A 55,783-nucleotide genomic window follows, 5' to 3' on the forward strand; every position below is an offset into this window, starting at 1 on the left:
CCTTGAAAACGATTCAAGTTTTCACGGCGCTCTGCCGTTAAAGCAAAAGTTACCGACCGATCGGACGAGGTCTTGCCGTTTCCGTTGCTCGCGCAACGATGTCCGCAATACCGTGGGTAAGGTTTGTATCAGATTGTGTGGAGCGGGGCGTTTTCTATAAGACGCACTTTACAATTCCGCTGGAATTTTAATCGGCAATCTGGCCCTTTTCGCAGAAGATCGGCTGTTTTGGGTAAGTCCGCGCCAGGCGGGCTTCCGGGCATCGGGTGTTCGTTAGCGAAGGGTTGGGGCGTTAGGCAGGACAGGGGATGAGCGTCGCACGAGGCGGCCTCGCCGTGTCGCGAAGATAGGCCGCGCGGCGTACGAACGCGCGCATCGCACGCGACAAGGCGTGCATCCGGTCCGCCATTGAATAAGGCAGGAGTCGGACATGGTGGAAAAGCGTTTCGACAGAACAATCAAGGCCAGTCTGGCCGGCGTGTGGGTCGCGCTGGCCGTCGGCGGCTGTGCGAACGTCGGGCAGCAGGGCGCGCAGAGCGGCGCGGCGGCTGCGACGGCGGCTTCCGCGGTGCCGGTGACGGATGCGTCGGCCGCAACGGCTGCAACGGCGGGGAGCGGTGCGCAACTGAAGATCGACGCCGATGCGGGCACGCCGCTGAAGAAATCGCCGCCGCTGGTTTATCGCGTGAAGCGGGGCGATACGCTGGCGCGGATCGCGCAGCATCATCATTGCAGCGTCAGGCAGTTGCAAGCCTGGAACGGGTTGAAAGCGAAGTCGCGTTTGAAGCTGGGACAGGTGCTGCATGTGGCGTCGCCGGAAACCGTGCGGGCCGTGAATGCGGCGAACGCGGCGGCGGCTGCTTCGGCCAAGGCGGCAGCGGCTTCGGCTTCGGCGGCTGCACCGATGGCGCAGCAGGCGGGCGCATCGACGAATTCGGCTGCGGCTGGTGCTAGTGCTTCGGTTGCGGCAGCCGCATCGGCCAGCCAGGCCACCCCGGCCACCTCGGCCACCCCAACCGCCGTCGCGCAAGCGAACTCAGCCGCGCCCAACGCCGCCGAGGCACGCGAAGTCGCGCAACAAACCGCGCGGCACGCGAACGGCGTGGCGCTGGCATGGCCGGCGGGCGGGCGCGTCGTGGAAGGCTTTCAGGCGGGCGAGACGCGCGGCATCGAGATCGGTGGCAAGCCGGGCGATCCGGTGCGCGCCGCCGCCGACGGCAAGGTGATGTACGCCGGAACGGGCCTGAATAGCTACGGCAGTCTGATCATCGTCCAGCACAACAAGGACTTTCTGACCGCCTACTCGCATAACCGCAAGCTGCTGGTCAAGATCGGCGACATCGTGCGTCAAGGGCAGCAGATCGCCGAGATGGGCGACGAAAATAACTCGCGCGTCTCCGTGGGCTTCGAATTGCGCCGCGACGGAAAGCCGATCGATCCGATGCCTTATCTGCCGCAAGGACGCGGTTAAGTCCGCGCTTTTCAGGCGAGCCGGCGTAGGAAAACTTCTCCGGCATAACCGGACCAAGGCGCGGCGAATGCCGCGTCTTCACACGAACCCGCACACGAACCCGCACACCGCTCATCAGCGTTCAATCCAACGCCTGAAGACGTGGCTTGGCTCACCCGCCCACGCCCTCACGCCCTCAGACCCTCAGGCAACCCAGCGCAGCGCCGCGGCAACGATCGCTTCCGGCGCGTCTTCCTGCATCAAATGACCGGCGTGCGGCACCGCCTGAAAGCGCGCGTTCGGTATCGCCGCGGCCAGTTCGCGGCCGCGCGCCAGCGGAATCCACTGATCCTCTTCGCCCCACAGAATCTGCACCGGGCAGCGCAGTTGCGCGTAGCGCGCTTCGACCTCGTCGGTATAGCGCTGATCCATCTGCGCGATCTGCCGGTAGAACGCGGCCTGTCCCGTCGCGCCGAGCCACGGCGTCACATACGGCGCGAGTTCGCCGTCAGGCATCTCACGCGCAATCGCGCCGCGTAGATAAGCTTTCACCACCGCTTCGTGGATGTAGGGCGGCAGCCCGGTAAACGCGTCGCCGTGGTCACGCACGTGGCGCACGAAGGGCGAGCCCCACGGCGCAACCGCGACCGGGTCGATCAACGTGAGGCTGCGGTAGTCGCAGCCGTCGATCAGATGCGCGCGCAACGAAGTCGCCCCGCCGAAATCATGCGCGACCACGTCCGGCTTCTCCAGTTGCCAATGCGCGAGCAAAGCCGCCAGCAGCACGTTCTGTATGCCGAGCGAAACGTCTTGCGCCTCGCGTTGTTCGGATTGGCCGTAACCGAGCAGATCGTAGTAGTAGACCGTGTGGTTTTGCGCGAGATGCGGCGCGATGCGATGCCACACATACGAAGAAAACGGCGTGCCGTGAATCAGCACCAGCGGCGGCCCATTGCCGGTCACGTTGAAGCGCACGGTCTGATCGCGGAATGAGTAGCTTTCGGGGAGCGGCCAGGTTTGCATGGCGGTGAACGTCGCGAGAGAGTTGGCTGACGGTGGCAGGGCGTTGCGGCGTGCGTCGAGCAGGTTTTCGTCGCGGCCGGCACGCGGGTCCCGAAAAATCTCACCTTGAGTTTATTCAGCAACGCCAGGCAAATTCGATTTCAAGCCACCAGCGTAGCGATTCAAATCGTCGGCAATGGACGCTTGTCACACCCACTTTTACGAATTGCGTATAAATCGGCCTGAAATAAGGGCTTGTTGCATCGGTCGAATGCCGCGCGCCTGGTAATCGGCGATCGCCGTACGCAATCCGGCGAAGCTCATCCGATCGAAACGCATGCTTCTCAATGGTGAGGAGATTCGGGAGCCGCCGGCGTGCGTCGACTCACGCCGGCCTTGAAAAACTCACTTCTCCGTGACCCCGCGCAGCAACTGCGCCACTTGCCCATGGTGATGCAGAATCGCCGGGTCGGCCTGCAACAACGGCAGATAGCGCGGCAGAAAAATATTGTTCGGGGCCTCGGGCGAAAAAAGGCCCGTGACGGCTTCGGCCGCGCCGACGCGGTCGGCGGCGTCGGCTTCCTTGTCGTCGAGAATTTCGTCGACGCTCGCGATCACCGTCGAGAGCGGCGTGAGCCAGCGAAACCCCGAGCCATTGATCAGCACCTGCAGAAACGCCGCCGGCGTCACCGGACCGAATTCCTTTTCATACGCCGCGCGTTCGTGATCGAGAATCGCTTTGTGCAGCGACAGCAGCGGTCGGCGAATGTCCGAGAGGAATTGAGTGCATTGCTGGTCGTTCATCGTGCTGCTCCTTCGGAGTGTCGAAGTGTCAGGCCGGATCAGTTCCGGCATTCGGGTATTCAGGTACTCAAGGACACGCAATCGGTCCAAACCGGAACCATGCTAGCAAAATCGGCGGCCCATGACCGCTAAAGCATTGCAACGCCACGCGCGCGTGGGGTCGCTGCGCAATTATTTATCCGCGACTACAATTTGCCGATTCTCTTCCGGCGCGTTCGCGCCCTGCATCGAATGCCTGTTTGAACTGAATGCGAGCCGCCGCGTGTATTAGTCCGGCTGATCGAATAAAGGCGGCAAGGTTCACTGTTTTGGTTCGACGTCTCTGTCTAAACAGCCTCATCAACAATAAACCCCACCCGGAGCCGCGCAATGACAACCCTGAATATCAACGGCGAAACGCATACCGTCGACGCCCCACCCGACATGCCCCTGTTGTGGGTCCTGCGCGACCTTGTCGGCTTGACCGGCACCAAGTTCGGTTGCGGCATCGCGCAATGCGGCGCGTGCACCGTGCACCTCGACGGTGTTGCGGTGCGCTCGTGCGTGTTGCCGGCCGCAGCGGTGGGCGATCGCAAGATCACCACCATCGAAGCGGTCGGCGGCACGCCCGCCGGCCAGAAAGTGCAGCAGGCCTGGCGGCAACTGGACGTGGTGCAGTGCGGCTACTGTCAGTCCGGGCAGGTCATGTCGGCGGCTTCGCTGCTGACCAGCAACCCGAACCCCAGCGACGCGGATATCGACGCCGCCATGGCCGGCAACATCTGCCGCTGTGGGACGTACAACCGCATCCGCGCGGCGATCAAGCAAGCCGCAAAGGGAGCCTGACATGTCCCAGGGATTACTCGACGCAGGCAACGGCGCACGGCCGTCCGTCACGAAGGCGGGGCGCGTGTCGCGCCGCACGTTTCTGAAATTCGGTGTGACGGTCGGCGCGGCGGCCGGTGGCGGTCTGCTGCTCGGCTTCAGTCTGCCGGCGGCCAGCCAGGATCAGAAGGCCGGTAAATCGGTGATTGGCGGCGATGGAGTCGAGACGCCGCAAGGTGGCGTGTTCGCGCCGAACGCGTTCATTCAGATCGACACGGCGGGCAAGGTCACGCTGGTGATTCCCAAGGTCGAGATGGGCCAGGGCGTCTACACGTCGATTCCGATGCTGATCGCCGAAGAGCTCGAAGTGCCGCTCGATGCGATCACGGTCGATCACGCGCCGCCCAACGAAAAGCTCTTCATGGACCCGCTGCTCGGCGGTCAACTGACCGGCGGTTCGACCTCGATCCGCTACGCGTGGGAGCCGATGCGCCGTGCCGGCGCCGCCGCGCGCGTGGTGCTGATCCAGGCGGCCGCGCAGCAATGGCAGGTCGATCCGGCGAGCTGCCACGCGCAGGCCGGCCAGGTGATCCACGCGGCCAGCCAGCGCAGCCTCGGCTACGGTCAACTGGCCGACGCCGCGGCCAAACTGCCGGCGCCGCAAAACGTGCCGCTGAAGAGCCCGAAATACTTCAAGCTGATCGGCACCTCGGCCAAACGGCTGGATTCGCCGGAAAAAGTGGATGGCACCGCCATGTTTGGGCTCGACGTGCGCGTGCCCGGCATGGTCTACGCGGCGATCGCGAACTGCCCGGTGTTCGGCGGCACGCTGGCGAGCGTCGACGATACCAACGCGAAGAAGATTCCCGGCGTACGCCAGATCGTCAGGATCGACAACGCGGTCGCGGTGATCGGCGACCACACGTGGGCCGCCAAGCGCGGCGTGCAGGCGCTCGATATCAAATGGAACGAAGGCGCGGGCGCGGCGATTTCGATGCAGCAGATCGTCGACGATCTCGCTGCCGCGTCGCAACGCGACGGCGCGGTGGCGCGTAAAGACGGCGACGTCGGCCAGGCGTTTTCGAATGCGAAGACGCGCGTCGACGCGGTGTATCAGCAGCCGTTCCTGGCGCACGCCACCATGGAGCCGGTCAACTGCACGGTGCACGTACGCCCCGACGGCTGCGACGTCTGGCTCGGCTCGCAGGTGCCGACGCGGGTCGTGGATGCGGCGGTGGCGGTCACGGGTTTACCGGCCGACAAGATCGTCGTGCACAACCATCTGATCGGCGGCGGCTTCGGCCGCCGACTCGAGTTCGACATGGTCACGCAGGCGGTGAAAGTGGCTAAACAGGTGTCGTCGCCGGTGAAGGTGACCTGGACGCGCGAAGAAGACATCCAGCACGACATGTACCGGCCGTACTACTACGACAAGATCTCCGCCGGCCTCGACGCGAACGGCAAGCCGATCGCGTGGCAGCACCGGATCGTCGGCTCGTCGGTGATCGCGCGCTTCGCGCCGCCCGCGTTCAAGAACGGCGTCGATCCCGACGCGGTCGAAGTGGCCGCCGATCTGCCGTACGACCTGCCGAATCAACTGGTCGATTACGTGCGCCAGGAACCGCACGCGGTGCCGACGGCGTTCTGGCGCGGCGTGGGTCCGACGCGCGGCACCTTCGTGGTGGAGAGTTTCATCGACGAACTCGCGGCGCAGGCCAAAGTGGACCCGGTCAAATATCGCCAGGATCTGCTGGGCAAGACGCCGCGCGCGCTGAACGTGCTGAACGTCGCGACGCAGTCGGCGGGCTGGGGCAGTGCGTTGCCGAAGGGCCAGGGGCGCGGCGTGTCGGTCATGCATGCGTTCGGCAGCTTCTTCGCGATCGTCGTCGACGTGGCGGTAGATCAGGGCGAGGTCGCGGTCAAGCGGGTGGTGTGCGCGGTCGATTGCGGCATGGTGGTGAATCCGAACACGATCGAAGCGCAGGTGCAGGGCGGCATCATCTTCGGCATCACGGCGGCGCTGTACAGCGAGATCACGATTAAAGACGGCCGCGTCGAGCAGAACAATTTCACCGACTACCGGATGCTGCGGATCGACCAGACGCCGCCTATCGAGGTGCATATCGTGAAGAGCGGCGAAGCGCCCGGCGGCATCGGCGAACCCGGCACGGCGGCGCTCGCGCCGGCGCTGACCAACGCGATCTACGCGGCCACCGGCAAACGGCTGCGGCATTTGCCGGTCGGCAGCCAACTGCAAACCGCCTAACCGGAGCCCGATCATGAAAAACACATTGAAGGGTGTCGGTGCGGCGTTGTGCGTCGCGCTGCCGTTGCTCACGCTGACGCAAGGCCTGGCCCATGCCGCCGCGCAACCGGGCGCACAGCCGGCCGATCCCGCGCTGGTGCAACGCGGCGCCTACCTCGCGAAGGTCGGCGACTGCGTGGCCTGTCACACGGCGCCGAAGGGCAAGCCGTTCGCGGGCGGCCTGCCGATGACCACGCCGATGGGCCAGATCTACACCACCAATATCACGCCCGATCCGACCACCGGCATCGGCGGCTATACGGAGGAAGACTTCGCGCGGGCGATGCGCGAAGGCGTCGCGAAAGACGGCCATAACCTGTATCTGGCCATGCCGTATCCGTCGTATGCAAAGGTGAACGACGACGACATGAAAGCGCTGTACGCGTATTTCATGGGCGGCGTGGCGCCGGTGCAGCAGGCCAATCGCGAAGCGGACATCAAATGGCCGCTGAACATGCGCTGGCCATTGAAGTTCTGGAACATGGTGTTCCTCGAGAAGGGCGCCTATCAGAACAAGCCGGGCAAGGACGTCGCCTGGAACCGCGGCGCGTATCTGATTCAGGGCCTCGGCCATTGCGGCTCGTGCCACACGCCGCGCGGCATCGCGTTCCAGGAGAAAGCGCTCGATGAAAGCGGCAGCGCATTTCTGACCGGCGGCCTGCTCGACGGCTGGTTCGCGGCGAATCTGACCGGCGAGCACAACGTCGGGCTGGGGCGCTGGAACGATCAGGATCTGCAGGCGTTCCTGAAGACCGGTGCGAATCGCCACGCGTCGGCGTTCGGTTCCATGACCAGCGTGATCAACAACAGCACGCAGGGCCTGAACGACACCGACCTCGCCGCGATGACGACGTATCTGAAGTCGTTGCCGCCGGCGGGCGGCAGCAACGCGCCGCCGTATGCGTACGATCCGCAGGCCACCAAGGTGTCGCTGAACCGGCCCGCGAACGACGCCGGGGCGCGCGTCTACACCGCGTATTGCATGCACTGTCACGGTGTCGACGGACGCGGCTTCGCGCCGATGCTGGCGCCGCTCGCGGGCAATCCGAACGTGCTCGAGAAAGATCCGTCGTCGCTGATCAACGTGACGCTGAACGGCACGGAAGACCTGGTGATCGGCGGCATTCCCGCGCCGTATCCGATGCCGAAGTACGCGCCGGTGCTCAACGACCAGCAGATCGCCGACGTGCTGAGCTTCGTGCGATCCGGCTGGAACAACGGCGCGCCGACGGTCAGCGCGGCCGAGGTGGCGAAGTTGCGCAAGTCGACGCAGGCGGCCCGGTAGCGATGCGGGCTTAACGGCACGGGAGATGGGCCGTAAAAAAAGCGGTAACCGTGTTCCTCACGGTTACCGCTTTTTCATTGAAGCCGCCTGATCGGAGCCTCAGCGATGCTGTCCGACCTTCTGCCGTTTCTCCAGCACCCGCGCGTACCACGTCAACGGAAAACACATCGCGAAGTAAATCATTGCGACCATGCCGTAGATCGGAAACGGGCGGAACGCGGCGTTGGTGATCATCGAGCCGGTCTTGGTCAATTCGGTGAAGCCGATAATCGACGCGAGCGCGGTGCTTTTCACGACCTGCACGAGAAAACCGACAGTCGGCGCCACCGCGATTTTCAGGGCCTGCGGCCAGACGATATAGCGTAACTGCTGGCTGAACGTCATGCCGAGACTCGCGCCCGCGGCCCACTGACCGCGCGGCACCGCTTCGACGCAGCCGCGCCAGATATCGACCAGATACGCGCTCGTATAAAGCGTCAACGTGACCGTTGCCGCGACCCAGGGCGACACGTCGACACCGAGCAGGGGCAAACCGAAGAATGCGAGGAAGAGCTGCATCAGCAGCGGCGTGCCCTGAAACACTTCGACGTACACGATCACCACGCGCCGCAGCCAGGCGATCGGCGACACGCGCATGGCGAGCAGCAGCAAGCCCACGATGCCGCCGCCCACAAATGCGATCAACGACAGCAGCACCGTCCAGCGTGCGGCAAGCAACAGGTTACGGGCAATGTCCCACAGCGTGAATTCGACCATGATCAACGCTCCGTGGGCAGGGTGCGGGCGCCGCGCCACATCAGGCGATTGCGCCAGTTGCGCGGCGCATTGCCGGTGCCATGGCTGTTGCTGTTGCCGCGAGCGGCCCGGCCCGCGAACAGGCCGCGCCCAAAGCGATTGAGCAGTTGCCGCAAAACGATCGACAACACCAGATACGTGATCGTAATAATCACGTAGCTCTCGAACGAACGGAAGTTACGCGACTGGATGAAGTTGGCCGCATACGTGAGATCGGGCACCGAGATCTGCGACACCACCGCCGAGCCGAGCATGACGATCAGCACCTGGCTCAGCAGCGCGGGAAATACGTTGGCGATCGCCTGCGGCAGCACCACGAAGCGGAACACCTGGCGCCCGTGCAAACCGAGCGCCTGGGCCGCCTGCACCTGACCGCGCGGAATCGAATCGATGCCGGCGCGCACGATCTCGATCGCGTAGGCACCGAGATTGACGGTCATGGCCAGAATCGCGGCCTGCACTTCGTCGATATGAATGCCGAGACTCGGCAAGCCGAAGAAGACGAAAAACAGCTGCACGATGAACGGCGTATTGCGGATCAGTTCCACGTAGCTCGCCACGATCCAGCGCGCCCACTTGGGCCCGGCCACCGCGATGCTCGCGCCGCCGATACCGACCAGACCGCCGAGCACGGTAGAGACCGCGGTGAGCCCGAGCGTGACGGCAGCGCCGCGCACGAGCATCCCCGCATAGAGGCCGAAGCCGCTGAAATCGAACGCATAAGTCATGGCGTGGCGCTCATCGTGAGGTCAGACTCCGGCGCGTTTGCAGGCCCTGGCCGCCCGTTGAAGGGACGCCTCGGGCCGGTCGCGCAAAAAAAGTTAGAGGTCGGCCGGCAGCGGCGCGCGCAGCCACTTCTGCGAAATCGCGTTCATGGTGCCGTCCTTGCGGGCCCGGGCAATCACGTCGTCGACTTTCTGCTTCAGACGCGGTTCGTTCTTGTTCAGACCGACGTGATCCGGCGAGCTGAACAGCGAGAATTTCTGCTCCGGATCGTTCGCGGGATGACGCGCGAGAATCGTGGCGCCGACGTCGTTGCCGACTACCATCAACTGTACCTGACCAGAAAGGAACGCCGATATTGCGCCGTTAGGATCGTCGAATCTTTTGATGTTGGCCGAGGGCGGGGCGATCTTGGTCACGCTCAGGTCTTCCAGCGTGCCGCGCGCCACCGAAATCGACTTGCCGGCGAGGTCGGCGGCGTTCTTCACGGGCAGCGACTTCGGACCGAACACGGCGAGGTAGTACGGCGCGTACGGTTGCGAGAAGTCGATGACCTTGTCGCGCTCCGGCGTCTGGCCGACTGAAAGCAGCATGTCGGCTTTGTGGTCGGCCAGATAGGCCATGCGGTTGTCGCCCGTCACCTGCACGAGTTCGACCTTGGCGTTGAGCGCCTTGCCGATCAGATTGGCGACGTCGATGTCGTAGCCTTGCGGCTTCATGTCCGGACCGATCGAGCCGAACGGCGGGTAATCCTCGAACACGCCGATGCGCACGGTGCCCGATTTAGCGATGCTGTCGAGCGCATCCGCATGGGCGGCCGACGAAAACGCGCACAGCGCGCCGAAGCCGGTGAAGGCGAGCGCGGCGGCGAGCGTCGCGAACACGCGGCGCGTGCTGGAGTGAGCGGCTTGAGCTTGGGTCATGGTCTTTTCCTCTGTCGGGTGGATCGGTATTGGAATAGGTTTTAGTGGGCGCGTGCGGCGATCAGCTTGCACGCATGCGACGGCAATTCCGCGAGCACCGGCATGCCGAGCGTGAGCCCCGGCGTTTCGCGCGGCGTGGTCGCGGCGGTCAGCGTGAAGCCGGCGCAATCGATCGTCGCTTCGAGCGACGCGCCGACGTCGCGGATAAACGTGACCGTGCCGGCCAGCCGGTTCGGCCCCGCGCTGTCCGAGGCCGGCTTGACGCACACGTCCTCGGGGCGGATCAGCAGACGAATGTCGCTGCCGGACGCCGGCATGCGCGCGTTGTGCGCCACGCTGATGCGCCGGCCGCCGGGCAGATTCACGCTACCGGCGCCATCGTAGGTGACGGGCAGGATATTGCCGAGCCCGATGAAATCCGCCACGAACTCGCTGACCGGATCGCGATAAATATCCAGCGGTTTGCCAACCTGCGCAATCCGGCCTTTCTCCATCACGACGATTTCGTCGGCCATGGTCATCGCTTCGCGCTGGTCGTGCGTGACCATGATGGTGGTGATGCCCAGGCGCTGTTGCAGCAGGCGGATCTCCACCTGCATCGCTTCGCGCAGTTTGGCGTCGAGCGCGGACAGCGGTTCGTCGAGCAGCAGCAGTTTCGGTTGCGACGCGATCGCGCGTGCAATCGCCACGCGCTGACGCTGGCCGCCGGAGAGCTGCGTGACCGGCCGGTTCGCCATATGCGGCAACTGGATCAGCGCCAGCAATTCGGCGACGCGCTGCGCCTGCCGGTCTTTCGCGGTCTTGCGCAATTTCAGCGGATAGGCGACGTTCTGCGCGACCGTCATGTGCGGAAACAGCGCGAGCGACTGGAACACCATGCCGAAGTCGCGTTGATTCGCCGGCAGACGGGTAATGTCGCGGCCGGCGAAATGAATGCTGCCGGAGGTCGGCGTTTCGAGGCCGGCAATCATTCGCAGCAACGTGGTCTTGCCGCAGCCGGACGGGCCGAGAAAGCACACCAGCTTGCCGTCGGGCACGCTCAGATCGACGCTGTCGACGGCCTGCGCCGCGCCGAAGCGTCGGGTCACGGCCTGCAAGGTCAGATGGGTCATCGAATGCTCCAGCAAAGAGGTGTGACGGATCGCTTTTCCAGCGCGGCGCTCAAAGCGCCACGCCTTCGTCGCCGACCAGCTTTTCGAGCAGCCAGATCAGCACGAAGTCGATCGCGACGATGAACACCGCGAAACAGAATACGGTGGGATCGAGCGACGACACCGTGCGGCTATACAGCCACACCGGCAAGGTCATCGTGTCGATGCCGTACAGAAAGAAGGTCACCGTGAATTCGTTGAACGAGACGATGAACGCGAACAGCATGCCGGCGAGAATGCCCGGGCGCATCAGCGGCAGGATCACGTCGACCAGCGCGCGCAGCGGACGCGCGCCCATCACGCAGGCGGCTTCCTCGAACTCCGGGCCGATCGCGGCGACCGAGGCCGCGCAATTCTTCACCGTGAACGGCAGCGCCAGAATCACGTGGGCGATGATCAGGCGGAACACGCCGAGCTCGACCGGCAGCACGTTGAACACCAGCAGCAGCGACAGGCCGAGCATCACCAGCGGATAAACCAGTGGCAACGCCACCAGCTGTTCGACCGCGGGCTTGCCGCGAAAACGGTAGCGGCTCAGCGCGTAAGCGGCGGGTACCGAAACGAGCGTGGCGATCAGCATGGTCGAGAGCGCAACGATCAGGCTGGTGCTCAACGCGGCGCCCATGGAGAGCGAGTCGCTCGCATCCGGCGACACGAAGCTGTGCCACGCCGCGCGATACCAGTGCAAGCCGTACGCGTGGGGCGGGAATTCGAGCGTGTCGGCGGCGCTGAACGACATGGTGATCATCGTCAGGATCGGCAGCGCGGCGAGAAACAGCACGATCGCGGCGAGCAGGGCGGCGGCCTTGCCGAGTTGGCCCGGCATGGTCGCGGCGGGCCAGCGCGGTAATAAGGGCTGACGGGGTTGCAGATCCGCGCGGCGAACGGGCGTGCTCATGCGTGAGGCTCCTCGGCGAGACGCTGAGTACGGCGCACGAGGCGCTGCGACAGCGCCATCACCGTCAGCGTGGCGATCATCAGAACGACGCCCGATGCGGACGCCGCCGGCCAGTTCAGCAAGGGCGCGACCTGATCGTGGACCAGCACGGCGAGCATCGGCACGCGCCGTCCGCCGAGCAGCAGCGGCACGGCAAACGCGCTGGCGTTGTAGGCGAACACCAGCAGCGCACCCGACACCAGACCCGGCATGGCGAGCGGCAACAACACGTGACGCAGCGTTTGCCAGCGCGTCGCGCCGAGCGTCGCCGCGGCTTCTTCATACGAGCGGGAGACCGCGCGCATCGCGCTGGACAGCGGCAGCACGGCGAGCGGAAAGGCGGTCTGGATCAGGCCGAGCAATACGCCGTTCTCGCGATACAGCCACATCAACGGGCGTTGAACGAGCCCACTGCCGAGCAGCGCGTGATTGAGCAAACCCGCAGGGCCGAGAATGATCAGCCAGCCATAGCCTTGCAGCAGCAGATTGACGAGCAGCGGCAGCAGCACGCCGGCCAGCAGCAGGCGGCGCGCGAGCCGCGATTGGGTGCGTGCCATGGCCAGCGCGACCGGAATGGCGAGCAGCACCGCGCAGATCATGCTTTGAAACGCGAGCTTCAACGTGAGCCACAGCGACTTCAGGAAGTAGCTGTCGAGCAGGTCGGCATAGTTTTGCAGCGTGAAGCCGTGCCACTCGTTGCCTTGCGTGCCGAAGCTCATGCGCAGCACCACCAGCGCCGCCGCGCCGAGCACGCCGAGAAACAGCAGGATCGGCGCGAGCAGCAACCAGGGCCGCGCTTTTTCCATCGCGGTGGCGGCGGGCGCGTCCGGTGCGAGAGAAGCGGCGGCGGGAGTCGCTTGCGACGCCGTCGAAGCACGCCGCGAAAAGCGCGCGAGCATCGGCGTCATGCCGAGAAGATTTCGGTGTAGCGCTTGATCCACGCCGGCTGCACGACGGCGAGCGCCTTGTCGTCATGCAACACGGCCTTCTCGGCAATCTGCTTCGGGCTCGGCACGAACGCGCGGCTCTCGACCGGAATCACCGCTTTCGAATTGACCGGGCCGTTCAGCACGTCGGCGGCCATGCGGCCTTGCACGCCCGCGTCGAGCGAATGGTTGATGAAGGCGTGGATCACGTCGCTGTCGGCCGGATGCGCTTTCGGAATCACCGTGAACATGAGTTGCGTGGCGAAGCCTTCTTTCATGCCATACGTCACACCCATCTTGTACTCGGGCTTGCGAATCTGGTCGGGGAAAAAGGCCGGCGAATAAATGCCGCCGATATCGAGCGAGCCGGTGCGGAACAGATCGGCCACCTGGTTCGGGTTCTCGCCGAGCGTCATCACGCGGTCTTTCAATTGCATCAGTTTCTTGAAGCCCGGCTCGATGTTCTGCTGCGAACCGCCGTTCATCTTCGCCGCGATGATCGCGAGGTCGACCGCTTCGGCCCATTCGGGCGGCGGCAGGAACAGGCGGCCGGCGTATTTGGCATCCCACAGCGCTTCGTACGAAGCCGGGGCGGTCTTGACCGTCGACGTGTTGTAGATCAGCCCATCCGACCACAGCAGATAACCCACGCCGAAACCGTTCGCGCCGGTGCGGTACTGCGGCGCGACGTCTTTCAGATTGGGCAGCTTGTCGAGGTCGGGCTTCATCAGCAGACCCGCGTCGCCGAGACCCGACGCCCCGACGCCAGCTAGCGTGATGACGTCGTAAGTGGGGCGCTCGCCGGCGGCCTTCACCTTGGCGACCATGCCCGAGGTGCCGTCGGCGCGGTCGGCGATCACCTTGCAGCCGGTCTTCGCGGTGAAGGTCTGGGCGATGTTGCGCAGCGCGGCGGCGCCGGTGTCGTCCGACCAGGTCAGCAGGCGCAAGGTCTTGCCGCTGAAGTTCTGTTCCTGCGCGCGCAGATTGACGAACGGCATCGGCAACGTGGAGGCCGCCAGCGCCGCGCCGATCGCCTTGATGGCCTGCCTTCTACCCCGTTTGATCTCTTGCATGGCGGTCTCCCGTGTTGAACGCCTGTTGCCTGATGAAAATCGCTGTGACCGCTGTGACCGCACCGCCCGGTTGCGCGGTGTGTTGATGCACTCTAGGTTTGCCAAAAACCCGCAACAAACGAAATATGCGCATGACGGCCATGACGGAATCTCATGCGCAGGCGCGGGCGCGGCGCGTGGGACAAATTCGTCATGCCTGGTTAGAGCGCCGAGGGTGGGGCGTACGAGGGTTAACGTCCACGATTCGGACGAGCTTGAGGCTCGCGTGGAGGTATGAGGAAAGCTCGGTTCTGGTGCGGCGGCTCAAGCGTCTTGCCCCGGCGTGGTGCGAGATGGCGCGTTCGGCGTGCCGTTTTTGCAATGGTATGAATTCGGCGCATGCAGGCAGGATGCGTTGGCCCTCGTGCGGACCGGTTCGATCGCGTATTCTGTGGGCTCGACAGCGAGTTGGGCGATGCACGCCATGCCGCCCGCACAATGACTTTTCCTGATCCCGGACCTCGCCGATGCGCCGCCTTCCACCACTCAACGCGCTGCAGATTTTTGAAACCGTCGCGCGCCATCGCAGCTTTACGCGCGCCGCCGACCACCTGTGTCTGACGCAAGGCGCGGTCAGCCGGCAGATCATCGCGCTCGAGGACTATTACAAGTTCCCGCTCTTCAAGCGTCATGCGAAAGGCCTGACGCTCACCGCCGAAGGCGAAATGCTGCTGCCTGCGGTGAAAGAGAGCTTCGCGCGCATCGAGGAGATTTCGTTGCGGCTCACGCGGCAGCGCACCGATCTCGCGCTGAAAGTGCCGACCTGCGTGATGCGCTGGATGCTGCCGAAAATCATGCGCTTCCAGGCCGAATATCCGGATCTGCATGTGCAGATCACCACCACCTGGCAGCACGACATCGACTTCCAGAGCGAACCGTTCGACGCCGCGATCATCTACGGCTCGTCGCCGGGCGCGGGCGTGCAGGCGGTGCCGTTGTTCGAGGAGCGTCTGACGCCGGTGTGCGCGCCCGATCTGCTGAAGGACAAGCCGCTCGCGCAGGTCGCGGACCTGGCGCGCCACACGCTGCTGCATCCCACGCGCGATCATCGCGACTGGAAGATGTGGCTCGCCAAGGCCAGCGAAGGCGACGCGGCGCATGCGCCGGCGATCGACGCCGAGCACGGCCCGAGCTTCGACACGCTCGACATGGCGACCAACGCCGCGCTACAGGGATTCGGCGTGGCGATCAGCGACCTCGCGCTGATCGACGAAGACGTGACGGCGCGACGCCTTGTGCGACCGTTCGATACGGTGTTGAAGACCGGCTGGCGCTATTACTTCGTGTATCCCGATTCGGTGGCGCACCAGCAGAAGCTGAATCTGTTCCGCGACTGGATCGCGGCGCATTGGGAGGAGTGATTTAGGTCAAAACGTCCGGTCAAAACGTCAACTCAAGGCGCGAACGACAGAAACAGATACGCCGCGAACAGCGACAGATGCACGGCGCCTTGCAGAATCGTGGTGCGCCCGCTGCTTAGCGTAAGCGTGCCGACCAGCAAGGTGAGGATCAGCAGCACGGTTTCCTTGCCGTCGATGCCGAGCATGAGCGGCTGGCCGTTCCACAAAAACACCGCGGCGACGGTCGGAATGGTCAGGCCGATACTGGCCAGCGCCGAGCCGAGCGCGAGATTCATGCTGTTCTGCAAGCGATCGGCGCGCGCGGCGCGTACGGCCGCGAGCCCCTCTGGCAACAGCACCAGCGCCGCGATCACGATACCCACCACCGCCGCCGGTGCGCCCGCGTTCTGTACCGCGGTTTCGACGATCGGCGACAGGATCTTCGCGAGCAGCACGACGGCGACGAGGCACACCAGCAGCAAGCCGCCGGCCGCGAGTGCGACGCCGACGCTCGGCGGCGCCGCGTGAACATCTTCGTCCGACGCATCGGCGAGAAAGTAATCGCGATGCCGCACGGTCTGCACGAACACGAACACGCCATACAGCACCAGCGACGACACGCCCGCAAACGCCAGTTGCGACGGCGACAGGATCGGGCCGACGCTGGTGGTCGTGTAGTTCGGCATGACGAGCGTCAGCACCGACAGCGACGCGAGCACGGCCAGCGCCGCCGAGGCGCCGCGGCTCTGAAAATCCTGCTCGCGATGTCGGATGCCGCCCACCAGCAAACAAATGCCGGCAATGCCGTTGCAGACGATCATGACCGCCGCGAACACCGTGTCGCGCGCGAGCCCGGCTTTTTCCGGACCGGACGTGAGCATGACCGAGACGATCAGCGCGACCTCGATCACCGTCACGGCCACCGCCAGCACCAGCGTGCCGAACGGTTCGCCGACCCGATGCGCGACCACTTCCGCGTGATGGACCGCCGTGAACACCGCGGCACACAGCGCCACGCCGACCAGCGCGAGCAGCAGCCCGTTGCCCGGCAGCGCATAGGCGAGCCCGAGCACGATCCACGCGACGAACGGGGCGGCAAGGGTCCAGCGGGGCAAAACGGTCGCGGGCGTGGTCATTCGGGCTTCCTTTTCGATGCTTGTAGGGGACGACGGCAAACAGCCGACGTCTGGCGCTTGACGCGAGCGCGAATGCTAACGCATCGTGTCAACAATCCGCTCTAACACATTAAATTATAAAGGATAGTTTTTGCGGCCAGCGCTCGATCTCAGGGGCGTGGCGCGGCCTTGGCGCAATCCTCGCGCAGAGGTCTCGACGGCCCATAAACGGAAACGGGCGCCAACGCGTTGTGATAACGCATTGGCGCCCGCGTAGAGCCGGCGACGGCTCGACTACGCTTACTGTCCGACCGGACGGATCGTCAGTGCGTTCTTGACCGACGTCACGCCAGCCACGCCTTGCGCGGCCGTCGTGGCCAGGTCGACCTGCTGCTGCTCAGGCACGGAACCGGCGAGCGTCACTGCACCGCCGCGCGCGCGCACGGTGATGTTGTTGACGCTCAGGCCCTTGGTCTTCGCCAGTACGCCGCGGACCTTGCGGCCGAGCGCACGGTTCGCTGACTTGGCTTGCTTGGCGGACGGCGCCGACGATGCAGCCATCGGGGCCGCGGCCGTCGCGTCGCTGCTCTGCGCATTGGCATTGAGGGACGCCAGAACGATCAGCGCGCCGCCGACCATCTTGATTGCCGTGAATGCTTTCATTCAACTTTCTCCTGTTGTCATGGATACGACGATCCCCGGATGGGGATGTGACCTTCAACTGCGGATACATCGGGATCGACACTGAATGGAACGGTGCTGCGGGTCGTGCGAAGGCTTTCAAAATGCCTGCTGATTCAGGCCGACCGAGCCACGCGAAAGCCGTCGAAGGCTGTGCCGCAGGCCGGAAACACACGATACTCCAATTAGTGCCATGGTGATTGCGATGGTGCCAGGAAATGAGGTTCTGGTACAACGAATCGGCCGATCGCAACAGAGCGATGGCGTCGTATTGCTGATTGCAACCGTGCCGAGCCGATACGCGCGCACTAAAAACAGGATCGACCGCATGCAAAAGCCGTTGCTGCCCATCGTGCCATTGCTTCGTGACGAATTACCGCTCGACACGATCGAACTGGCGCGTTTCATGATCGGCAAATATCTCGTGCGCGACGTGCCGGAAGGGCGCATGAGCGGGCGGATCGTCGAAACCGAAGCGTATCCGCTCGGCGATTCGACCAGTCACGCGTTTATCGGCCGTCGTCCATACAACCTGCCGATGTTTCTCGCACCGGGCTTTGCCTATGTGCGGCTTACGTACGGCGTGTCTTACATGCTCAATATGTCCGCCGAAGCGGAAGAGATCGGCGCCGGGATTCTGTTTCGTGCGATCGAGCCGCTCGAAGGTCTGCCGCTGATCGAAGCGCGCCGCCCCGGCGTGCCGTTGCGCGACCTCGCGCGCGGGCCGGGGCGGCTGACCACCGCGCTCGGCATCGGGCCGTCGTTCAATGGCTGTGATCTGTGCCGTGGGCGCGACTTGTGGATCGGGGCGATCGAGCGCGGCCAGACACCGATCGGCGTGACGACGCGCATTGGACTGTCGCGGGAAATGCATCGGCCGCTCAGGTTTTTCGAGCCCGGCAGCGCGTTCGTGAGCGGGCCGCGAAAACTGCTGTTGCCCGCGTCAAACGTTACGACGAAGCGGACGAAAAAATGACCGCGCGATGAGTGGGGCACAGGTCACTCTGTCCGGCTCGGGATGCGTTTCGATACTTCATACACAAAATGTTACGATCCCGACAATTATTACGGTAAATCGAGGGCATTGCGTCAGCTTTTCGGTGATTCAATGCGCATTCTTGCGAATACAACAATTATGTATCTCTGAATCAAGGGTTTTCCCGCGCTGCTTCGGTGTCTAGACTGAAGTCACTCGCTTCTCACAGGTGTGACGGGCGAAGCCAAAAAACCAGATCTGGAGGTAAGCCATCATGAAGTCGCTCATCAAGGCAGTCGCCATCGCAGCCGTTCTCGCCGCTCCCGTTGCAGCGTTCGCTCAAGCGAGCCAGCAACCCGTGACCCGCGCCGACGTCCGCAATCAATTGATTCAGCTGGAACAGGCCGGCTACAACCCGGCCAATAGCAGCGACCCGACCTATCCGGCCGACATTCAGGCGGCTGAACGCCGTGTCGACGCGCAGAATCCGGCCATCGCGCAAACCCAGGAACCGGTTGCCGATACCAGCGGCTACGGCGGCGCGACGAGCGGTTCGTCGCAAGCGGGTGGTGTGGTTCAGCCGATGTCGGGTGCGAAGTCGGTGTATTTCGGTAACTGATCCGGCCGCACAGCCTGGAATGAAAGGCGTTAAAGACGTCAAAGACGTAAAGCCGTTGAAGGTTTAGCAGTATTTGCGCCGTCAGCGACGGCGCACATCGCATCGCGAAGCGATTCAGCTTCGACGACGATAGAAAGACATAGGCGTGAATTGAATTCGCGCGCGCGATCCGACGATGGGGTCACGCGCCGCGGAACCCAGTTCAAAGAACCTCCGCTGCCGCAAGGTAGCTTCGCCCAACCTGTTGAAGGATTGGGCTTTTTTTGCGTTCCGGTTGAGCAGCAGCGGGTGCGCGCGCCAGGGGTTCCTTCAGGGCCGCTCGCCGTGAATATAGAACTCGAGTTGCTGAATGGTGAACTGCTGTTCGGCGATGATGTTCTTCACCAGGTCGCCGATCGACACCATGCCGATCAGCCGGTCGTTCTCGATTACCGGTAAGTGCCGCATGCGCCGCTCGGTCATCAGCGCCATGCAGTCGTCGGTGGTCTGGTCGGGCCGCACGAAACGCACTGCCTTACTCATGATGTCCCGCACCGGCGTGGCCTTCGACGAACGATCCATCAGCACGACCTTGCGCGCATAGTCGCGCTCCGTGACGATGCCGGCGATGCTGTCGCCGTCCGTCACGACCAGCGCGCCGATCCCTTTCTCGGCCATCAGCTTGATCGCGTCGTAGACGGAATCGTCGGCCGCGACCGTAAAAACGACGGTGTTATCAGGTTTAGTTTTAAGAAGCTGTGCAACGCTTGTCATGGAGCGGCTCCGTTTCGCAGTGCAGCATGCCGGCGTGGCGTGCTGTCGTGAGGGACAGGCCATTCCAGTATAGGCGTGGCGCGCTATCGGGATACCCGGGAATACCTGTGGCGCGTCAGGCGTTCTACACATAAGCGCGGTCCAGCACACCAACACACCAACGCCCATCCGTGCGATCCGCATGGGCATAGGATGCGTCATGCCGTTTAGCGATAAACTCCTGTCTCATATCTAATCTCCCGGTTGATCGGGTTCATGTCAGCACCACTGTCTAACGCCATGCTCACGTCTCACGATCCGTCGCCCGCAGCAGACGGCGCACTCAACAACAACGGCGAATGCGTCATTCTCGACGCTACCGCCACGCTCCCCACGCGCTACGGCACGTTCACCTCGTACGTGTTTCGCGTGTGCGAAAGCGGCGCCGAACATCTCGCGCTCGTGATGGGCGATGTCGCCAATCAGTCGTCCGTGCTGACGCGCCTGCATTCCGAATGCCTGACGGGCGACGTGCTCGGCTCCTACCGTTGCGACTGCGGCGAACAGCTCGACCTCGCGCTGCGCTATATCGCCGCCGAAGGCTGTGGTGTGTTGCTGTATTTACGTGGTCACGAAGGCCGCGGCATCGGGCTGTCGAACAAGATCCGCGCGTACGCGCTGCAGGAGCAGGGGCGCGACACGGTCGAGGCCAATCTCGATCTCGGCCTGCCGGACGATTCGCGTGAATACGATTCGGCGGCCGGCATTCTGCGCACGCTGAAGGTGACCTCGGTGCGTCTGATGAGCAACAATCCGGAGAAGTTCGACACGCTGTCGAAGCACGGTATTCCGGTGTGCGAGCGCGTGGCGCTGGCCATTCCGATGCGCGAGGAAAACGAGCGGTATATCCGCACGAAGCAGGTCAAGTTCGGCCACTATTTCGACGAAAACGAATAAGCGGTTCACGCGCGCCGGCCGCCGTGGGTAAAACACGGCGGCCGGCGTTTTTGCGTGGTTTTCGTCAATTTGTTGTGGGTTCGTTGGGCTGTGCGGCGGGTGTTATGTCGCGTTGCGTTGCGTTGCGTTGCGTTGCGTCGCGTTGTGTCGATACAAGCGCGCCGCACGATAAGACGTTGCGCACACAGCGCGATCAGAACAGGCCGAAGTCGTCGTTGCTGTCGGGAATGGCGTTGAGCACGTCCCGCAGCGCGTGCCAGCCCAACCATCCCAACAGACCGAGCGATAGCGCCAGCCAGCGGCGCGCGTTTGTTTGCGCTTGCGCGCGGTTCAGCGGCGTTCGGTATTTCACGGACGTGCGCGATTTCATCGAAGCGCGCAGCAAAGGGCAAGTGTGCATGCTGTCTGTCTCTCGTGATGCGCGCCGTTAGCGCGAGACGGTGGTCGATGCCGCCGTCGCTGAATTTGCGGCGTTGGAAGCGATTGCCGTTGTCGATTCAGCGGCATTAGCGGCATTAGCAGTACCAGCCGCGGTCGCCGCCTCAGCCGTCGCAGCAGTCTTACCCGCCGCCACTGCCGCCAAAGCCGCCACCGCCGCCGGCAAAATCCCCGCCAACGCCTGCGCCAGCGTCGTTGCCCCGAAATACCGTTCACTGACGTCCTTCTCGACATCGATACGGCCCGCGTTATGCGCGTCGTACAGATCGACGATCAGCCGTGCGTGCTGCTCGCCGAGACCGGCCGCTTGCAACATCGCGTTCCACTCGCCGCGCGGCACTTCGCGCGCAATCACCTGCCTGTGCGCCAGATCAGCGACCGTGCGCGCAACCTCGAACGCGCTGACGCGCTGCTCGCTTTCGATACTCACCACGCGCGGCGACACGTTCAGCGCGCGATCGTCGAGCAGCAGTTCGGCGGCGAGCACACCCACGTCCTGCGCGGCGACCGTCGGATACAGCTTGCTCACCGGATGATGCAGGCTCGGCAGCACTCCGCGCGCAAGCATCAAGGGCAGCATGCGCGCCCAGTTGTGCATGTGCTCGGCGGCGCGCAGGAAGGTCAGTTGCGTGTCGACGGTTTTTAGCTGCGTTTCAAGGTAGTGGAACAGCGTCGAGATGCCCGTGCCGCTCGCGTGTTCCGCGCCGTAGTCCGAGAGCGCGAGAATTCGCTGCGGCGGATTGGCCTCCAGCGCGTCGACGCTCGAGTTGATCATGCGGCGCATTTCAGCAGCCGGATCGGCGTGCGCGCGTGGCACCGGACACAATATCTGCACGGCGTACGCACCCTCGATGGCGCGCGCCACCGACGCCGTATCGAGCAGATCGGCCAGCGCGATCTCACAACCGATCCGCGCGAGCGACTCGCCTTGCTTGCGGTCGCGGACCACCGCGCGCACCGCGTGACCGGCTTCGCGCAAGACCGTTGCCGTCACTGTGCCGACCTGGCCGGCGGCTCCAAAAATCACGAACATGTTGATCTCTCCTGGTCCCATGCAAGGGTGTGTGGATCGGTTGCATGGCGTCATCCTAGAGAGACGGCGGCGGAAAAACGCGCAGGCGGGGATCGCATTGCGCAGATTCGGATGATGGTTTGCATTGCGGCGCTGCAACACGCGAGCCGGATCGCGTCGCGTCGTGCGTCGCCGCAAAAACCCCGGCACAATGCACGCACCCAGGCCGCCATCCACGAGGCACGCAATGAACGCCGTGACACCGATCCCGCCAGCGCACAGCGGCTCCCGCATCGCCCTGCGTTCCAGCAAATCGCTAGGTTGGCAGGGCTTCGGCGCGGAACTGGTCAATGTGTCGGCCGGGCTGCATCGGGTGCCGGCGTTCAAGCATCATCGGGTGGGCGTGCATGTCGGCGCGCCGGTGCGGGCGCGTTGCCTGTGCAACGAGCGCCGTTCTTCGCGCATTCAGGCGCATGGCGACGCTGACGTGATTCCCGCGGGACTCGACGGGCAGTGGACCGACGAGACCCCTTGCACGATTTTCAGCGTATGGATCGGTGAGGCCTTCGCGCAGCGTACCGTCGAGCAGTTGGCCCTGAAGTCCGCGGACGCGCAACTCCGGCCGCAATTCCAACTGCGCGATCCGCGTTTTCAGCATCTGGCGTGGGCATTGCGCGCCGAACTCGAAGCCGATGAAACCTCTGATCCGCTGTACGCCGAAAGCCTCTGCACGGCGATGGTGGTGCGCCTGATCGGCGCTGCGCCGACGCTCGACGACAAGCGCCGCACACTCGCGCCGATCATGGCCACGCGCGTGATCGATTTCATCGAAGCGCATCTCGATCAGCGTCTCACGCTCGACCAACTGGCCGCGCTGACGTCGTTGAGTGTGCCGCATTTCAAGGTGCTGTTTCGCGAAACGCTCGGCATGCCGGTGCATCAGTACGTGGTGCGGCGGCGCGTCGAACGGGCCCGCTCGCTACTGTTGCAAGGCAAGCTCAGTGCGAGTCGGATTGCGCTGGAAACGGGCTTCGCACACCAGAGTCACATGGCGCATTGGATGGTCCGTTTGCTGGGCGTCACGCCGCGCGAACTCGTCAAGTCAAGTGCGAATGCACGCAGCATGGTCGAGGTCGACACGTTAAATGCCCGCCGCATTGCAACAGCGCGATAAACGTTCGAAACGCACTGCAGCATGCGGAGTTTGGAGTTTGCGCTCTATTGCCGCCGATCGATTTGTATCGCTAAATACCCGGACTTTGCAACCGGAGGCCGTACATGTCGAAATCGAAGGGTTCCCGCTTTGTCGCCTGGGCAATGGCTGCTGCACTGACTCAGGCGCCGCTCGCGTTGCTGCTGACATTCGCTACGCCTGCCGGCATGGAGCGCGCAGTGGCCGCGACCGCAACGGCCAACGCCAGCGCCGATCATTACGCGGCCACGCGCTATCCGATCATTCTCGTGCACGGTCTTGCCGGCACCGACAAATACCTCGGCGTGCTCGACTACTGGTACGGCATTCAAGCCGATCTGCAGCAGCATGGCGCCACCGTGTACGTGGCGAATCTGTCGGGCTTTCAAAGCGACGACGGTCCGAACGGGCGGGGCGAGCAATTGCTCGCGTACGTGAAACAGGTGCTCGCGGCCACCGGTGCGCAGAAAGTCAACCTGATCGGCCATAGTCAGGGCGGTCTGACTTCGCGCTATGTCGCCGCGGTCGCGCCGGATCTCGTCGCTTCGGTGACGACCATCGGCACCCCGCATCGCGGCTCGGAATTCGCGGACTTCGTCGAAGGCGTATTGCAAAAGGACCCGACGGGTCTGTCCACGCCGATCATCGGTGCGTTCGCGAATATCTTCGGGATCCTGACGAGCAGTACGAACAACACCAATCAGAATGCGATAGCCGCGCTGCAAACGCTGACCACGGCAAACGCGGCGGCTTTCAATACGCGTTATCCGAGCGCTGGGCTCGGCGCTCCCGGCTCGTGTCAGACCGGCGCGGCGACCGAAACGGTCAACGGCAACACGCATCTGCTGTATTCGTGGGCGGGCAGCGCGATTCAGCCGACGTCCGTGCTCGGCATTCCGGGCGCCACCGACACCAGCGTTGCGCTGGTCGATCCGGCGAACGCGCTGGACCCGTCGACGCTCGTGCTGTACGGCACTGGCACGGTGATGCTGACGCGTCAGTCGGGGCAAAACGACGGACTCGTGTCCGTGTGCAGTGCGCTCTACGGCAAGGTGCTCGGCACCAGCTACAAGTGGAACCACCTCGACGAGATCAACCAGTTGCTCGGCGTGCGCGGCGCGAATGCGGAAGACCCGGTCGCGGTGATCCGTACGCAGGCCAACCGGCTGAAGACGCAAGGCGTTTGAGCGGATGGCGCGAGACGAACGGCAGCGAGGCGGCGCGCGCAAGCAATGGGTCGCCTATGTCACGGTCGGTGTGATATCGGCCGGCGCGGCGCTGTGGGTGAATCGCGCGCCGACCGTGCGTCACGAGTCCGTGACGCGGGCGGGGCTGGCGGGCAGCGCCGCGCAAACGGCGCCTGCGTTGGGGCAAGACCCGAACGCGTCGGCGGCGGGCGCGCTGCCGGCTTCGCTCGACGGTTCGTCGCCGCCGCAGTTGCCTAGCGACGGTCGCGGTCATCTGGCGCGCACGCGAGCGGTGCGCGATTTCTTCGACTATTTCCTGACGACGCAGAACGAAATCCCTGCCGCGACGCTCGACGCGCTGGTGCACCGGCAGATCGCCGCGCAAGTCGACGGCACGCCGGCCGCGGACGAAGCGCTCGATGTCTGGCAACGCTACAACGCCTATCTGAGCGCGGTGGGCAAGCTGCCGCAAACATCGTCCTTATCGGCACCAAGCGGCGCGAAGCCCAATCTCGACGCGTTGCAACTCGAACTCGATCAGCGCGATGCCTTGGGCACGCGGCTTATGGGCGAATGGAACGCGCCGTTCTTCGGCGCGGAGTCGCAGCAGCAACATACGGATCTGGCGAGGTTGAGAATCGCGTCGGATGCTTCCTTGAGCGATGCGCAGAAAGCGGCCCGTCTCGCGGCGCTGGATGCCACGCTGCCGCCCGAAGTGCGCGCCGCGCACGAGCGCATCCGTCAGCAGCAGGCCGCGCTCGACACATTGAGCCAGGCGCAAGCGCAGGCACAGAAGCAGGGCGGCTCGCTCGACGCGATGCGAGCGCAGATCACGCAGACACTCGGACCCGAAGCAGCGGAACGCGCGGTGAAAATGCAGCAGGCCGACAACGCCTGGCAGGCGCGCTATGCCGACTACGCCAATCAGCGCGCGCAAATCGACAAACAGAACTTGCCGGCGCAGCAACGGGACGCGCAGGTCACGCAGCTGCGCCAGCAGTTCTTCACCAATCCCAGCGACGCCATGCGCGCGGCGTCGCTCGATCGTGGCAGCGGTTCCGGCGGTTGAGGTCGCCCTCCCTCACCCCGGCGTAGCCCCCGTCAATTGCGAATACACGTCGTGCGATAGCTGCAACAACTGCTTGCGATCGATTCCACCCGACACCGCATAGCCAAAGTCGCCGTCGACCCAATAGAACACGTTTACCGGCCCGTCCTGATACAGCTTGAACGCGGTGGTGTTCGAATTCACCTTGCGATGCGAGATGCACAGCGTCACGCGCTCGCCGTTCGGCCCGCGATACATGAACTGCGCGGTCGGGCCATCGGCGCCGGGCAACAGCCGGCCGCCCGACAGATCGAAGCCGCTCTTCGACAATACCGGCGGATGCACGTTGGTGCCGAGCCGGTTCGACAGCCACTGCACGAAGTCCTGCTCGTGGTCGGCGTTCATGTCGGCGGGGCGGTCGACCGCGGGCATATAGACCACGTGCGCGATCGCCGCCTGGCGCGCGAACATTTCGCTGCTGTCGGCGCTAACCGGACGCGTATCCGAATGGCTCGCGCCCATCGGCATCACGACGTCCTGGCCCATATGCGTGCCCACCCCGATACCGATCCCCAGCACCAGCGCCGCCGCCATCCCCGCGAACTGCGGCCAGTTGGCGGCCATGCGCCAGCGGCGCGGCGCGGGCGCCTGCAGGCGCTTGGGCACGGGTTCGCTCAGCACGCGGTCGTAGCGCTCGTGGAACATGCTGTTGAGCGAGAAATAATCGCTGACGCGCGCGGCCAGCTCGGGGTTCTGTTCGAGCGCGCGTTCCACCTCGACACGTCGTTCGTCGGACAGCGTGCCGTCCACGTAGGCGTGCAGGTCTTCTTCGCCGATCGGCATGGATTGGTCGCTCATCGCACCACCTGTAATCTTGCACCGGGCTGCGTGCCCGCCATCAACGCCCGCAGCCGCTCGCGGCCGCGCGACAGACGCGACATCACCGTGCCGAGCGGAATATTCAACGCGAGCGCCACGTCGGCATAGCTCATTTCTTCGAGGCCCACCAGCAGCACGACTTCGCGCTGTTCCATCGGCAGGCGTTGCAGCGCGTAGTCGAGATCGCGCATTTCCAGCGAACGCGTCTGGTCGGACGGCACCGCGAATTCGCTTTCGTGGACGCTGTCGTCGTCGACCGCCACGTGAACGGCGCGGGCCGACGCCTTGCGCGCCTGATTGGCGAAAACGTTGTGCATGATCGTAAACAGCCACGCGCGCAGATCGGTGCCGGGCTGGAACATGCCGGTGCGGCCGAGCGCGCGTTCGAGCGTGTCCTGGACCAGGTCGTCGGCGAGGTCGCGATTGTTGATCAGCGCCCGCGCATAGCGCCGCAAACGCGGCACATGCTCCATCAACTCGTCACGGACATCCATGGTTCATCCCAATCGTGGGGCTTGTGTGAGGCGGCAGACCGGCACGCGCGAGGCGCGCGACCGATGGTATTTGACTGCTAACACGCTTGCGCCGAGTTTATTCCGTTGCGTTGCATAAAAGAAATCAGCGAGCAAGAAGCGGCCGTGTTCATCGCACGGTCATGGCGTCGGCGGCGCGCATCAGGCCGTGGGTGCGAGCGTCGCCCGCGACCACGAAACGCTGCCGCTGCGCGGTCCAGCCAAGCAGCCGCAGATCGCCGATGCGCCGCGCGGCCCACTGCGGCCGGTCCGCCGCCAGCAGCGCGAGGGTCGAGATCAGCACCACCGGCTGGTTGTCGCCGTTCAGATAGACGAATTCGCTGGCGCGCTGAAACGGGCCGAGCGACAGCACGCGCTGGTCGACGAGCCGCAGGCCGATTGCCGACAGATTCGGCGCGGCGGGGTCGGCGCGGGTCGGCGACATCGCGGGAAACGGTGCCGCGGCGGTTTCGGCCAACGCCATGACGGCGGCGTTGTCGAGCGCGGGCGCGGACACCTGGGAAGCGGCGAGCCAGCCGCTCGCGGCCGCCACCGTCAGGAACAGCGCGGCCAGCGTGTTGAGCAGGCGGTTGGGGCGCATCGGGCCGCTTGCGCGTTCGCGCCCGCCGCGTGAGTCCCTGGCACGCTCCGGCGCGGGTTCGTCGGTGGTTTGAAAGGCCGCCTGGATCTGCGCGTTGAGCCGGCCGTAAAACGCCACCCGGCGTGCCTCGGCCGGCTCTTTACCCAGATAGTCCCGCAGGAACGCGGCGCGTTCCGGCGTCAAGGTGCCGTCGGCATAAGCCTGAATGTCGGCTTCGGAAAGCGGCGAGTCGGGCGGGGCGTGGGTCGAGGTCATGGTGTCGGTGTGCGTCGAAGGGGTGCCGAAGGAGCATAAAAGGTCGGCTATCGAGGAGGCGAACACAGGGCGGGGCGTGTTTATTCCATCGATTCCCCATGATGCGCGCGCGATTTTTTTTGTGCGTGGCGACGCGAGCTAACCCACTCGACGCACCTTTTATTCCCACCTGGAAATTTGTTTTTTATCGAGCGTGAACGCAGGAATAAAAGCCCGCAACGTGTGGTTCTCCCTCATGCAAACCTGCACAACACTCTTAGGAGTTCATCATGAAGAAGATCGCTTTCGCCGCTTTGTCCGTCGCTATTCTCGCTACCTCGTCGGGCGCTTTCGCACAAGCCAAGACGCGCGCTCAGGTCTACCAGGAATTGATCACGGCACAACAGAACGGCCTGAATTACGTGACCGATACGTCGTATCCCGAAGTGAATCCCATCTTCGCGCAGCAGGTCGAGCAGCATAAGCAGGCGCTCGCGGCCGAAGCTGCTCGTGCGGCCGACACCGGCGGCGTCGCGAGCGGCACCGCGGAGTCGGGCCGCGTCAACTGAATGTGCCGGCTACCGGCGCGACGACCGAACGGGCGCGCCGGAAGTCGATTGGAATAGATCGCTGAATTGTGTGTTAGCCGGTCAGTGCATCTATCCGAGCAACCAGGAGGCTTCGTGCCCAAACCCCCCGTTCCCGTTCCCGTTTCTGTTTCCGGGTCAGTCTGCGTGCCGTGCCGGCTCGCCGCGATCGGCGCTGTCGTGCTGACACTCGCCGGCGGTTTCGCGTACACCGCAGGTTGGCTGAGTCCCGCGCGTCTGACCACCTCGCGCATCGTCAACACGTTTCAGGCGGCTGCGGGGCAGCCGCATCCGGGCTACCGGCGCAATCATGCGAAAGGCCTGTGCGTGGAAGGCTATTTCGATAGCAATGGCGACGGCGCGGTGCTGTCGAGCGCGGCCGTCTTTGCACCCGGCCGCACGCCGGTCACGGGACGCTTTGCGATTCCCGGCGGCAATCCGTCCGCACCGGATACGAGTACGCCCGTGCGCAGCCTGGCCTTGCTGTTCCAGTTGCCGAACGGCGAACAGTGGCGCACCGGCATGAATTCGACCCCCGTGTTCGCGGTGCATACGCCGGAGCAGTTTTATCAGCAGTTGCTGGCGGCCAAACCCGATCCGGCGACCGGCAAACCCGACCCCGCCAGGCTCAAGGCGTTCTACGCCGCGAATCCCGAGACGCAGCCGTTTCAGGCATGGGTGAAGGGGCATCCGCCTTCGTCGAGTCTGGCCAATGGCGCGTACTACGGCATCAACGCGTTCCTGTTCACCGAACGTTCGGGCAATACGCGCGCGGTGCGCTGGGCGATGGTGCCCGACACGCCGTATGCGCCGATCACCGACGCGCAAAAGGCCGCCAAAAATTATCTCGCGGCCGATCTGAATCAGCGCCTCGACGCCGGACCGTTACGCTGGCATCTGATCCTGACCGTCGCGCAACCGGGCGACCCGACCGGCGACGCCACGTTGCAATGGCCCGACGATCGTCAGCATATCGACGCCGGTACGCTGGTGCTCGAACACACCACGTCGCAGGAAGACGGGACGTGTCGCGACGTCAACTTCGATCCGACTGTGCTGCCGTCCGGCATCAGGCCGTCCGACGATCCGCTGCTCGCGGCGCGCTCGGCAGCGTACGCGGTGTCCTATCAACGCCGCACCCGCGAAGAGGCATTGAATCCCGCATTGCATCGAACCCAGGCCAACGGAGACCGCTCATGACGCCGACGCGCACCCATTTCAGTCCGCTCGCGCGCCTGCTGCACTGGCTCATGGTGCCCTTGATCCTCGCGATGCTGTTTATCGGCGTGGGCATGGTCGCGACCGTTTCGCGCGCGCACAGCACGCTGATCGCGATTCACAAACCGCTCGGCCTGGCGTTGCTGCTGCTGGTGGTGCTGCGCGTGGGCGTGCGCCTCATGCGCGGCAGCCCGCCGTTGCCTGACGACATGGCCGCGCCGCAGCGCTTCGCGGCCAAAGCGTCGCACCTCGTTCTGTACGCGTTGATGGCGGCGATGCCGTTGATCGGCTGGGCGATGCTGTCGGCCGCGGGTTATCCGTTGCCGCTGCATCTGCCGCCGATCGCGCCGCACAACGTCGCGCTATTCGCGTTGTTGCACGCGTTGCATACGTGGCTCGCGTTGGTGTTGTTCGCGACCGTTTTGCTGCATCTCGCGGCGGCGCTATTTCATGGGCTGATCCGCCGCGACGTGGTGTTGTCGAGTATGGCGCGCAGCGGACGTTAGGCGGGGCGTCGAGGGTGGAAGTCGGGTCGGACGTTAGGCCCCGACGTCACGCCCCGAGGTCACGCCTTCACCCGCTCCGAACGTGGGTCGTAGGGCGCCTTCAGGTGCAAGGTTGCCGGCAGCAGATCGCCGGCGACGTCGATGGCGTACGTGCCGCCGTTCAGATACGCGGCATCCGCGACGCCATCCGGATGATTCACGTAGCCCATCGCCACCGGGCAGCCGAGCGTGTGTCCGAACGCCGCCGAACTCACGAAGCCGACCGGTTCGCCGTTGCGCAGAATCGCTTCGCCGCCCCACAGCATGTGGTCAGCGGCGTTGTCGGCGGTCAAGACGACCATGCGTCGACGCAGCGGTTCGGCGCGCAGTTTCAGCAGTGCGTCGCGACCGCGGAACGGGATGTCCTTATCGAGCTTGCACGCGAACGACAGGCCCGCTTCGAACGGATTCGTGTCCGGCGTGAGTTCGCGGCCCCATGCGCGATAACCTTTCTCGATCCGCAGCGAGTCGATCGCGTAGTAGCCCGCGTTGACGAGGCCGAACGCTTGGCCGGCTGCGTGCAGCGTCTCGTACACGCCAACCGCGAATTCGACCGGCACGTACAGCTCCCAGCCGAGTTCACCGACGTAGGTGAGGCGCGTGGCGCGCACCGTCGCATAACCGAGATCGACCTCGCGGCTCTGGCCGAAGGCGAACGCCGCGTTGCTCCAGTCCGCCTTCGACACGCTTTGCAGCAACTCGCGCGAACGCGGGCCCATCACGGCGAGCACCGCGTACTGGCCGGTCACGTCGACCAGCGTGCAATGCTTGTCGCGCGGAATCGCCTTGTCGATCATGTCGAAGTCGCGCGTGGTTTGAGCGGTGCCGGTGACGAGCAGGTATTGATCGTCGGCCAGACGCGTGAGCGTGAAGTCCGACTCGTACGCGCCGCGCTCGTTGAGCATGCCGGTGTACACGGTGGTGCCGGGCGGCACGTCGACGTCGTTCGCGACGAGGCCTTGCAACACGTCTTGCGCGTCGCGCCCCTTGACCAGAAATTTGGAGAACGACGTCATGTCGAATAACGCCACGCCTTCACGGCACGCGCGATGTTCGGCGCCGCTCCACGGCAGCCAGTTCTGCTGGCCGAACGCGTAGTCGATCTTCGCCTCGCCGGGCGTCGGCGCGAAAAAGTTGGCGCGCTCCCAGCCCATCTTGCTGCCGAAGCACGCGCCGTCGTCACGCAGCAGCCCATAGAGCGGCGAGCGGCGGAACGGTCGCGCGCTGTCGAGTTCGCGATTCGGCCAGGGCATCGCGTAGTGCAGGCCGAGCGTTTCCTTCACCCGGTCGTGCAACCACGTATCGTTGCCGTTGAAACGCGCGAAGCGGCGGATGTCGACCGGCCACAGGTCCATGGTCGGCTCGCCCGCCACGATCCATTCGGCGAGCGCCATGCCGGCGCCGCCCGCCGACGCGATTCCCATCGAGTTGAAGCCCGCGCCGACGAAAAAGCGCCGCAATTCAGGCGCTTCGCCCAGCATGAAGTTGTTGTCCGGCGTGAACGATTCGGGGCCGTTGTAGAACTGCCGGACCTGCGCCGTTTCGAGCGCGGGCACGCGTTGCAGCGCGTTTTCCATCAGGATCTCGAACTGGTCCCAGTCGTCGGGCAGCAACTGGAATTCGAAGTTGTCGGGGATACCGTTCATGCCCCACGGTTTCGCGTCCGGCTCGAAGCCGCCCATCACGAGGCCGCCCACTTCTTCCTTGAAGTAGATGAAGCCGTCCGGGTCGCGCATGACCGGCAGATCTGGATGCACGCCGGGAATGCGCTCGGTGACGATGTAGTAATGCTCGGCCGAGTGCAGCGGCACGGTGACGCCGCACAGGCGGCCGACGGCTTTGGCCCACTGACCCGCGCAATTCACCACGATGTCCGCGCCGAGTGTGCCTTCTTCGCCTTCCTTGTTGCGCCACGCGAGGCCGCTGACCTCGCGCACGCCGTTCGCCTGGTCGCCTCGACCGGTGCGCGTGTGGATCGCGGTTACGCGGGTGTTTTCGACGATGCGCGCGCCACGCGTACGGGCGCCGCGGGCCAGGGCCTGGGTCAGATCGGTGGGATTCGCCTTGCCGTCGCCGGGCAGCCAGACCGCGCCGAGCAGGTCGTCGGTGCGCATGACCGGCCACAGATCGCCGGCTTCGCGCGGGCCGATCACGTCGCACGCCACGCCGTAAGCGCGCGCGACCGCGGCGGTGCGCTTGAGTTGCGTCATCCGCTCGGCCGTGCGGGCAACCGACAGCGAGCCGCACTGCTTCCAGCCGGTCGCGAGGCCGGTGTCGGCTTCGAGTTCGGCGTAGAGCGCGGTCGAATAGCGGATCAGCTTCGTCATGCTTTCCTGCGCGCGCAACTGGCCGACGAGGCCGGCTGCGTGCCAGGTCGTGCCGCACGACAACTGCCCCTGTTCGAGTAGCACGACGTCGGTCCAACCCAGCTTGGTCAGATGGTAGGCCACCGAGCAGCCGATGATCCCGCCGCCGATGATGACGACGCGAGCGTGGGAGGGAATGGGTGTGGACATGTGTTGATATGCATGGTTTTGATGTGCGTAGAATGCGACAAAATTTTGTAAAAAGCAACGGTCGATGGGGTTTGTCGATATTAGAATTGATGCTGACGGTCGATCTGGCGCTCCCATATCGATGCGTGGCTTTATGTGGGTATGCGTTGAAGTAAACTGGCAAAAATCGTTGTATTTGCTAGACTCGATCGCTCACTATCTGTCCCCACAGCCATGTTCTCCAACCAGCGCCAAGCCGAAATCCTGCGACTCGTCCGCGACGAGCGCACTTGCACAATTACCGATCTGGCTGGCCGCTTCGACGTCTCCGACGAAACCATCCGCCGCAATATCAAGCCGTTGATCGCGGAAGGCCTGCTGATCAAAGTCCACGGCGGTGTGATGCTGCCGGAGCGTCTCGACGAGCCGCCGTTCCAGCGCCGCATGGTGGCAAGCCTCGACGGCAAACGCGCCATCGGCGCACGTATCGCCGAGCTGGTGCGCGACGGCGAGTCGCTGATTATCGAAGGCGGCACGACCTGCCTGCGCATCGCCGAGGCGCTGGCCGCGCGCTCGCGTCTCACGGTCGTGACCAATTCGATCGAAGTCGCCCGGGTGCTGAGCTCACGCAACGGCAACCGCGTGTTCATCGCGGGCGGCGAATTGCGCGCCGACGACTCCGCCGCATTCGGCGACAGCGTGCTGGCCTTTTTGCGTCAGTTTCACGTGCGCTATGCAATCGTTTCGGTGACCGCCATCGACCTGCAGGCGCGGTTCATGGATGCGCTTCCCGCCGATGTGGCGTTCGCGCAGGCCGCGTTCGCGCAGGCCGAACTGCGGCTCGTCGCGGCAGATCAGGCGAAGTTTGGCCATAGCGCGCTGGTGCATGCCTTCGGGGCGGACGCGGTCGATCTGCTGGTCACGGACCAGACGCCCGCGCCGGCACTCGGGCAAGCGTTGGCGGCGGCGGATGTGGACGTGCTCGTGGGCGCTAAAGGCGAGCCTGCCGTGGAAGGTTGATTGGCCGCTTGCGTTCGGTGCGGTTCGGCTGAACCGATCCCGGCTCGCCAGCGCTTGCCCGTGCAGCCCACGTCGCCCGTTCCGCCCCAGCCCACGCTCGCGCCGACACAAAAACCCCCGCCACAGCGCAAGCCCATCACCGCGTAAAATGGCCGGTTACCGTACACAATCGGCGCCCGGCAGTCCCTTGCGCGGACCTGAGCCGCTTTCCCCACAAGCGCGAAATCCGCAGCACAGAGCCGTCGGCGCCTTTTGCCAGAACAGAACCCCGGGATGGACCCTGATGTCGTCAGTTTTCTTTGATCGAGAACGGATTACGGAATGGCTCGGTGATCACACCGTGGCCAAAGCGCGCTCGGTCGGCGCCGTCACGAATGTGAAGTGGCACGGCGACTCCCTGAGCGGCAATGTGCAAGGCACACTCACGCTGCCCTACAAAACGCGCGTGCGATTTCGCACCGACGGCGGCTGGCCCTGGGCGCAAAGCGATTGCAGTTGTCCGGTGGGTCGCGATTGCAAGCACGTGGCCGCGCTGCTGCTCGCCGAGCTGAATTATCACGATGAGATGGATCACATCACGCATGTGAATCTCGACGACAGCGGCGAACCCTATCCACCCAGCCGCTCCGTCGACAAAGCGACCATCGCGTCCACGCCCGCCGCCGGCGTGCGCCCCGAACTGGTCAGTTGGCTCGAGCGTTTCCGCGCGCGCGCCGAAGCCGCCGATCTCGACGCCCAGAAAGCCGGCGCCGCGCGCAGCCAGACCTTGGCGTATCTGCTGAACTGGTCCAACTTCCACATGCGCCACGAGGTCGTGCTGTATCGCGCGCGCTGCAATGCGGACGGCACGGTGTTCGAGGTCGACGAGCCGTGGGCCAATGTCGAAGCCGCGCTGCTCAAACAACCCAAATTCGTCTCCGACGAAGACCTGTCGATCCTGCGCGGTCTGTGGCTCGGCCGTTCGCGCGAGGACTTCGGCCAGTTCATCCTGCGCGGCGCCAGCGGCGCCGAGATGTTGCAGAAGCTGATCGCGACCGGCCGTCTGTTCTTCGAATTCAGGCCCGCACCCGGTCACGAAGGACCCGCGCCGCTGGCGCGCGGTCTCGACCGGCCCGGCCGGATCGAATGGGAGCCGCTCGCCGACGAGCGCCTGCGGCCCGTGCTATGCACCGAGCCGCGCGCCAGCATGGTGCTGCCGACCGAGCCGGTCTGGTACGTGGACGGTGTGGCGAATGAAGCCGGCGTCGTGCAAACGTCGCTGCCGTTCCAGCAGTTGCCCGATTACCTCGCCATGCCGCCCATCTCGCTCGCCGAAGCGCCGCTGGTCGCGTCGGTCTTGCGCGAGATCGCGCCGGAATTACCGCTGCCGCCCACCCACGACACCTCGGCGATCCGCGTGATCGACGTCGACCCCGTGCCGGTGCTGACGCTGAACAGCCACACGCTGCCGCCGGCGGGCAAGGGGGGCATGCGCAAAACCGAGGCGGTCGAACTGGCCGCCGTGAGCTTCGACTACGACGGCGTCAGCATCAATGTCGACAGCAACGTCACGCTCGTGCCGATGCCGGGCGGCGACGTGATTCACATCCGCCGCCGTTACGAGGCCGAAAAGAAGCGCTTGCTCGAATTGCGCCGCACCGGCTTGCAGAAAGTGCCGACCAGCCGGGTCTACGCGTCGCGTCTGCTGCCGGACACGATGCTCGGGCTGCCCGATGCCGATGCATGGTCCATCTTCGTCAACGACGCCGTCCCCGAACTCGTCGCCAAAGGCTGGCGTGTCACGATGGCGCCGGCGTTCCGCTACAACGTGATCGAGATCGACGCGATCGACGGCACCGCGCACCAGGCCGGCGACGGCTGGTTCGATCTGGAAATGGGTATCCGCATCGGCGAGCGTAACGTGCGGCTCGAACCGCTGCTCGCCGACCTGTTCCGACGCGACCGGCGCTGGCTGAACGGTGCGCTCGAAACGATCGCCGACCACGAACCGATCGAGCTGAAAACCGAGGAGAACAAGCGTCTGCGGCTGCGCGCCGACCGCCTGAAACCCGTGGTGCGCGTGCTGGTCGATCTGTTCGACGCGCTCGGCGGCGCTCTCGCCGACGGTGCGCCGCTGCGCGTGCCCGCCGTCGACGCAGGCCGGCTGGAAGCATTGAACAGCACCGGCCGCTGGCAATTCCACGGCGACGACTCGGTGCGGCAACTCGCGCAGCGTTTGCAGGCCGGACCGGGACTGCGCCAGGTGCCGGTGCCGCGCGGCCTGAAAGCGGAATTGCGCGGGTATCAGCAGCAGGGTCTCGACTGGATGCAGTTCCTGCGCGAACAGGATCTGGCCGGCGTGCTCGCCGACGACATGGGGCTGGGTAAAACCGTGCAGACGCTCGCGCATATTCTCGCGGAGAAGGAAGCCGGGCGGCTGACCCGGCCTGCGTTGATCGTCGTGCCGACCACGCTGGTGCACAACTGGCGCGAGGAAGCGCGGCGCTTCGCCCCCGAGCTGAAAGTCCTGGCGCTGAACGGTCCGCAGCGCAAGGAGCGTTTCGAGCAGATCGGCGAACACGAACTGGTGTTGACCACCTACGCGTTGTTGTGGCGCGATCAGAAAGTGCTGGCGGAGCACGACTACCACCTGCTGATTCTCGACGAAGCGCAGTACGTCAAGAATGCCAGTACGAAGGCCGCGCAAGCGATCCGCGGATTGCGTGCGCGGCATCGGCTGTGTTTGACGGGCACGCCGCTCGAGAATCACCTCGGCGAACTGTGGTCGCAATTCGATTTCCTGCTGCCGGGTTTTCTCGGCAGCCAGAAAGACTTCACCCGGCGCTGGCGCAATCCGATCGAAAAAAACAGCGACGGCGTGCGCCGCGCGCTGCTGGCGCGGCGCATCCGGCCGTTCATGCTGCGCCGTCGCAAGGACGAGGTCGCTAAGGAGTTGCCGGCCAAGACCACCATCGTGTGTTCGGTGGATCTGGAGGGCGCGCAGCGCGATCTGTACGAAACCGTGCGCACGGCCATGCAGGAGAAAGTGCGCGCCGCGGTCAGCGCGCAGGGTCTCGCCCGGAGTCACATCATCGTGCTCGACGCGTTGCTGAAGCTGCGGCAGGTGTGCTGCGATCCACGCCTCGTTCGAACGCTCAGAACGGGCGGCGAGGCGGAGCCGTGGCTGGATAAACCGGCCGACTGGCGCGCCGGGGCGCAGCGAGCGGATAAAGCGGGCAAGGCGGATAAAGCCGACAAGGCCGCGCGCGCGTTGGGCTCGGCCAAGCTCGATCTGCTGCTCTCCATGCTGCCGGAACTGATCGACGAAGGGCGCCGTGTGCTGCTGTTCTCGCAGTTCACCGGCATGCTGGCGCTGATCGCTGAAGCGCTGGATGACGCGGCGATTCCCTTCGTGCTGCTGACCGGCGACACGACCGATCGCGTCACACCCGTGCAGCGGTTCCAGCAAGGCGAGGTACCGCTGTTCCTGATCAGCCTGAAAGCGGGCGGCGTCGGGCTCAATCTGACCGCGGCCGACACGGTCATTCATTACGATCCGTGGTGGAATCCGGCCGCCGAAAATCAGGCAACCGACCGCGCGCATCGGCTGGGTCAGGACAAGCCGGTGTTTGTGTACAAGCTGATCGCGGCAGGCAGCATCGAGGAAAAGATCGTGGAGTTGCAGGAACAGAAAGCAGGGCTCGCCGACAGCATTCTTTCCGAAGATGCCGCCGGCACCACGAAGTTTTCCGACGACGACCTCGACGCGCTGTTCGCGCCAATGCCGGCAATTGAAGGCGGTCGATAAGCGGCATTTTATCTGCATCAAAACGGCAGTTTAAATACGGTCACAGATTTGCTTCGAATACGAACGCTGGTATTAAAAAGACATGTCTGTAACAAACGTCTTCGTATGTAAATTGCCGCGCGCCGGCGCTTAAATTCAGACGATTTTGTCGCCTGGCGCAGCCTTGATCCGGCAGGGGCGCGGCTTACGTCACACGTAATAGCTACCTGGCGGATCGTTACAAAGGCAGTTCTTTCATCTTGAGCGGAATTTTCAAAGCGGCTACGTTGAGCTCACTCGCGCGGTTAGACCCCAGCGAGCGTGTGGTGTGTTGAGCGGCGTCGCCTCCATCAGCGGGGCGACGCCGCATTTTTTGCGGGATCGTCATGGCGCACGAAGGTCGCCTTAACAATATTTAAACGATTTATTTTGAGACTGTTCCTATACTGACTCGCCAATTGTCAAATCGTCGTGTCTCGAATCGACATGCGGCATGAATATGCACAGGCAGACGGGGCCAATCCGCTGCGAGCGAGACCAACAACGATCCGCGTAATGACCGGGATGACTATCCGAGTCGCTACTTTTAAAGGACGACATCGGCATCCCGGCGGAACCTGAGAGACGGCGGGATGAAGCGCAAATGGCGGCTCCAATCGCTGAGCCGCGCGGAGAGCGGCTTAACCGCATCCGCCGAAAAGAACGGCTGTTTTTTCGATTATGATGATCTCGCCCCCCCGATAATCAGCGCCATAAACCCAAGAATTGCGCGCCAATTTTGAGACGAGTGGGCGGCAGAACGGAACAGGGCGCAAGGCAAAGGACCGTAAGTCGAAGAAATGCAGCCGGAGTTGAAAAGGGGACCCGGATCGCCGGCACTGATGCCGGCATCCCGGTCATCTGCCGGCCAGCCGGCCATCAGTTAGGTAGCACGTTGTCGCGTTGCGGGGTTTTATGAGAATTGCTGTCCTGGATGACGATTCGGCTCAGGCCGATCTGGTATGTCAAACGCTGTCGGCCGCCGGCCATATCTGTCACGCATTCGGCGCGGGCCGTGAGCTGGTGAGGCAGTTGCGGCGCCAGACCTTCGATCTGCTGGTGCTCGACTGGAACGTGCCCGACATGTCGGGCGAAGAGGTGTTGCGCTGGGTGCGCGAAAGCCTTTCCGAGCGTCTGCCGGTGCTGTTCATGACGAGCCGCGGCCGCGAAACCGATATCACCTCGATCCTCAATACCGGCGCGGACGATTACGTCGTCAAACCGGTGTCGGCTGCCGTGCTGCTCGCGCGGGTCGGCTCGTTGCTGCGCCGGGCGTATCACCTGAAGCCGGCCGCGGTGAAGGAAGTGTTCGGCGAATTCGAGTTCGATCTGGGCGCCAAGCACGTGGTGGTGCGCGGCGCGACCGTCGCGTTGACGCAGAAGGAATTCGAGCTCGCGTTGCTGCTGTTCCAGCATTTGAGCCGGCCGCTTTCGCGCGCGCATATTCTCGACGTGATCTGGAAACAGGCCACCGACATTCCGTCGCGCACCATGGATACCCACGTCTCGATGTTGCGCAGCAAGCTGGGCCTGCGGCCCGAGCACGGCTATCGTCTGACGCCGATTTACGGGTATGGCTATCGCCTCGAGCGGATCGAATCCGCCACGCAGCCGGCCGCCGCTATTGAACCCCCTGAAGCGGGGGAGGCGTGACGGTTTCCGCAGGGGTGGCAGGGCGCGGCGGTGCGAGTTCGAAACGCCGCGGCGGTGGCGTGTTGCTGAGCGCGCGCTTGGTCGCGGGGTTGGTCACGTTGACTTGCGCCGTGTCGATGCCGGCGCAGGCGCAAGTGTCGCGCGGGGCGAAAACGCGTCCAACGGCGACGGCGCCATCGTACGTTCAGTACGTGACTCATGACGGCGACACGCTGTACGAGATCGCCGCTCATTATCTGCGCGATCCGGACGACTGGGCCGTGCTGAGTCGCCTCAATCATGTGCCCGCACCGCGCCGCATGCCGGCGGGGACCGCGCTGCGCTTGCCGGTCGACAAGCTCAAACAGGATCAGGAATCCGCGCGCGTGATCGCGACCAGCGGTCCCGCCGAGCACGCCTTCGGCAAGAGCCCGTACGTGCCGCTCACGGAAGGCGCGACGCTCGGCGAAGGCGACCACATCCGCACCGGTCGCGACGGTTTCGTTTCGCTGGAATTGCCGGACGGCTCGCACGTGACGGTGGCACAAGATGCCGAGGTGGACATCGCACGGCTGCGGCGCACCACGCTGACGGGCGCGGGCGACCGCGTGCTCGATCTGCAGCACGGCGAAGTCGAAAGCCAGGTCACCCACGCGACGAAAAAAGACGATCGCTTCCAGATCCGTTCGCCTTCCGTGGTGGCCGGCGTGCGCGGCACACGTTTCAAAGTCGCCTACGACGGCGACGCGCACACCACGGCGGTGGAAGTGCTGGACGGCGCGGTCGGCGTCGATCCGGCCACGCTCGATGGCCACACGCCGGCTTCGGCGCCGCCGCCCGGCGTGCCGTTGCAAGCATCCGCGCAGCTCGTCAGGGCCAGCTTCGGCAGTGTCACGCGCACTGGCGGCACGATCGGCGATCCGGTGGCGTTGCTGGCGGCGCCGGCGCTTGCGCAGCCCGCCAGGGTGCAGGACGGCAAGACTGTCGCGTTCGATCTCATACCGGGCAGCGCGGCGCCCGGCTACCGTGTGCAGATTGCCCGCGACGCCGATCAGCTCGACCTGATCCGCGATCTGCGCGTCAGCGTGCCGCATGCGGACTTCGGCGATCTCGCCGACGGCACGTATTTCGTGCGGATCGCCGCGATCGACGCGCACGGGCTCGAAGGTCTGCCGCAGGTGTACGCGTTCGAACGGCGTCAGCTTGGGTTGTCCGCTTCGGCGGGGCCGCGTGCCGGCAGTCGCGACTATGAATTCCGCTGGTTCGTCAGCCGCAGCACGGTCGAGACGCGCTTTCGTTTCGTGCTTGCCGCGAGCGCGGATCTGCGCCATCCGATTGTTGACCGTACCGATCTGAAGGGCGGCCAACTGGTGGTGAGCGACCTGCCGGCCGGCGTCTACTACTGGACGATCGTCGCCGAGCAATTCGAGAACGGCCGCTTCTATGAGAAGAGCAGCGCGGTTCGCTCGTTTACGCTTGCGCGCTGAGGCTGGTAGATTCCCGTTACCGGGCCGGCCGTCGGCCCGCTCCAACGATTCCGACCACGCCACGCTTTGCCGACCCCATCCACGCGTCTGAGCCTCGATCCGCGCGCCCGCCTGGGGCGGCGCGCCGGCCGCCGTTTCCTGATCGAGTGGGTGGCGATCGGCTGTCTCGGCATCGTGGTGATTCTGCTCAGTTCACTGGGCCGGCTGAGCGCGAGCGTCGATCACCTCGTCTATGACCGCTTTCTGAGCCTGCACGCGCATCCCGTGCTGCCCGATATCGTGGTGGTCGAAATCGACAACGCGAGCGTGGCGCAACTTGGGCGTTGGCCGTGGCCGCGCAGCGTTCACGCGCGGCTGCTCGAGCAGATCGCGAGAGCCCAACCCGCTGCGGTGATCTACGACGTGCTGTTCACCGAGGCCAATCGGGAAGACGCGGCACTGGCCCGCGCGATCGCGCTGAGTCCGACCTATCTGCCGGTGCTGCTTACCGCGCCGGACAGCGCGGGCAAACGCAGCGTGGTTGAGCCGGTCGCGCCGCTGGCGCAAGCGGCGGCGGGACTCGGACATATCAATCTCGAAGTGGACAGCGACGGGATTGTGCGCAGCGTCGCGCAATTCGAGGGCGACGCGCCGTCGCGCTGGCCGCAACTGATGGTGCCCGCCGCGCAGGCGGTCGAGCGCGGCACGCTGCGCTTGAACGACTTGCGGCGTGAGCGCTTGCCGGCTGAGGTGGGAAGTAAGGCAAAGGCCGCCCAGAACGAAGACAGCGACGACGAAGGCCGCTTCCTTATCCCCTTCGGCCCGAACACGCAAAGCTACAACAGGCTAAGTTTCGCGAGCGTCCTCGACGGCGACGTACCGGCGGATCGACTGCGCGGCCGCATCGTGCTGATCGGCGTGACCGCGTCCGGCCTGTACGACCGGTTCGCGACGCCGGTGTCCGGCGAACTGGGCCCGCTGCCCGGCGTGTATATCCACGCGAACGTGCTCGACGCGCTGCTGACCGGCCGCGAGATCGAGCCGGCCGAGCCGTGGGTGTTGTGCGCGGTGTCGCTGGTGCCGCTCGCCGCGTTGCTCGCCGGGTTTCTGGTGTTGTCGCCGCGCCGCTCGCTGTTGCTGACCGGTGCGCTGTGCGCGCTCGCCGCGGCCGGCAGCGCCGCCTTGCTGTTCGGCGCGCGGCTCTGGATGTCGCCGGTCCCGGCCATCGTCGGCGCGGTGGTCGTGTATCCGATCTGGAACTGGCGGCGCCTCGAAATGACCATGGCCTATCTGCGCGGCGAACTGCAACGTCTCGCGGACGAGCCGCACTTGCTGCCGGAAACGCCCGCGCGCGGCCGCGAATTCGGCGGCGACGTGCTGGAGCAGCACATGGCGCTGATGGCGCAGGCCGCGCAGCGCGTGCAGGACATGAAGCGTTTCGTCTGGGACAGCCTCGACAGCATGCCGGAGCCGATCCTGGTGAGCGACGTGCACGGCGTCGTGCTGATCGCGAACCATGCCGCCAAGGCGCATTTCGCCCGGCTGCCCAATGCACCCGCGCCCGAAGGCCGGCCGATGCAGGCCGTGCTGGGTGGGCTGACGCTGGTGAAGACCATCGACCGCGACGCCGCCACGGACGCGGACAACAATCTGCTGGCACACGCGCAGTGGCCCGCGCTGCTCGATCCGGCGCGCCGCGAATTCGCCGGCTTGATGGCGCAAGGCGTCGAGGTGCGGGACGCGAACCAGTGCGACTATCTGCTGCGCTACGCGAATTGCACCAACGAACAGGGCGAGACGACAGGCTGGATCGCGGGTCTCGTCGACGTGTCGGCGCTGCACGCGGCCGAGCGTCAACGGGAGGATGCGCTGCGGCTGCTGTCGCACGACATGCGCTCGCCGCAGGCGTCGATTCTGGCGCTGGTGGAGATCGAGCGTGCCCGCGACGAGCCGGTGCTCGCGCGTGGTTTGCTGGAGCGTATCGAGCGTTATGCGCAGCGGGCGCTGACGCTCGCCGACGACTTCGTGCAACTGGCGCGCGCGGAATCGCAGGCGTATGTGCTCGAACCGGTGAGTCTGGCCGAGCTGCTGATCGACGCCAGCGACGAGGTCTGGCCGCAGGCGCACGCCAAACGCATCACGCTGCAGACTGACGCCGGCGCGGGAACGCAAGCTCAGACGCAAGTGCAAACGCCGGGCGATGCCAACGCCAAGGCAGAAGAAGAAGGCCACTGGATCTGCGCCGACCGCTCGCTGATCACGCGCGCCCTCGTCAACATTCTGAACAACGCAGTCAAGTACAGCCCGCCGGACACGCGGATCACGTGCAGCCTCGCGACCGTTGAATCGACCTCCGTAGCCGGCGCTGCCCGGTGTGTGTCGTGCACGATTCGCGACGAAGGCTACGGCATTCCGATCGAACAGCAGGCCGGGTTGTTCGAGCGGTTCCGGCGCTTTCACGAGACCGAGCGGCCCGAAGTAGGCGGCGCGGGATTGGGCATGGCATTCGTGAAGACTGTCGTGACGCGTCATGGCGGCGACGTCGAGGTAGTCAGCGCGCCCGGCAAGGGCACGGCGTTCACGATCATGATACCGGCGCTCGACGACGCGCAATTCGAGGCCTCCGCCTTGCCGCGTGCCTGACAAGAAAGATGATGAATACGCACTTTACCGAAGCGAGAAGATGGTGAAAGCAATCCTGATCTGTGCCGCGCTGGCCGCGGCGAGTCTTACCGGTTGTGCGGGCCTGAGCGCCGACGTGCACACCGCTCACGCCACGGATGCCGCGGCGGCGCTGCAAGGCGAGCGAACCTATGCGCTCACGCGCATGCCGTCGCAGGATGCCAGCGCGGATCATCTGCATTTCGAGGGTCTGTTGCGCGACGTGTTGGCGAGACAGGGCTTCGCCGAGATGCCGGGTGGATCCGCGCGCTATCTGCTGTCGGTCGCATACGACACCCGCCCGGCGGCGATCGGCGTCGATGTGGAGGATTGCGCGCCGGGCGACTGCGGCCATCAGCCGGATGCGCCGTTCGCGCTGTTCGGCGGCCCGGCGTACCGGCACGCCTTGACGTTGAGGTTTTTCGAGCGCGCGACCGGCCAGGAGGTCTACAAGGTCAGCGCGGTCAGCAGCGATCGCGATGCCGATCCGCTGCACGCCGCACCGGCGCTCGTGAAAAGCGCGCTGGCGAAGTTGCCGTTCGCGCCGCCGGCGGACTGGCGCGTGACATTGCGCGCGGATAAAACGAGCGGCGTACCCGACGTGGTGTCGGTGAAGGCACTGCAGCCTTGACGTTCGGAGTTTGCTGCGCCGCTGTTCTATTTCAGCCCAACCACAGGACCCTGCGCCTCTTCCGGCCAGCGGTTTTCAAACACGCATTCGGTGAGCGGCAGGCGGCTCGCCCAGCGCTCGGTTTCAAGCATCGGCTCGCTATAAAACCGGTCGACGTGGCCAAGACACAGAATCGCCACCGGCCGCGCGCCCGCCGGCATATGCAGCAACGCGCGAACCGTGTCGACGTCGAACAGCGACACCCAGCCCATCCCCAATCCTTCCGCCCGCGCGGCCAGCCACATGTTCTGGATCGCGCACGCGACCGATGCGAGGTCCATCTCCGGTAACGTGCGGCGGCCGAAAATATGCCGCTCGCGGCCATCCATCAGCGCCATCACCAGCAGTTCGCCGCACTCCAGCATGCCTTCCACTTTCAGCTTCATGAATTCCTCGCGACGTTGGCCGAGCGCGTCGGCGGTGGCCAGCCGTTCGCTTTCGACGGTGGCGTGCAAGGCCGTGCGCAGCGCTGGATCGGTAATGCGCGCGATCCGCCACGGCTGCATATAACCGACGCTCGGTGCGTGATGCGCCGCGTCGAGCAGGCGCTGCAGGACCGCTGGATCGACTGGATCGCGCACGAAGTGGCGCATGTCGCGGCGTTCATAAATGGCGCGATAGACGGCGTCGCGCTCGGAATCGTTAAAAGGCGTTGCCATGGAACAGGGCGGCCGTGAAGGCCGGGTTGGAGGGCCAGTAAGCGTGCATATAGGTTGCCACGATGGCGCCGTGGCGATATAGGGCTTCGCCCGATGTCGCGCTGTTCGGCCGCGTGGCGTGGCGCGACGGGGTGAGCGGCGTGCTCAGCCTGGAATAGTGAAAGGTGTGGCCGGTCAGCGTGCCGTGCGCGCCGTCGAGCTGTTGCATGCCGAGCGCGGTGAAGCGTGTTTGCATGGTTGCGTGACCGGGCAGCAGGCCGAGCATCGGCGTGCTGGTGCCGTGCGTGTCGGTGAGCTGGTCGAGCAGATACAGCATGCCGCCGCACTCGGCGACGACCGGTTTGCCGGCCGCCACGTGCGCGCGAATGGTCGCGGCACTACGCGGGTTGCCTGCCAGCGTCGCCGCGTGCAGTTCCGGATAGCCGCCCGGCAGATAGAGCGAGTCGGCGTCGGGCGGGATGGCTTCGTCGGCGAGCGGCGAGAAGTAGGCGAGCCGCGCGCCGAGCGCTTCCAGTAGCGTGAGGTTGGCCGGGTAGATAAAAGAGAACGCGGCGTCGCGCGCGATCGCGATCGTTTGGCCTTGCAGCAGACGTGGCGTTTCGAGCGTTGCGGGCGGGCCGAACTCGACCGGCGGCGGCAGCGTGGCCAGCGCGGTGTCGCCCAGCGTGTCGGCGGCGCGATCGAGGCGTGCGTCCAGATCGTCGATCTCGGCCGCCTGGTGTAGACCGAGGTGGCGATCCGGCAACTGGATTTCGTCGCAGGCGGCAATGTGGCCGCACCAGCGTAGTCCGGGCGGCAAGGCTTCTTCAAGCATCTGCGCGTGCCGCGCGGAGCCGACGCGATTCGCGAGCACGCCGTAAAAAGGCACCTGCGGCCGGAATTGCGCGAGTCCGAAGGCGACCGCGCCGAAGGTCTGCGCCATCGCTTTGGCCGAAATCACCGCGAGCACCGGCACGCCGAACGCGGTGGCGAGATCGGCGCTGCTCGGCGTGCCGTCGAACAGGCCCATCACGCCTTCGATCAGGATCAGGTCCGCTTCCGTCGCCGCCTGCGCGAGCAACGCGCGGCACGCGGGCTCGCCGACCATCCACAGATCGAGCGACAGCACCGGCGCGCCGCTCGCGCGTGAAAGAATCATCGGATCGAGAAAGTCCGGGCCGGTCTTGAACACGCGTACGCGCCGTCCCTCACGCCGGTGATAGCGTGCGAGGCCGGCGGTGATCGTGGTCTTGCCTTGTCCCGAGGCGGGCGCGCTGATGAACAGCGCGGGGCATGCGGACACGGCTTAAAACTCCACGCCGCGTTGCGCTTTCACGCCTTGCTCGCGGTACGGATGCTTGACGATGCGCATTTCGGTGACGAGGTCGGCGGCTTCGATCAGCGCGTCCGGCGCGTGACGGCCGGTCACGACCACATGCAGCATCCCGGCGCGCGCGTTCAACACGGCGAGGACTTCGTCGAGCGGCAGATATTCGTACTTGAGGACGGTGTTCAGCTCGTCGAGGATCACCATCTGGTAATCGCCGCTTTCGATCATCCGGCGCGCTTCGTCCCAGCCTTTGCGCGCGGTGGCGATGTCGGCGTCGCGATTCTGCGTGTTCCACGTGTAGCCGTCGCCCATCGTGACGAAATCGCAGTGGGCGATCGCGCCGAGGAAATCGCGCTCCGACGTATGCAACGCACCCTTGATGAACTGCACGACGCCGAGCCGCATGCCGTGGCCGAGCACGCGCACGGCCATGCCGAACGCGGCCGTGGTTTTGCCCTTGCCGGTGCCGGTGTTGACGATCAGCAGACCCTTTTCGACGGTGGCCTGGGCCTGTTTCTTTTCGTGGCCTTCGCGCCGGCGCTCGGTCATCCGTTGATGGGAGTCGGGATCGGTTTTCATGGCGGGTTCTGTGGTTGGTTGGCGTGGTCGGCGGAGGCGGCGATAGCCACGGTCACACCGGCATGGATAGTCTTGCGTACGATAAGGCGGGCTCGCGACGCGGCCGGCTCGGCGGCCGCCGCCAGCAGCGCGCACGGCTCACACACGCCGTCCACGCCGAGATGGGTTTTTGCCGCTGTCGAGCCAGTTTCCACCGGCACCGCCGCGATCTGCTCGCGGCTGAAGAAGACCAGCGGCAACCCATGGCGTGCGCAGAAATCGAGCAAACCGGCTTCCCGCGATTTACTGTCGATCGAGGCGACGGCACGAATCCGATCGAACCGATACGCGCCGAGCGCGGCGCGCACGGCCGCCTCGATCTGTTCTTCCGAACTCTGCAAACGGCAGCCGATGCCGACAGTCAGCCACGCGGCGCTCATCGCGGCGGGCATGAGGCGCGCCATGTCGTCGGTGGACTGGAAAGGCGAAATAGGGGGGCGTGCCCGAGGGCTGGCATCGAGGTCATGCAAGACGGCGAATTCCCGTTTAACGGCACACACGAACGCACGAGCGGGCACCCAGCGCGCGCATACGATAGCACACGACGCCCCGCCCGATAAGCCTTCGCGGCCGGTGTCGCCTTGACGGCGGCGGGTCGCGGGCCTACACTCGCACGCACTTCTGGTGCTCGCGTGCGCGCTCTCGCGCATGCAGTTAAACGGGAAACAGGGTGCCCGCCTGCAACGACCGGGTCAACCTGTGCTGCCCCCGCAACGGTAAGCGAAATGCGGCGTCCGGTTCAGTCTCCGGCGCCGCGGAGCCGGCTTCAATGTCCACGCGCAAGGCCGCGTCGGCATGTCACCACTGGGCGAGAACCTCCTCGCCCGGGAAGGGGAAGCGGCGCTTTCGCCAGCCCGGATACCGGCCGGAACATGCAGAGCGAACGCCGCGGGGATGCGGCGCGCGCTCATGACCTCCCCTCCGCACAAAACGAAGCGCGCCGGCGTGCCCGTGCAACTCCTACGGAAGAACCTCACGATGCAAACTCAAATGCGCAAGATTCCCGTCACCATCGTCACGGGCTTTCTCGGCAGCGGCAAGACCACGCTGCTGCGGCACATTCTTCAGCATGCCGGCGGCAAGCGCATCGCGGTGATCGTCAACGAGTTCGGCGAGCTCGGTATCGACGGCGAAATCCTCAAGGGGTGCGGCATCGGTTGCGACGAAAACGGCGTCGAAACCGAAGGTCAACTGTATGAACTGGCGAACGGCTGCCTGTGCTGCACCGTGCAGGAAGAGTTCTTCCCGGTGATGGAAAAGCTCGTGGAACGCCGCGATCAGATCGATCACGTGCTGATTGAAACCTCCGGCCTCGCGTTGCCCAAGCCGCTCGTGCAGGCGTTCAACTGGCCGCAGATCAAGAACAGCTTCACCGTCGACGCGGTGGTGACGGTGGTGGACGGCCCCGCTGCCGCGAGCGGCCAGTTCGCCGACAATCCGCTTGCCGTGGACGCTCAGCGCCAGGCCGATCCGAATCTCGATCACGAATCGCCGCTGCACGAACTGTTCGAAGACCAGTTGTCCGCGGCCGATCTGGTGATTCTGAACAAGACCGATCTGCTCGACGACGCGCAGCAAGGCGCGGTCGAGGCGTTGATCCGCGAAGAGATTCCGCCGCAGGTGAAGATCGTGCGCGCCCACATGGGTCAGCTCGATCTGCATACGTTGCTCGGGCTCGAAGCGGCGTCGGAAGAAACGATCCATTTGCGCCACGACCACCACGGTTCCGCCGAGGACGCCGATCACCATCACGACGAGTTCGATTCGGTGGTGGTGCAGGCGGATGCGCCGTCGCGCGAAGCGGTGATCGCCGCGTTGCAGGCGCTTGTGGAAGCCAACACGATTTACCGCGTGAAGGGCTTCGCGGCGTTGCCCGGCGCGCCGATGCGGCTGGTGATTCAAGGCGTGGGCCGCCGCTTCGACAGCTATTTCGATCGACGCTGGCAGGCCGGCGAAGGCGGCCGCAGCCGCTTCGTGCTGATCGGCGAGGACCTCGACCAGGCCGCGCTGCAACGCGCGTTCGACGTTGCACTGGGCGTCTCGTCCAGCCACGCTGCGCAACAGGCGTAAGCGCACATGCATCTGCTGCGCACGACGCCGGGCGGTTTTGTCGACGATACGCAAGGCGTGATCCGTATCGATCAGCAGCCTGCCGAGATCGTCGTGCTCAGTTCCGCCGACACCACGCTGTCGTTGCTGGCGAGCGTGGTGGCGCGTCTGGGTGACGGCTTTCCGAGCCTGCGGCTCGCGAACGTCACGTATCTGCGGCAACCGGCTTCGGTCGACTTCTATGTCGAAGACGTGTTGCAGCATGCGCGCGTGGTGGTGGTCGATCATCTCGGCGGCGAGGCGTATTGGCCGTACGGCATCGAGCAGGTGGTGGCGCTCGCCGAGCGTAAGCAGCAGACGCTCGCGATGTTTTCCGGCGACCTGCAGGAAGATCCCAATCTACTGGCACGCAGCACCGCGGACGCCGATCTGTGCCATCAGTTGTGGCGTTATCTGCGCGAAGGCGGCGCGCAGAATGCGGAAGCGTTTTTGCGCTGCATCGCGCACCGCACCTTCGGCTGGGGACGTGAACCGGCGCCGCCGCGCGCGTTGCCCGCCGCCACGCTCTATCACCCCGAGCGCGATACGCCGAGCGTGGCCGACTGGCAGGCGCGCTGGCGTGACGGCGCGCCGGTGGCGGCGATCCTGTTCTACAAGGCGCATCTGCAGGCGGCCAATACGGCGGTGTTCGATGCGCTGATCGACGCGCTCGAAGCGCAAGGGCTCAATCCGCTGCCGATCGCGATCACCTCGCTGAAAGATGCGCTGAGCCGCGACGTCGTGCAGTCGTTGTGCGCGCAACATAAGGTTGCGCTGGTGCTGAACACGACCGCGTTTGCCGCCGCCGCGATCGACGATCCCGAACCGCTCGCGCTTGCCGGCGATGCGCCGGTGCTGCAGGTGATTCTGAGCGGCGGCAATCGCGAGGACTGGCTGAAGGACAACCAGGGCCTCAATTCGCGCGATATCGCGATGCATATCGCGCTGCCGGAAGTGGACGGGCGGATCATCACGCGTGCGATCAGTTTCAAGGGCCTGGCCTATCGCTGTCCGCACACCGAAGTCGATGTGGTGCGCTATCAGCCGGATCTCGAACGGGTGGGCTTTCTCGCCAAACTGAGCCGCCGCTGGTGCCGACTCGGCACGCTCGACAACGCGGACAAGAAACTCGCGCTGATTCTCGCCAACTATCCGATGAGCGAAGGTCGGATCGGCAATGGCGTGGGACTCGACACACCGGCTTCGGTGGTCGGCATTCTGGCGATGCTGCGCGACGAGGGTTATCGTCTCGCCGATTTGCCCGCCGACGGCGGCGCGCTGTTGCAAAAGCTTACCGAAGGCGTGACCAACGACCCGGTGGTGCGTGATCTGCGGCCCGCGTTGCAAAGCCTCGCGCTCGACGACTATCTGACTTACTTCAACGCGTTGCCCGCCGAGGCGCGCGCGGCGTTGAACGCGCGTTGGGGCGCGCCCGAGCAGGACCCGACGTTGCGGCGCGGCCGCTTCATGATCGCGGGATGGCGCTGCGGGCAAGTGTTCGTCGGCATTCAGCCGTCGCGTTCGCGCGAGCAGGGCGATTACGCGAGCTATCACGACGCCGAACTCGTGCCGCCGCATGCGTACCTCGCGTTCTATTTCTGGCTGCGTCATCAGTTCGGGATCGATGCGGTCGTGCATGTCGGCAAGCACGGTAATCTCGAGTGGCTGCCCGGCAAGAGCGTGGCGCTGAGCGACGCGTGCTGGCCCGATCTGATTCTCGGGCCGATGCCGCATCTGTATCCGTTCATCGTCAACGATCCGGGCGAGGGCAGCCAGGCGAAGCGGCGTGCGCAGGCCGTGATCGTCGATCATCTGATGCCGCCGCTCACGCGTGCCGAAACGTACGGGCCATTGCAGGACCTCGAACGCCAGGTCGACGAATACTACGAAGCGCTGATGGTCGATCCGCGCCGCTCGAAGCTGTTGCGGCGCACGATTCTGGCGACCATCGTCGAACATAAGTTGCATGAAGAGCTGAGTCTCGCGGCGCCGAACGGGCAGGACGCTGAAGATACGCTGCTGACACGCGTCGACGCCTGGCTGTGCGAGCTGAAAGAGGCGCAGATTCGTGACGGTTTGCACACGTTCGGCCAATCGCCTCGCGGTGTGCAACGGCGCGATACGTTGCTCGCGCTGGGGCGCTTTCCCGTCGGCGACGGCCAAGGCGGCAAGGCCGGTTTGATCGATGCGCTGGCGCGCGATCTACGGATGGATCATCTGTTCGATCCGTTGTCGGTGGATTGGTCGGCGGTGTGGGACGGGCCGCGTCCCGAGGTGTTGCAGCGCGTGAGTGATGCGCCGTGGCGGCATCGCGGCGATACGCGCGAGCGGCTGGAATTGCTGGCAGCGGAGATGTTGCGCGGCGTGTGTGGGGATGGCGTCGCTGGGGCGGATTTAACGCCGCCTGCCGGAACTTTGCCGCAAGCGGAGCGGGTGATCGAGCGTCTGCGTAACGATGTGTTGCCGCGGCTCGACGCGTGCGGTCCACAGGAAATGATGCAGTTCAAGCGTGGCCTCGAAGGGCGGTTCGTGCCGCCGGGGCCGAGCGGATCGCCGTCGCGCGGGCGCCCTGACGTGCTGCCTACCGGCCGCAATTTCTATTCCGTCGACACACGCGCGATCCCGACGCAAGCCGCCTGGTCGCTCGGATTGAAGTCCGCAAAGCAACTGATCGAACGGCATTTGCAGGAGAAAGGCGACTATCCGCGCGCCATCGGCCTGTCGGTGTGGGGCACCGCGACGATGCGCACCGGCGGCGACGATATCGCCCAGGCGCTTGCGTTGCTCGGCGTGCGGCCGAAGTGGGCGCCGGGCAGTCATCGCGTGACCGACTTCGAGATCATGCCGATCGACGCGTTCGACCGGCCGCGTATCGACGTGACGCTACGCGTCTCCGGCTTTTTCCGCGATGCGTTCGCCAACGTGATGCATCTGTTCGACGCCGCCGTGCAAGCCGTGGCCGAACTCGACGAGCCGGAGGCGCTGAATCCGATTCGCGCGCGCGTGCTGCGCGAACGCGACGCGTTGATCGCGCGCGGCATGGACGCCGCGCAAGCGCGCCGGCGCGCCGGCTGGCGCGTGTTCAGCGCGCGGCCCGGCGCGTACGGCGCGGGCCTGCAGGACATGATCGACTCGCAGCAATGGCAGACCGACGCCGATCTCGCGAAGGCGTATCAGGCGTGGGGCGGCTACGCGTACACGCAGAAGAGCGCGGGCGAGGAAGCGCGGCAAGCGTTCGGCGAGCGCCTCGCCGCCATGGATGTGGTGCTGCAGAACCAGGACAACCGCGAGCACGATCTGCTCGATTCGAACGACTATTACCAGTTTCAGGGCGGCATGGTCGCGGCCGTGCGGCATCTGGCCGGTGATCAGCCGAGCGTGTATCACGCCGATCACAGCAACCCGGCCGCGCCGCGCGTGCGCACGCTGCATGAGGAAATCGCGCGAGTGATTCGCTCGCGCGTGATCAATCCGAAATGGCTCGACGGCGTGAAGCGTCACGGCTACAAGGGGGCGGCGGAAATCGCCGCGACCGTGGACTATCTGTACGGTTATGACGCGACCGCGCGCGTGGTCGCGGATCATCAATATGCGCTGGTCGCCGATGCCTATCTGAACGACGCGGATACGCGCGAGTTCTTGCAGCGGCACAATCCGCATGCGCTACATTCGATTTGCGAGCGGCTGCTCGAAGCGATGCAGCGAGGGTTGTGGCAGACGCCTGGCGAGTATCGCGGGCAGGTTGAGCGGCATTTGCTCGCGAGTGAGCAGCAGATTGAGGGGGCGCGGAGATGAGTGCATCGGATCAGGGCGTGGATCGGGGCGCGCAGCAGGGGGAGATTCAAGCTGTGAGGCAAGGCGTGAACGAATGTGTGGACCAAGGCACGAACCAAGGCGCGAACGCGCGGCCCGCGTTTCCTTTTGCCGCGCTGGTCGGGCAGGCGCCATTGCAGCAGGCGCTTCTGCTGGCGGCGATCGATCCGGGTTTGGGCGGCGTGCTGGTCACCGGCCCGCGCGGCACGGCGAAGTCGACCGCGGCGCGCGCGCTGGCTGAATTACTGCCTGAAGGCCAATTGGTGAACCTGCCGCTCGGCGCGAGCGAAGACCGCCTGATCGGCACACTCGATATCGAAACCGTGCTGCGCGACGGCGCGGTGCGCTTCTCACCCGGCTTGCTGGCGAAGGCACATCGCGGCGTACTGTATGTGGACGAAGTCAATCTGCTGCCGGATGCGCTCGTCGATGCCTTGCTCGACGCGGCGGCGAGCGGCGTGAATACCGTCGAACGGGACGGTGTTTCGCATAGCCACGACGCGAGCTTCGTGCTGATCGGCACGATGAATCCGGAAGAGGGAGAGTTGCGGCCGCAACTCATCGACCGCTTCGGGTTGATGGTCGAATTGCAAAACTGTTTTGAGCCGTCGGTGCGCCAGCAGATCGTGAAAGCGCGACTTGCGTTCGATCTCGATTCGCAGGGCTTTCGCGCGGCCTATGCGCAGCAGCAGGCGCTTTATGTGCGGCAAATTCAGACCGCCCGGTCGACGCTGCCGCAACTCGCGTTCGACGACGCGGTGCACGCGCGGGTCAGCGCGTTGTGTATCGGCGCGGCCGTCGACGGTCTGCGCGCCGATCTCGTGATGCTGCGCGCGGCGCGGGCGTTGGCGGCGCTGGAACAGGCCGCGGCGGTGACGGTGGAGCATGTGGATCGTGTCGCCGAGGCGGTGCTGGTTCATCGGCGTCATCGGCGTGAGGATTCGACGCAGGTTGAGACGCGTGATGCGGATGCCGGGCGGCAAGGGCGGAGTGGGGGTGAGGTTGAGCGGCGGGGGGCGGCTTCGTCGTCTGCTGCGTCTGCTGCGTCTGCTGCGTCGTCGGCGTCTTCGCAAGGCGCTGGGGTGTCGTCGTTCGGTGCTCATGCCTCCCGTGGTGATTCCAGCGAAGCCGACTGGGGTTATCTACCGCCCGAGCCTGCCGGTACCACTCAAGTCAAAGGCGTCGTACCGCTCAGCGTAAAAAAACGCTGAGCCATCGGAAGGGCGCAGCCGCTGATTCACGTAGCGGTTTTCGATGGCGGCAAGGCGCGCGCACGAACGCCGGGCCGCTTTCGGGTCCGCGTGATCGATCGGTCGACAAGCAGGGCAAGCGCATAGCGTGGCCGCCCACGCTTGCGGCAATGCGCCGGCAGATGCTGCGCGCGGAACATCTGCGGTTCGTGCGAGAAGCGCCGCGCGGCGGCGTGCTGCATTGTTTCTTGCTCGATTGCTCCGCATCGATGCTGACCGGAGAGCGGCTCGCGCTCGCCAAAGGGCTGCTGATCGCGTTGTTCGACCGTGCGAGCACCGCGCGTGCCGAGGCGGCGTTGGTCTGTTTCGGCGGTTCGGACGCGGACGTGCGTTTCGGCCCGGCCGTGCCGCGCTGGTGGAACGAGCGGTGGCTCAGGCCGGTGGGCGGTGGCGGCGGGACGCCGCTTGCGGTCGGTGTCGGGCGAGCGGCGCGGTTGCTGCAAGACAGTGCGCGCCGCAAGCCTGCCCAGCAGCGCTGGCTGTGGATCTTGACCGACGGCCGCACGAGCGATGAACCGGCGCGGCCGCGCGATGTGGATCAGATCGTATGGGTCGATTTCGAGCAGGGCGCGATAAGGCTGGGGCGGTGTGCATCTCTCGCCGATGGCTGGGGCGCGCGGTATGTGACGGCGGAAGAGTTGATTGGCTGATTGAGTGGCCGGCGAGGTGATCTGATAGAGGGCTTCGACCAGACGCTCAGACCAAACGCTCAGACCAACGGCGCCGGCCGAACGCCGTAACCAACCGAGCCGACCAACGCCCCCCGACCGCCATGCCACTTGCCGCTTTGCCCTCGCATCAACCGTTCGTCCAATGCGACACATCGTCCTGACGATCGAACACGAAGACTTTCATCGCCATTTGCTGCGCCGTGTCGAGCTGGTCGAATTCGAGCCCATGCGTTGCCGGCTCGCCCGGACTGCCGGCTTTGTGCACGTTGCGGATCACCGCCGTGGTTTCGATCTCGGTGTCCATTTCCGCGGACTTCAAGCGGAAGGCGACCCGCAGCCGCTCACCCACCGTGCCCACGGTCCACGAAGCGGCCAGCGACATGCCGAGCGCGCTGATCCCCTTCGCGAGCCCGAGGCCTTCATACGTTTCCCCCGTTTCGCCGATACCGAAACGCACCGCAAGGTGCGTATTGACGCGAATCGACTTGCGTTCGCGCAGGCGACGGATCACGCCGGGCTTCGACAGCACGACGTAGTCGAACGGCGAACGGCAGATCGCCTCGACCGTGCAGACGAAGCGGAACACCGCATGGCTCGCTATCGCGACGATTTCGATGTTCTCACCCAGCCCCAGCGGCAGGATCCGACCTTGATGCAGTGGCGGCGTGACGAATAACGCGTGATTCGGCGCAAAACCGATAATCCGGCTTGGATGCATGGGCGCGCCGCTGCCAACTTTCGACCGCACGCCAATCAGTGCACCGATTTCCAGGTGCATATCCTTGATCGTCAACGGGTTGGCGGGATCGGCGTAAGGTTCGACCTCGGCCGGCTCGTGCGCCGTTCCGTCCAGCAAGTCGCCGCGATGCGGCTGGAAGTGCGTGAACAGGAAGTTGCGCTCGTCCGTGGTCGCGAGAATGGTCCCGTTGGTAAACAGGAGCGTGCCGTCGGCGTCGACGATCGGCCATTCGAGCGGTGCGCCGACCGGCACCGCGTCCATTAATAGAGCCGCCGACGGAGCGGCGGGCGGGTTTTCCTCGGAGTGTTGCTCGACTGGATTGTCCATGGTCGGCTATTTTTGTGAGTGACGGGATATCTATGGTTGACGGAAGAATCGCGAAAAACTTTAGTTCCCGATCGTTGGAGGATCTTCGTGTCGTCGCTATGGTGTTGATTTTGAAAGAGATCATATTCTGATCGATACGAGTGAGGTGTTCCTTCGGCACGATTCAGGTTAAATCGGATGGCTAACTAATTTCGAGGGGGAGTCGCAGTGGTTCATCGAGCCGCTTCTTCGTCTTCGGAAAATATTGCGCGAAGGGGGTTGACGGCCTGCGAGCCTATCTCCATAATCTCGTTTCTCTGCTGCATATGCAGCGACGCAGAACGAAGCAGTGCCGGGTAGTTGTGAAGTTGGCGACACGGTGCTGGTGCGGTAGTGAATGCGTATCGATCTTTAAAAATTAACAGCCGATAAGTGTGGGCGCTTGATGCGAGACGCGAGGCGGATTCTCCGGAATCTGCCGTAAAGCGAAA

General features: G+C 64.8%; 47 protein-coding genes, 1 pseudogene and 1 riboswitch. Of the genes and pseudogenes, 24 read left to right on the top strand and 24 right to left on the bottom strand.

The features are described 5' to 3' along the window. Nucleotides 1-430 precede the first annotated feature (430 nt). The gene (locus tag BX591_RS27455; RefSeq protein WP_176343129.1) at nt 431-1,471 is read left to right on the top strand and encodes a peptidoglycan DD-metalloendopeptidase family protein; all 1,041 of its coding nucleotides are present in this window, start codon (nt 431-433) and stop codon (nt 1,469-1,471) included. A gap of 183 nt (nt 1,472-1,654) precedes the next feature. Here the strand turns inward: BX591_RS27455 and BX591_RS27460 are convergent, their stop codons facing one another. Both BX591_RS27460 and BX591_RS27465 read right to left on the bottom strand, forming a co-directional pair. Next, entirely contained in the window at nt 1,655-2,473 is an 819-nt protein-coding gene (locus BX591_RS27460; RefSeq protein WP_111934473.1) for an alpha/beta fold hydrolase, read from the bottom strand. A 384-nt stretch (nt 2,474-2,857) separates the two neighbouring features. Beyond that, on the bottom strand, nt 2,858-3,256 hold the full coding sequence (locus BX591_RS27465) for a hypothetical protein (protein ID WP_105509734.1): 399 nt from the start codon (nt 3,254-3,256) through the stop codon (nt 2,858-2,860). A gap of 369 nt (nt 3,257-3,625) precedes the next feature. On the opposite strand from BX591_RS27465, the gene BX591_RS27470 reads away from it, so the two are divergent. From BX591_RS27470 to BX591_RS27480, 3 genes are read left to right on the top strand one after another with little or no spacing between them, the layout of a single operon-like run. Continuing rightward, nucleotides 3,626-4,081, top strand: coding sequence for a (2Fe-2S)-binding protein (locus BX591_RS27470; RefSeq protein ID WP_035556756.1), 456 nt, complete (start codon nt 3,626-3,628; stop codon nt 4,079-4,081). A 1-nt stretch (nt 4,082) separates the two neighbouring features. Next, complete coding sequence (locus tag BX591_RS27475; RefSeq protein ID WP_111934474.1) at nt 4,083-6,326, top strand: xanthine dehydrogenase family protein molybdopterin-binding subunit; 2,244 nt, start codon at nt 4,083-4,085, stop codon at nt 6,324-6,326. Between the two features lie 13 nt (nt 6,327-6,339). Beyond that, nucleotides 6,340-7,650, top strand: a complete 1,311-nt coding sequence (locus BX591_RS27480) for a c-type cytochrome (RefSeq protein WP_111934475.1) — start codon at nt 6,340-6,342, stop codon at nt 7,648-7,650. A gap of 99 nt (nt 7,651-7,749) precedes the next feature. Here the strand turns inward: BX591_RS27480 and BX591_RS27485 are convergent, their stop codons facing one another. The 7 genes from BX591_RS27485 to BX591_RS27515 form a co-directional block, all read right to left on the bottom strand. Continuing rightward, a complete protein-coding gene (locus BX591_RS27485) occupies nt 7,750-8,406 on the bottom strand; it encodes an amino acid ABC transporter permease (RefSeq protein ID WP_111934476.1) in 657 nt (218 codons plus the stop codon). A 2-nt stretch (nt 8,407-8,408) separates the two neighbouring features. Further along, nucleotides 8,409-9,173, bottom strand: coding sequence for an amino acid ABC transporter permease (locus tag BX591_RS27490; RefSeq protein WP_111934477.1), 765 nt, complete (start codon nt 9,171-9,173; stop codon nt 8,409-8,411). Between the two features lie 93 nt (nt 9,174-9,266). Then, the gene (locus BX591_RS27495) at nt 9,267-10,091 is read right to left on the bottom strand and encodes a transporter substrate-binding domain-containing protein (RefSeq protein ID WP_111934478.1); all 825 of its coding nucleotides are present in this window, start codon (nt 10,089-10,091) and stop codon (nt 9,267-9,269) included. 41 nt (nt 10,092-10,132) lie between these two features. Beyond that, nucleotides 10,133-11,203, bottom strand: a complete 1,071-nt coding sequence (locus BX591_RS27500; protein WP_111934479.1) for an ABC transporter ATP-binding protein — start codon at nt 11,201-11,203, stop codon at nt 10,133-10,135. Nucleotides 11,204-11,252: 49 nt separating this feature from the next. After that, on the bottom strand, nt 11,253-12,140 hold the full coding sequence (locus BX591_RS27505) for an ABC transporter permease (protein ID WP_111934480.1): 888 nt from the start codon (nt 12,138-12,140) through the stop codon (nt 11,253-11,255). Continuing rightward, complete coding sequence (locus tag BX591_RS27510) at nt 12,137-13,087, bottom strand: ABC transporter permease (protein WP_111934481.1); 951 nt, start codon at nt 13,085-13,087, stop codon at nt 12,137-12,139. The genes BX591_RS27505 and BX591_RS27510 overlap by 4 nt, the downstream gene beginning before the upstream one ends. Continuing rightward, a complete protein-coding gene (locus BX591_RS27515; RefSeq protein ID WP_111934482.1) occupies nt 13,084-14,178 on the bottom strand; it encodes an ABC transporter substrate-binding protein in 1,095 nt (364 codons plus the stop codon). The genes BX591_RS27510 and BX591_RS27515 overlap by 4 nt, the downstream gene beginning before the upstream one ends. Before the next feature lie 506 nt (nt 14,179-14,684). Between BX591_RS27515 and BX591_RS27520 the strand changes: the two genes are divergently transcribed. Further along, entirely contained in the window at nt 14,685-15,578 is an 894-nt protein-coding gene (locus BX591_RS27520) for a LysR substrate-binding domain-containing protein (RefSeq protein WP_111934483.1), read from the top strand. A gap of 32 nt (nt 15,579-15,610) precedes the next feature. Here BX591_RS27520 and BX591_RS27525 read toward each other — a convergent pair whose 3' ends face one another. Together BX591_RS27525 and BX591_RS27530 are read right to left on the bottom strand one after the other, a co-directional pair. Beyond that, a complete protein-coding gene (locus BX591_RS27525) occupies nt 15,611-16,693 on the bottom strand; it encodes a calcium:cation antiporter (protein WP_111934484.1) in 1,083 nt (360 codons plus the stop codon). 279 nt (nt 16,694-16,972) lie between these two features. Next, a complete protein-coding gene (locus BX591_RS27530) occupies nt 16,973-17,335 on the bottom strand; it encodes a BON domain-containing protein (protein WP_111934485.1) in 363 nt (120 codons plus the stop codon). Nucleotides 17,336-17,681: 346 nt separating this feature from the next. Here BX591_RS27530 and BX591_RS27535 point away from each other — a divergent pair, with 346 nt between their 5' ends. Both BX591_RS27535 and BX591_RS27540 read left to right on the top strand, forming a co-directional pair. Continuing rightward, a complete protein-coding gene (locus BX591_RS27535) occupies nt 17,682-18,329 on the top strand; it encodes a DNA-3-methyladenine glycosylase (protein ID WP_111934522.1) in 648 nt (215 codons plus the stop codon). A 274-nt stretch (nt 18,330-18,603) separates the two neighbouring features. Beyond that, on the top strand, nt 18,604-18,948 hold the full coding sequence (locus tag BX591_RS27540; protein WP_111934486.1) for a DUF4148 domain-containing protein: 345 nt from the start codon (nt 18,604-18,606) through the stop codon (nt 18,946-18,948). A gap of 309 nt (nt 18,949-19,257) precedes the next feature. Here the strand turns inward: BX591_RS27540 and BX591_RS27545 are convergent, their stop codons facing one another. Then, nucleotides 19,258-19,701: a CBS domain-containing protein gene (locus BX591_RS27545; RefSeq protein WP_111934487.1), complete on the bottom strand. Its 444-nt coding sequence runs from the start codon at nt 19,699-19,701 to the stop codon at nt 19,258-19,260. 279 nt (nt 19,702-19,980) lie between these two features. Here BX591_RS27545 and ribA point away from each other — a divergent pair, with 279 nt between their 5' ends. Further along, the gene (ribA, locus tag BX591_RS27550) at nt 19,981-20,637 is read left to right on the top strand and encodes a GTP cyclohydrolase II (protein ID WP_111934488.1); all 657 of its coding nucleotides are present in this window, start codon (nt 19,981-19,983) and stop codon (nt 20,635-20,637) included. A gap of 193 nt (nt 20,638-20,830) precedes the next feature. Here the strand turns inward: ribA and BX591_RS36605 are convergent, their stop codons facing one another. Together BX591_RS36605 and BX591_RS27560 are read right to left on the bottom strand one after the other, a co-directional pair. Next, nucleotides 20,831-20,989 carry a hypothetical protein gene (locus BX591_RS36605; RefSeq protein ID WP_244147135.1) on the bottom strand — a complete coding sequence of 53 codons (159 nt, stop codon included), beginning with the start codon at nt 20,987-20,989 and terminating at the stop codon, nt 20,831-20,833. Nucleotides 20,990-21,211: 222 nt separating this feature from the next. Next, a pseudogene (locus tag BX591_RS27560) lies at nt 21,212-22,108 on the bottom strand (NAD(P)H-binding protein); the annotation flags it as partial. A 226-nt stretch (nt 22,109-22,334) separates the two neighbouring features. Between BX591_RS27560 and BX591_RS27565 the strand changes: the two are divergent. The 3 genes from BX591_RS27565 to BX591_RS27575 all read left to right on the top strand — a co-directional run bounded on the left by BX591_RS27565 (nt 22,335) and on the right by BX591_RS27575 (nt 25,535). Next, nucleotides 22,335-23,261, top strand: a complete 927-nt coding sequence (locus BX591_RS27565) for an AraC family transcriptional regulator (RefSeq protein ID WP_111934491.1) — start codon at nt 22,335-22,337, stop codon at nt 23,259-23,261. 104 nt (nt 23,262-23,365) lie between these two features. Next, nucleotides 23,366-24,466, top strand: coding sequence for a triacylglycerol lipase (locus BX591_RS27570; protein WP_111934492.1), 1,101 nt, complete (start codon nt 23,366-23,368; stop codon nt 24,464-24,466). Between the two features lie 4 nt (nt 24,467-24,470). Continuing rightward, complete coding sequence (locus BX591_RS27575; protein ID WP_111934493.1) at nt 24,471-25,535, top strand: lipase secretion chaperone; 1,065 nt, start codon at nt 24,471-24,473, stop codon at nt 25,533-25,535. A gap of 12 nt (nt 25,536-25,547) precedes the next feature. Here BX591_RS27575 and BX591_RS27580 read toward each other — a convergent pair whose 3' ends face one another. The 3 genes from BX591_RS27580 to BX591_RS27590 all read right to left on the bottom strand — a co-directional run bounded on the left by BX591_RS27580 (nt 25,548) and on the right by BX591_RS27590 (nt 27,761). Further along, nucleotides 25,548-26,372 (bottom strand): anti-sigma factor family protein, encoded by an 825-nt coding sequence (locus BX591_RS27580; RefSeq protein ID WP_111934494.1) that lies wholly within the window; start codon nt 26,370-26,372, stop codon nt 25,548-25,550. Continuing rightward, nucleotides 26,369-26,887, bottom strand: a complete 519-nt coding sequence (locus BX591_RS27585; protein WP_111934495.1) for a sigma-70 family RNA polymerase sigma factor — start codon at nt 26,885-26,887, stop codon at nt 26,369-26,371. Before BX591_RS27585 ends, BX591_RS27580 begins: the two co-directional genes overlap by 4 nt. A 148-nt stretch (nt 26,888-27,035) precedes the next feature. Beyond that, nucleotides 27,036-27,761, bottom strand: a complete 726-nt coding sequence (locus BX591_RS27590; protein WP_111934496.1) for an anti-sigma factor family protein — start codon at nt 27,759-27,761, stop codon at nt 27,036-27,038. Between the two features lie 269 nt (nt 27,762-28,030). On the opposite strand from BX591_RS27590, the gene BX591_RS27595 reads away from it, so the two are divergent. The 3 genes from BX591_RS27595 to BX591_RS27605 all read left to right on the top strand — a co-directional run bounded on the left by BX591_RS27595 (nt 28,031) and on the right by BX591_RS27605 (nt 30,051). Next, nucleotides 28,031-28,309: a DUF4148 domain-containing protein gene (locus BX591_RS27595; protein ID WP_111934497.1), complete on the top strand. Its 279-nt coding sequence runs from the start codon at nt 28,031-28,033 to the stop codon at nt 28,307-28,309. A 114-nt stretch (nt 28,310-28,423) separates the two neighbouring features. Further along, nucleotides 28,424-29,527 (top strand): catalase family peroxidase, encoded by a 1,104-nt coding sequence (locus tag BX591_RS27600; RefSeq protein ID WP_167444627.1) that lies wholly within the window; start codon nt 28,424-28,426, stop codon nt 29,525-29,527. Further along, nucleotides 29,524-30,051 carry a cytochrome b gene (locus tag BX591_RS27605; protein ID WP_111934499.1) on the top strand — a complete coding sequence of 176 codons (528 nt, stop codon included), beginning with the start codon at nt 29,524-29,526 and terminating at the stop codon, nt 30,049-30,051. Before BX591_RS27600 ends, BX591_RS27605 begins: the two co-directional genes overlap by 4 nt. 59 nt (nt 30,052-30,110) lie before the next feature. Here the strand turns inward: BX591_RS27605 and BX591_RS27610 are convergent, their stop codons facing one another. After that, nucleotides 30,111-32,606, bottom strand: coding sequence for a GcvT family protein (locus tag BX591_RS27610; RefSeq protein ID WP_111934500.1), 2,496 nt, complete (start codon nt 32,604-32,606; stop codon nt 30,111-30,113). Between the two features lie 213 nt (nt 32,607-32,819). Here BX591_RS27610 and BX591_RS27615 point away from each other — a divergent pair, with 213 nt between their 5' ends. From BX591_RS27615 to BX591_RS27640, 6 genes are all read left to right on the top strand, one after another. Then, nucleotides 32,820-33,605, top strand: coding sequence for a DeoR/GlpR family DNA-binding transcription regulator (locus BX591_RS27615; protein ID WP_111934501.1), 786 nt, complete (start codon nt 32,820-32,822; stop codon nt 33,603-33,605). Nucleotides 33,606-33,888: 283 nt separating this feature from the next. Continuing rightward, nucleotides 33,889-37,392, top strand: a complete 3,504-nt coding sequence (locus tag BX591_RS27620) for a DEAD/DEAH box helicase (protein WP_111934502.1) — start codon at nt 33,889-33,891, stop codon at nt 37,390-37,392. A 933-nt stretch (nt 37,393-38,325) separates the two neighbouring features. Then, nucleotides 38,326-39,063 (top strand): response regulator transcription factor, encoded by a 738-nt coding sequence (locus BX591_RS27625; RefSeq protein ID WP_111934503.1) that lies wholly within the window; start codon nt 38,326-38,328, stop codon nt 39,061-39,063. Next, complete coding sequence (locus tag BX591_RS27630) at nt 39,060-40,529, top strand: FecR domain-containing protein (protein WP_111934504.1); 1,470 nt, start codon at nt 39,060-39,062, stop codon at nt 40,527-40,529. The genes BX591_RS27625 and BX591_RS27630 overlap by 4 nt, the downstream gene beginning before the upstream one ends. Before the next feature lie 66 nt (nt 40,530-40,595). Further along, entirely contained in the window at nt 40,596-43,151 is a 2,556-nt protein-coding gene (locus BX591_RS27635; protein WP_111934505.1) for a CHASE2 domain-containing protein, read from the top strand. A 40-nt stretch (nt 43,152-43,191) separates the two neighbouring features. Beyond that, nucleotides 43,192-43,800, top strand: coding sequence for a DUF4136 domain-containing protein (locus BX591_RS27640; protein WP_111934506.1), 609 nt, complete (start codon nt 43,192-43,194; stop codon nt 43,798-43,800). 26 nt (nt 43,801-43,826) lie between these two features. Here the strand turns inward: BX591_RS27640 and bluB are convergent, their stop codons facing one another. The 4 genes from bluB to BX591_RS36795 are packed head-to-tail and all read right to left on the bottom strand — an operon-like array spanning nt 43,827 to nt 46,805. Then, nucleotides 43,827-44,498, bottom strand: a complete 672-nt coding sequence (bluB, locus tag BX591_RS27645) for a 5,6-dimethylbenzimidazole synthase (protein WP_111934507.1) — start codon at nt 44,496-44,498, stop codon at nt 43,827-43,829. Next, nucleotides 44,482-45,780 (bottom strand): cobyrinic acid a,c-diamide synthase CobB, encoded by a 1,299-nt coding sequence (locus BX591_RS27650; RefSeq protein WP_111934508.1) that lies wholly within the window; start codon nt 45,778-45,780, stop codon nt 44,482-44,484. The genes bluB and BX591_RS27650 overlap by 17 nt, the downstream gene beginning before the upstream one ends. A 3-nt stretch (nt 45,781-45,783) precedes the next feature. Further along, a complete protein-coding gene (cobO, locus tag BX591_RS27655) occupies nt 45,784-46,386 on the bottom strand; it encodes a cob(I)yrinic acid a,c-diamide adenosyltransferase (RefSeq protein ID WP_111934509.1) in 603 nt (200 codons plus the stop codon). Next, nucleotides 46,383-46,805, bottom strand: coding sequence for a cobalamin biosynthesis protein (locus tag BX591_RS36795; protein WP_176343130.1), 423 nt, complete (start codon nt 46,803-46,805; stop codon nt 46,383-46,385). The genes cobO and BX591_RS36795 overlap by 4 nt, the downstream gene beginning before the upstream one ends. A 226-nt stretch (nt 46,806-47,031) precedes the next feature. Further along, a riboswitch (cobalamin riboswitch) is annotated at nt 47,032-47,309 on the top strand. Nucleotides 47,310-47,403: 94 nt separating this feature from the next. Between BX591_RS36795 and cobW the strand changes: the two genes are divergently transcribed. From cobW to BX591_RS27680, 4 genes are all read left to right on the top strand, one after another. Continuing rightward, nucleotides 47,404-48,495 carry a cobalamin biosynthesis protein CobW gene (gene cobW / locus BX591_RS27665; RefSeq protein ID WP_111934523.1) on the top strand — a complete coding sequence of 364 codons (1,092 nt, stop codon included), beginning with the start codon at nt 47,404-47,406 and terminating at the stop codon, nt 48,493-48,495. 6 nt (nt 48,496-48,501) lie between these two features. Continuing rightward, nucleotides 48,502-52,308: a cobaltochelatase subunit CobN gene (gene cobN / locus BX591_RS27670; protein WP_111934511.1), complete on the top strand. Its 3,807-nt coding sequence runs from the start codon at nt 48,502-48,504 to the stop codon at nt 52,306-52,308. Continuing rightward, entirely contained in the window at nt 52,305-53,537 is a 1,233-nt protein-coding gene (locus BX591_RS27675) for a magnesium chelatase ATPase subunit I (RefSeq protein WP_111934512.1), read from the top strand. The genes cobN and BX591_RS27675 overlap by 4 nt, the downstream gene beginning before the upstream one ends. A gap of 149 nt (nt 53,538-53,686) precedes the next feature. Next, complete coding sequence (locus tag BX591_RS27680) at nt 53,687-54,226, top strand: vWA domain-containing protein (RefSeq protein WP_111934513.1); 540 nt, start codon at nt 53,687-53,689, stop codon at nt 54,224-54,226. A gap of 148 nt (nt 54,227-54,374) precedes the next feature. Here the strand turns inward: BX591_RS27680 and BX591_RS27685 are convergent, their stop codons facing one another. Together BX591_RS27685 and BX591_RS36800 are read right to left on the bottom strand one after the other, a co-directional pair. Beyond that, a complete protein-coding gene (locus BX591_RS27685; RefSeq protein ID WP_111934514.1) occupies nt 54,375-55,313 on the bottom strand; it encodes a flagellar brake protein in 939 nt (312 codons plus the stop codon). 212 nt (nt 55,314-55,525) lie between these two features. After that, on the bottom strand, nt 55,526-55,783 hold a 258-nt coding region (locus tag BX591_RS36800), incomplete at its 5' end, for a hypothetical protein (RefSeq protein WP_208644752.1).

Origin of the sequence: Paraburkholderia bryophila, assembly GCF_003269035.1 — a bacterium.
GTDB lineage: Bacteria > Pseudomonadota > Gammaproteobacteria > Burkholderiales > Burkholderiaceae > Paraburkholderia > Paraburkholderia bryophila.

What these genes read in the sequence shown, in the direction of transcription:
- BX591_RS27485 (WP_111934476.1), bottom strand. Translation starts at nt 8,406, where the DNA reads ATGGTCGAATTCACGCTGTGGGACATTGCCCGTAACCTGTTGCTTGCC.
- BX591_RS27610 (WP_111934500.1), bottom strand. Translation starts at nt 32,606, where the DNA reads ATGTCCACACCCATTCCCTCCCACGCTCGCGTCGTCATCATCGGCGGC.
- BX591_RS27490 (WP_111934477.1), bottom strand. Translation starts at nt 9,173, where the DNA reads ATGACTTATGCGTTCGATTTCAGCGGCTTCGGCCTCTATGCGGGGATG.
- BX591_RS27605 (WP_111934499.1), top strand. Translation starts at nt 29,524, where the DNA reads ATGACGCCGACGCGCACCCATTTCAGTCCGCTCGCGCGCCTGCTGCAC.
- BX591_RS27685 (WP_111934514.1), bottom strand. Translation starts at nt 55,313, where the DNA reads ATGGACAATCCAGTCGAGCAACACTCCGAGGAAAACCCGCCCGCCGCT.
- BX591_RS27480 (WP_111934475.1), top strand. Translation starts at nt 6,340, where the DNA reads ATGAAAAACACATTGAAGGGTGTCGGTGCGGCGTTGTGCGTCGCGCTG.
- BX591_RS27570 (WP_111934492.1), top strand. Translation starts at nt 23,366, where the DNA reads ATGTCGAAATCGAAGGGTTCCCGCTTTGTCGCCTGGGCAATGGCTGCT.
- BX591_RS27575 (WP_111934493.1), top strand. Translation starts at nt 24,471, where the DNA reads ATGGCGCGAGACGAACGGCAGCGAGGCGGCGCGCGCAAGCAATGGGTC.
- bluB (WP_111934507.1), bottom strand. Translation starts at nt 44,498, where the DNA reads ATGGCAACGCCTTTTAACGATTCCGAGCGCGACGCCGTCTATCGCGCC.
- BX591_RS27565 (WP_111934491.1), top strand. Translation starts at nt 22,335, where the DNA reads ATGAACGCCGTGACACCGATCCCGCCAGCGCACAGCGGCTCCCGCATC.
- BX591_RS27510 (WP_111934481.1), bottom strand. Translation starts at nt 13,087, where the DNA reads ATGACGCCGATGCTCGCGCGCTTTTCGCGGCGTGCTTCGACGGCGTCG.
- cobN (WP_111934511.1), top strand. Translation starts at nt 48,502, where the DNA reads ATGCATCTGCTGCGCACGACGCCGGGCGGTTTTGTCGACGATACGCAA.
- BX591_RS27595 (WP_111934497.1), top strand. Translation starts at nt 28,031, where the DNA reads ATGAAGAAGATCGCTTTCGCCGCTTTGTCCGTCGCTATTCTCGCTACC.
- BX591_RS27625 (WP_111934503.1), top strand. Translation starts at nt 38,326, where the DNA reads ATGAGAATTGCTGTCCTGGATGACGATTCGGCTCAGGCCGATCTGGTA.
- BX591_RS27620 (WP_111934502.1), top strand. Translation starts at nt 33,889, where the DNA reads ATGTCGTCAGTTTTCTTTGATCGAGAACGGATTACGGAATGGCTCGGT.
- BX591_RS27515 (WP_111934482.1), bottom strand. Translation starts at nt 14,178, where the DNA reads ATGCAAGAGATCAAACGGGGTAGAAGGCAGGCCATCAAGGCGATCGGC.
- ribA (WP_111934488.1), top strand. Translation starts at nt 19,981, where the DNA reads ATGCTCACGTCTCACGATCCGTCGCCCGCAGCAGACGGCGCACTCAAC.
- BX591_RS27530 (WP_111934485.1), bottom strand. Translation starts at nt 17,335, where the DNA reads ATGAAAGCATTCACGGCAATCAAGATGGTCGGCGGCGCGCTGATCGTT.
- BX591_RS27495 (WP_111934478.1), bottom strand. Translation starts at nt 10,091, where the DNA reads ATGACCCAAGCTCAAGCCGCTCACTCCAGCACGCGCCGCGTGTTCGCG.
- BX591_RS27520 (WP_111934483.1), top strand. Translation starts at nt 14,685, where the DNA reads ATGCGCCGCCTTCCACCACTCAACGCGCTGCAGATTTTTGAAACCGTC.
- BX591_RS27455 (WP_176343129.1), top strand. Translation starts at nt 431, where the DNA reads ATGGTGGAAAAGCGTTTCGACAGAACAATCAAGGCCAGTCTGGCCGGC.
- BX591_RS27615 (WP_111934501.1), top strand. Translation starts at nt 32,820, where the DNA reads ATGTTCTCCAACCAGCGCCAAGCCGAAATCCTGCGACTCGTCCGCGAC.
- BX591_RS27590 (WP_111934496.1), bottom strand. Translation starts at nt 27,761, where the DNA reads ATGACCTCGACCCACGCCCCGCCCGACTCGCCGCTTTCCGAAGCCGAC.
- BX591_RS27640 (WP_111934506.1), top strand. Translation starts at nt 43,192, where the DNA reads ATGGTGAAAGCAATCCTGATCTGTGCCGCGCTGGCCGCGGCGAGTCTT.
- BX591_RS27500 (WP_111934479.1), bottom strand. Translation starts at nt 11,203, where the DNA reads ATGACCCATCTGACCTTGCAGGCCGTGACCCGACGCTTCGGCGCGGCG.
- BX591_RS27470 (WP_035556756.1), top strand. Translation starts at nt 3,626, where the DNA reads ATGACAACCCTGAATATCAACGGCGAAACGCATACCGTCGACGCCCCA.
- BX591_RS27675 (WP_111934512.1), top strand. Translation starts at nt 52,305, where the DNA reads ATGAGTGCATCGGATCAGGGCGTGGATCGGGGCGCGCAGCAGGGGGAG.
- cobO (WP_111934509.1), bottom strand. Translation starts at nt 46,386, where the DNA reads ATGAAAACCGATCCCGACTCCCATCAACGGATGACCGAGCGCCGGCGC.
- BX591_RS27580 (WP_111934494.1), bottom strand. Translation starts at nt 26,372, where the DNA reads ATGAGCGACCAATCCATGCCGATCGGCGAAGAAGACCTGCACGCCTAC.
- BX591_RS27535 (WP_111934522.1), top strand. Translation starts at nt 17,682, where the DNA reads ATGCAAAAGCCGTTGCTGCCCATCGTGCCATTGCTTCGTGACGAATTA.
- BX591_RS27460 (WP_111934473.1), bottom strand. Translation starts at nt 2,473, where the DNA reads ATGCAAACCTGGCCGCTCCCCGAAAGCTACTCATTCCGCGATCAGACC.
- BX591_RS36795 (WP_176343130.1), bottom strand. Translation starts at nt 46,805, where the DNA reads ATGAGCGCCGCGTGGCTGACTGTCGGCATCGGCTGCCGTTTGCAGAGT.
- cobW (WP_111934523.1), top strand. Translation starts at nt 47,404, where the DNA reads ATGCAAACTCAAATGCGCAAGATTCCCGTCACCATCGTCACGGGCTTT.
- BX591_RS27680 (WP_111934513.1), top strand. Translation starts at nt 53,687, where the DNA reads ATGCGCCGGCAGATGCTGCGCGCGGAACATCTGCGGTTCGTGCGAGAA.
- BX591_RS27465 (WP_105509734.1), bottom strand. Translation starts at nt 3,256, where the DNA reads ATGAACGACCAGCAATGCACTCAATTCCTCTCGGACATTCGCCGACCG.
- BX591_RS27475 (WP_111934474.1), top strand. Translation starts at nt 4,083, where the DNA reads ATGTCCCAGGGATTACTCGACGCAGGCAACGGCGCACGGCCGTCCGTC.
- BX591_RS27585 (WP_111934495.1), bottom strand. Translation starts at nt 26,887, where the DNA reads ATGGATGTCCGTGACGAGTTGATGGAGCATGTGCCGCGTTTGCGGCGC.
- BX591_RS27505 (WP_111934480.1), bottom strand. Translation starts at nt 12,140, where the DNA reads ATGAGCACGCCCGTTCGCCGCGCGGATCTGCAACCCCGTCAGCCCTTA.
- BX591_RS27525 (WP_111934484.1), bottom strand. Translation starts at nt 16,693, where the DNA reads ATGACCACGCCCGCGACCGTTTTGCCCCGCTGGACCCTTGCCGCCCCG.
- BX591_RS27545 (WP_111934487.1), bottom strand. Translation starts at nt 19,701, where the DNA reads ATGACAAGCGTTGCACAGCTTCTTAAAACTAAACCTGATAACACCGTC.
- BX591_RS27540 (WP_111934486.1), top strand. Translation starts at nt 18,604, where the DNA reads ATGAAGTCGCTCATCAAGGCAGTCGCCATCGCAGCCGTTCTCGCCGCT.